This is a genomic window from Stenotrophomonas sp. 82F1 (genome assembly GCF_056861525.1).
Genome location: NZ_JBSPUD010000012.1, coordinates 41,409 through 98,121, shown reverse-complemented (window position 1 = coordinate 98,121; position 56,713 = coordinate 41,409). Strand labels below are relative to the sequence as shown.

Genomic DNA, 56,713 nt, shown 5'->3' with positions numbered 1-56,713 from the left:
CCGAAGTCCTTCGAGACCGACCTCTACGAGGCCTGGGAGAAGGCCGGCCATTTCAAGCCGTCCGGCAAGGGCGAGCCGTACACCATCCTGCTGCCGCCGCCGAACGTGACCGGCACCCTGCACATGGGCCACGCCTTCCAGCAGACCCTGATGGATGCGCTGGTGCGCTACCACCGCATGCGCGGCTACGACACGCTGTGGCAGGTCGGTACCGACCACGCCGGCATCGCCACCGAGATGGTGGTCAGCCGCAACCTGGCGCTGGAAGGCAACGGCGAGACCCGCGATTCGCTGGGCCGCGAGGGCTTCATCGGCAAGGTGTGGGAGTGGAAGCAGCAGTCCGGCGACATCATCGAACGGCAGATGCGCCGCCTCGGCACCTCGGCCGACTGGTCGCGCAGCACCTTCACCATGGACCCGCAGCCGTCCGAAGCGGTGATCGAAGCCTTCGTGCGCTGGCACGAACAGGGCCTGATCTACCGCGGCCAGCGCCTGGTCAACTGGGACCCGGTGCTGAAGACCGCGATTTCGGACCTGGAAGTGGAGAGCGCCGAGGAAGACGGTTTCCTGTGGTCGATCGCCTACCAGCTGGATGAAGGCCTGAGCTACGAACACGTCGAGCGCGATGCCGACGGCGTCGAAACCCTGCGCGAAACCCGCGATTACCTGGTGGTCGCCACCACCCGCCCGGAAACCCTGCTGGGCGACACCGCGGTGATGGTGCACCCCGAAGACGAGCGCTACCTGCACCTCATCGGCAAGAGCGTGGTGCTGCCGCTGACCGGCCGCCGCGTGCCGGTGATCGCCGATGACTACGTCGACCGTGCGTTCGGTACCGGCGTGGTCAAGGTCACCCCCGCGCATGACTTCAACGATTACCAGGTGGGCGTGCGCCACAGCCTGCCGATGATCAACCTGTTCACCCCGGTGGCGGCGATCAACGACAACGCGCCGGAACGTTTCCAGGGGCTGGACCGTTACGACGCGCGCAAGGCCGTGCTGGGTGAACTGGAAGACCTGGGCATCCTGGTCGAGACCAAGGCGCACAAGCTGCAGGTGCCGCGCGGCGACCGTACCGGCCAGGTGATCGAGCCGTACCTGACCGACCAGTGGTTCGTGAAAATGGACGAACTGGCGCGTCGTGGCCTGGAGCTGGTCGAGGACGGGTCAATCGCCTTCGTGCCGCAGAACTGGATCAACACCTACCGCCACTGGATGACCAACATCCAGGATTGGTGCATCAGCCGCCAGCTGTGGTGGGGCCACCGCATTCCGGCGTGGTTCGATGCTGCCACCGGCAACTGCTACGTCGGCCGCAGCGAAGAGGAAGTGCGGGCGAAGCACAATCTCGGCAGCGACGTGGTGCTGAGCCAGGAAAGCGACGTGCTGGAGACCTGGTTCTCCTCACAGCTGTGGCCGTTCTCCACCCTGGGCTGGCCGAACGAGCAGGCGATGGCCGAGCGCGGTTTCGACCGCTACCTGCCGTCGTCGGTGCTGATCACCGGCTTCGACATCATCTTCTTCTGGGTGGCGCGCATGATCATGGCCACCGACAACCTGACCGGGAAGATCCCGTTCAAGGACGTCTACTTCACCGGCCTGATCCGCGATGGCCAGGGCCAGAAGATGTCCAAGAGCAAGGGCAACGTGCTCGACCCGCTGGACATCATCGACGGCATCACCATCGATGATCTGGTGGCCAAGCGCACCGGCGGGCTGATGCAGCCGCGCATGGTGGAGAAGATCGAGAAGGCCACGCGCAAGGAATTCCCGGACGGCATCGCCGCCCATGGTGCCGATGCGCTGCGTTTCACCATCGCCGCGCTGGCCACCCATGGCCGCGACATCAAGTTCGACATGAACCGCGCCGAGGGCTACAAGAACTTCTGCAACAAGCTGTGGAACGCCAGCCGCTTCACCCTGATGAACACCGAAGGTGCGGCGTTCACCGGCGTGCCGACGCCGCGTACCGATGCCGAGCGCTGGATCCTCTCGCGTCTGGCCGCCACCACCGCCGAAGCGCAGGGTCATTTCGCCGCGTATCGCTTTGACCTGCTGGCGCAGTGCCTGTACGAGTTCGCCTGGAACGCGTTCTGCGATTGGTTCCTGGAGCTGAGCAAGCCGGCGTTGAATGGCGCCGATGCCGCCGACGCTGACAGCACCCGCCACACACTGTTGTACGTGCTGGAAGCGCTGCTGCGCCTGCTGCACCCGCTGACCCCGTTCATCACCGAACAGCTGTGGCAGCAGCTGGCCCCGCGCCTGGGCCTGGCCGAAACCACGCTGTCGCTGCGTCCGTACCCGACCGCCGCCGAGTTCGAGGGCGACCATGCGCAGGCCGAGGCCGACGTTGAATGGTTGAAGGCAGTGATCAGCGCGGTGCGCCGCGTGCGCAGCGAATTGAACGTCGCCCCGTCCAAGCTGGTGCCGCTGCGCCTGCTGGCCGGCCAGGAACATGCCGGGCAGAACCAGGACCGCGTGCGCATCGAGCGCTTCAGTGCCTCGCTGTCGTTCCTGCTGAAGCTGGACAGCATCCAGTGGCTGGCCGACGCACAGAGTGCGCCGCCGGCAGCCGCCGCGATCGTCGGTGAGCTGAAGCTGCTGGTACCGCTGGAAGGCCTGGTTGATCTCGATGCCGAGCGCGCGCGCCTGGACAAGGAGATCAAGCGCGTGGAAGGCGAGCAGGAAAAGAGCGAGACCAAGCTGGCCAAGTTCTCCGACAAGGTGCCGCCGGCGGTGATCGAGCAGGAGCGCGTGCGCCTGGTCGACTGGAACAACCAGCTGGCTGGCCTGCGCGAGCAGCGCGCGAAGCTGTAACGCCTCGCCGGTGGGTGCGGACCGTGGTCCGCACCCACCGTTCCGCTTTGGTAGGTGCCAACCTTGGTTGGCAGATTTTCAAGGCTGACGCCGGGCAATGCCCGGCGTTTCATTTTTCCCCGCATGGCATCATCACCCGATGCCACTTTCCATCTTCCTGCTGGTCCTCGCTGCCGCGGCACTACATGCCAGCTGGAACGCGATCGTCAAACGCGGACCGGACAAATTCCTCGGCACCGTACTGGTCACCGGCAGCGCCGCGCTGTTGTCTGCGCTCGTCTTGCCGTGGCTGCACTTCCCTGCCACGGAAAGCTGGCCGTGGCTGGGCGCGTCGGTGCTGCTGCAGGTGACGTACTACGCGTTGGTCGCACGCTGCTACCAGCAAGTCGACATGAGCCTGGCGTATCCGATGATGCGCGGCTGCGCGCCGATCCTGGTTGCGCTGGCCGGCGCCGTGCTCGGCGAACGCCTGCCGCCGTCGGCCTGGCTCGGCGTCATCCTGGTGAGTGGCGGCATCCTGTGCATGGCCCGCGGCGCACGCAGCGGCCAGCTGCGGCTGCCGTTGCTGACGGCGGCGATGATCGCCACTTACACACTGGTCGATGCGCAGGGCGCACGGCTGTCCGGCAATGCGCTGAGCTATACGTTGTGGCTGTTCCTGCTGTCGGGCATTCCGTTGCCGCTGTGGGCGCTGCATCGGCAGCGCGGCAAGTTGCTGGCGTATGCGCGCCAACACTGGCCGCTGGGCGTGGCAGGCGGCATCGGCACCACCGCGTCGTATGCGATGGCGCTGTGGGCGATGACCCAGGTACCAGTGGCCATGGTGTCGGCGCTGCGCGAATCGTCGATCCTGTTCGCGCTGCTGATCTCGGTGTTCCTGCTGCGCGAGCGGGTGCCGCGCGCGCGTTGGCTGGCGGCGGCGTTGATCGTGGCTGGCGTGTTGGCCCTGCGGCTGGCGTAAACAACGCATCGGTAGCGCCGGGCCATGCCCGGCGAGCGCAGCGGCCACGCGACGCCGATTACAGCGGCGGCATTGTCTCCAGCTCGCCGTCCACCAGTTCGATCGCCATCACCAGCGCATCTTCGCGCCCCTGCGCGGCAGGGTAGTAGCGAGGGCGCCGGCCGATCTCGTTGAAGCCTTCGCTGTGATACAGCGCCAGCGCCGGGGTATTGGACGGACGCACTTCCAGGAACACCCGCTGCGCGCCTCGATCACCGGCCAGACGGACCAGCGCACGCAGCAGCTGGCGGCCGAGCCCACGCGACTGCACCAGCGGATCGATGCAGATGTTCAGCACATGCGCTTCATCGGCAGCGAGGCTGAGCACGCCATAGCCGATCAACAGGCCATCGCGCTCCATCGCCAGGCCGGGATAACCGGCACGCAGGCAATCCAGGAAAATGCCGCGGGTCCACGGGTAGGGATAGCCACGCACTTCGATGGCCATCACCGCGTTGAGATCGCTCTCGCGCAGTGCACGCATCGCTACCGGCCCGGGCTGGCTGACCGCACTCATGCGGTTCCGCCCTTGCGCAGTGCGCGCAGCTGCGGCCACAAGGCGCGCTTGGCTGCGGGGTCGCGACGCAGTTGTTCCAGCGGCCAGCTTTCCATCAGCGTCTGTGTGGCCGGGTCGTTGGGATTGCAGCCCGAGGCACGCAACAGCGCGATCTGCAGGCGATCAGGCAGGCGTACCAGCGGCTGGCGCGCGTTGCCGGTGGGCAGCGGACGGGCCGCCGCCGGTACGGTATCCGGCGCCGCCACCGGCACGGCAGTGCGTGGTGGCGCGCGCTCGGGCCGAGGTTCCAGCGCCGCGTCGCGCTGGCTGGGTGCGTGCTGCATCGATGGTGCCGCCGTGCGCGTCGGCGCAACCGGCGCGGGTGCCGATGCCGCAGCCTCGGCCACGCTCAGCTGCAACGCCGCGTCCATCTCGGCAGCCAACTTGCCATCGTGATAGACGGTATAGCCCATGGCCTGCAGCCAGGCCTGCTGGGCCGGGGACCACAACACGGGCAGGTCCTGGCTCACGCCGCCTCGGGCTTCTTGCGCAGGCGCTGCACGCCCCACATCACCGGGCCTGACAGCGCGTACAGGATGCCGACGACGAACAACACGCGGGGCAGGTCGATCACCGCGATGGCGATGGCGATCGGCACCAGTGCCAGCACCAGGAACGGGACGCGGTCCGAACGTGCGCCCTCCTTGGCCGCGCCGCCCTTGAAGCTCCAGAAGCGGATACGGCTGACCATCAGCAGTGCGGCGACCAGGGTCACCGCCAGCGCCACGAAGCGCAGCTCGTTGCCGTTCCAGCCCAGGGTGCCATCGGCGAAGGCCCAGACGAAGGACATCATCAGGCCGGCGGCAGCCGGGCTGGCCAGGCCGACGAACCAGCGCTTGTCGACCACGGCCACCTGGGTGTTGAAGCGCGCCAGGCGCAGCGCTGCGCAGGCGGCGTACAGGAACGCCACCGCCCAGCCCAGACGACCGACCAGCTCACCGTCGTATTTCAGTTCCGACAGGGACCAGTGGTACATCACCAGGGCCGGCGCCATGCCGAAGCTGACCAGATCGGCCAGCGAGTCGTACTGCACGCCGAACTCGCTGCTGGTGCCGGTCAGGCGCGCGACACGGCCATCGAGGCCATCCATCACCGCCGCCACGAACACGGCGATGCTGGCGTTGACGAAATCCCCGTTGGCCGCGGCGATGATGGCGTAGAAGCCAGAGAACAGCCCAGCCGTAGTGAACAGGTTGGGCAGCAGGTAAATCGTGCGCGAGCGCGGCGGCGGTGTGATCGGGTCCATGGAATCCAGTTTAATCGACTTGCCAGCGGTCGGCGCCAATGCTGCAATCGGCGTTCTACGCCCATTCTGCGGAGTTTGCCATGCGTGCCCTGTCCTGCCTGGGTTGCCTGCTGCTGTTGGCCAGTACCACGGCGCTGGCCGGCCCTGTCTACAAGTGGAAGGACGCCAAGGGCGTGACCCAGTATTCGGAAACGCCGCCGACCGGGGCCAAGTACGAGACCCGTGCCCAGGCCAGGACGCCGGTGGCGGACGCAGCCCCGGAGCCTGCCGCCGCGCCGGTGCCGGAGCAATGCAGCACCGCCCGCGCCAACGTGGCGCTGCTGGAAGGCAGTGGCCAGGTGATGCACGACACCGACGGCGACGGCAAGGCCGATACCGCGCTTACCCCGGAACAGCGCAGCGCGCAGAAGGGCCTGGCCGAGGCGGCAATCAAGGCGTACTGCCCTCCGGCGGGTTGAAGGGGGATCGGCCGGGCGGCGCCCGGCACCCGCGGAGGCAACGGCCGAAGCAACTGCAACAGCGGCTTCCTGGGGGATGGCGGGGCGGTGTGGGTGTGCAGGACACGCCGTAAACCCATCCATGGGGGCTCGATGGCGCCATCCATGGCGCCAACGGTCCTGCACACCCACACCGCCCCGCCTTCGACAGTTTCCCGGTGGCCAGTAGATCCACGCCATGCGTGGATGAATCTCCATCGAAATCGAATATTTCGACAATTGATCGAATGATCGAATGATCGAATGATCGAAGAGCATCCACGCATGGCGTGGATCTACTGTCGACCAAGGTCGACACCTACCAATAGCAAGCCACGCCGTCCAGACAGATTGCGGAAAACTGTCGAAGGCGGGGTACTGTGGGTTTGCGGGGTGTGAGCCGCATGGATGCGGCGACCAAGCCTCCATGGACGGATTCACGGCGTCCCCGCAAACCCGCAGTGCCCCGCCATCCCCCAGGAAGCAGGCTGTTGCCGTTGCAGTTGCTCCGGCCGTTGCCTCGGCGGGTGCCGGGCGCCGCCCGGCCGATACCCCTCCCCCGGCCGGGCTGGCAGAATAGGTGTCTCTGCCGTAATCCGAAGCCGACGATGCGCCTCTCCCAGTTCCACCTGCACACCACCAAGGAAACCCCCAGCGACGCCGAGCTGACCAGCCACCGGCTGATGCTGCGCGCGGGCATGATCCGCAAGCTCGCATCCGGCCTGTACACCTGGTCGCCGCTGGGCCTGCGCGTGCTGCGCAAGGTCGAACGCATCGTCCGCGAGGAAATGGACCGTGCCGGCGCCGTCGAATTCCAGATTCCGACCATCCAGCCGAAGGAACTGTGGGAGCAGACCGGCCGCTGGCAGAAGTTCGGCCCGCAGCTGCTGAAGATCAAGGACCGCAAGGAACAGACCTTCTGCTACAGCCCCACCGCCGAAGAAGCGGCCTGCGATTTCGCGCGCAGCGAACTGTCCAGCTACAAGCAGTTGCCGGTGAACTTCTACCAGATCCAGACCAAGTTCCGCGACGAGATCCGTCCGCGCTTCGGCGTGATGCGTGCGCGCGAGTTCCTGATGAAGGACGCCTATTCGTTCCACCTGCACGACGAAGACCTGGTGCGTGAGTACGAAAACATGAAGGTGGCCTACAGCCGCATCTTCACCCGCCTGGGCCTGGACTTCCGCATGGTGCAGGCCGATTCCGGTGCGATCGGCGGTGACGCCTCGCAGGAATTCCACGTGATCGCCGATTCCGGTGAAGACGCGCTGGTGTTCTCCACCGGCTCGGACTACGCCGCCAACATGGAAGCGGCCATTGCCGCCGATCCGGCCGCGCGCGCTGCGGCCAGCGAAGCCCTGCGCAAGGTCGACACCCCGACCCAGAAGACCTGCGAAGACGTTGCTGCCCTGCTCGGCATCGACCTGCAGCGCACCGTGAAGTCGGTGGCGCTGATCGCCGGTGAAGGCAAGGCACAGCAGTTCGTGCTGGTGCTGGTGCGCGGCGACCACGAGGTCAACGAAATCAAGCTGGGCAAGGTTGCCGGCCTGGACGAGCAGCGTTTTGCCAGCGAAGCAGAGATCGCCGAGTTCCTCGGCAGCGTGCCGGGCTTCCTCGGTCCGGTCGCACCGGCCAAGCCGATCCGCGTGGTCGCCGATCGCGAAGTGGCGGCGATGTCCGACTTCGTCGTCGGTGCCAACGAGGCCGGTTTCCACCTGGCCGGCGTCAACTGGGGCCGCGACCTGGCCGAACCGGAAGTGGCGGACATCCGCAATGTACGCGCCGGTGATCGTGCGCTGGATGGCGGCGAGCTGAAAATCGCCCGCGGCATCGAAGTCGGCCACGTGTTCCAGCTGGGCCGCACCTATGCGAAAGCGCTCGATGCCACCGTGCTGGACGAGAACGGCAAGGCCGCAGTGATGACGATGGGCTGCTACGGCATCGGCATTTCGCGCGTGGTCGCCGCAGCCATCGAACAGAACCACGATGACGCCGGCATCATCTGGCCCGACGCGATGGCGCCGTGGCAGGTGGTGGTCTGCGTGATCAATCCGAAGGGCGACGCGGGCGTGGCCGATGCAGCGGCAGGCCTGCTGCAGGAGCTGCGCGACGCCGGCCTGGATGCTGCACTGGACGACCGCGGCCTGCGCCCGGGCGCGATGTTTGCCGACATGGAACTGATCGGCATCCCGCACCGCGTGGTGGTCAGCGAACGCGGCCTGGCCGCAGGTACCTTCGAGTACCGCTCGCGTCGCGCCGCCGAAGCGGAGAGCCTGGACAAGGCCACCCTGCTGCAGCGCCTGCAGGGCTGATCGGAAAAGACCGGGGTATACCCCGGTCTTTTTTTTGCCGGATGGCCGTTCCCGGAAAATCGCAGCGGACATAATCCGGTCAAAATGGTCGCAACCGGGCCAGCCAGCCGACAGACGGTGACCGCAACTGTTTGTGCTGGGATTAATTCCTCATTACTCTGTCCCGCGACGCCACGGACCGGCTCGTCCCTGTCCCTAAATTAGTTTCTGGAGTAATCGTTGATGAGTATCGACCTGACCGGCCTGTCGGCACGTGAGCTGGGCGCATTGATCCGCACAGCCAAGAAGCAGCAGACCATCGTCGCCAAGCGTCGCCCGATCACCAAGGTGCGTGCCCAGCTGAGCAAGCTGGCCAAGACCGAGGGTTACACCATCGAGGAACTGTTCGGTGGTGAACCCGCACCGCGCGCGCGCAAGGTCGCCAAGGCCACCAAGGCCCCGTCCAAGGCCGCCGGCCGCAAGCTGGGCAAGGTTGCGCCGAAGTACCGCAACCCGGCCAACCCGAAGGAAACCTGGACCGGTCGTGGCAAGCAGCCGCGCTGGATGGCCGAGCTGACCGCCAAGGGCAGCAAGAAGCCGGAAGATTTCCTGATCAAGAAGGCCTGAGGCCGGCTGCAGCAGGAATGAAAAACGCCGGCGAAAGCCGGCGTTTTTTCTTTGTCCGGGGTGTGGACCAACGGTCCACACCCACGCCATTCAAGGGTGTGCGGACCAACGGTCCACACCTACAGCGTCTTGCGCGCCGGCATCAGCAGGTTGCCGAACAGCAGGCCGGCGACCAGCGCCATCACCACGTTCAACACGGTCAGGAACACGCTCTGACCGGCACCCACATCCTGTTGCTGGACCAAGGTCAGCACGCCGCGCAGGCTGGTGCTGCCGGGCACCATCATGATGATGCCCGGCAGGCGGATGATCGCGCCGGGACGGCCGACCACGCGCCCGAACAGGTTGCCACCGGCGGTCAGCAGCATCGCCGACAGGAAGATGCCGGCCGGCGTACCCCAGGCATGACCACCAAACTTGGAGATCGCGTAACCGGCCACCGAGGCGGCGATCACCCACGGATAGTCGCGGCGGTTGGCCTTGAACAACATGGCGAAGGCGAACGCCGCCGTCAGCAGCGAGCCCCACTCCACCCATGGCCCCTGTGGCCGCGAGGCACGGATCATCGGGTCCAGCCCCAGCACATCGGCCAGGGTCACCGCGATCATCGCGCCGACACTGAGCTTCATGATGGTGGTCAACGCGCCGGCAAAGCGCGCGGTGCCGGACACCCAGTGCTGGCTGGCCAGTTCATTGACCGCGTTGGTCAGCGACATGCCCGGCAGCAGCACCACCAGCGAAGCGATGATCACCGTATTGAGATTCAGCGCGCCCACGAAGGTGGCAACCACGGTGGCGACCAGGCCGGCCAGCAGTGCCGCCAGTGCTTCGGCCGCTTCACGGCTGGCCGGGCGCTTGTCGGTGACCATGCCGAGCAGGCCGATCAGCAGGCCGATGACGCCGGCGGTGGCGATGTCCAGCCACGGCAGCTTCCACATGCCTGCAACGCCGGCCGCACCGAGGGTGAAGGACAGGATGGTGCGCAGCTTGCCGCGCCGGCCCGGATCCTTGTCCAGCTGGCGCAGCGCGGTGTGGCCCTGGGCAATGCTCATGCGGCCATTGGCCACTTCCTCGGCGATCCCGTCAGCCACGCTGAGCTTGTGCAGGTCGTTCTCGCCGGGCGCCAGCCGGATCACCCGGGTGATGTCACTGGAGCCGATGGCCTGCGCCGGGTCGCTGAAACTGAGGATGATGCCGGTGGGATTCGACCACGGTTCACAATCCAGATCGAGCTGCCGGGCCAATGCAACCACCGCCGCTTCCAGGCGCTGGGCCGTTGTGCCGTAGCTGTGCAGGCGGCCGGCGATCTCGGAAACGAAGGCCACGCGCTGCGCGTAGGTGGCCTGGGGCGTGGGGATCGTGTGAGCGTCTGCGGACATGCGCCGTAGTATTACCTACGTCAGGCTCTGCTGGAGAAATTCATCCTGGTTCGACGCGACGTGCAATTCAGAACGGTTATGCTGCGACCCGAATGGCCCCCATGACCCCGACCCACGCCCCCCAGCTCGAACAGGACGCTCAGGATCCGGGACTGATCCGGCTGTCCGGCCACTGGACCCTGAAGACCGCGCTGGCCGCGGCCGAAGTGCTGCGTGGCGTTCCGGACACGCTGACCGGCATCGACGCCACCGGCATCGAGCTGCTCGACTCCGCTGGCGTACTGCAGGTGCTGCGCGTCGCCCATCGCGCTGACCTGAGCGAAGACGCCCTGCGGTTCCGCCCGGACCACCAGGCGCTGGTGTGCACCATCGAAGAAGTGGCCGACGACCGTCCGAAGCCGAAACGCGACTTCGGCGTGCTGGCGGCGCTGGAGCGGCTGGGCGTCAGCGTCCATGCCACGGGCCACAACATCAAGGCGCTGTGCAGCTTCCTCGGTGAGAACCTGGTCAAGGCCGCACGCTTGGTCAAGGAACCCCGACGTTTCCGCCTGACCGCGACCGTGCACCAGATGGAGCAGGTCGGGCTGGACGCCGTGCCGCTGGTCGCGCTGCTGTCCTACCTGGTCGGCGCAGTGATCGCCTTCCTCGGCTCGACCATCCTGCGCGATTTCGGCGCGGAGATCTTCGTGGTCGAACTGGTGAACATCGCCTTCCTGCGCGAATTCGCCGTGCTGCTGACCGCGATCGTGCTGGCCGGCCGCACTGCCAGTGCGTTCACCGCGCAGATCGGTGCAATGAAGGCACGCGAGGAAATCGATGCGATGCGCACCCTGGGGCTCGACCCCATCGACCTGCTGGTGCTGCCGCGCCTGGTCGCGCTGCTGGTGACGCTGCCGTTGCTGACCTTCATCGCGATGATCGCCGGCCTGGCCGGTGGTATCACCGTCGGCGCGTTCGACCTCGACATCCCGCCGCAGATGTACATCGCGCGCATGCACGACACCATGGAAGTGCGGCACATGCTGGTCGGCCTGTCCAAGGCGCCGGTATTCGCGCTGGTGATCGGCCTGATTGGCTGCCTGGAAGGCCTGAAGGTGGAAGGCACCGCGCAATCGGTCGGCGAGCGCACCACCTCCAGCGTGGTGCAGACGATCTCGCTGGTGATCATCATCGACGCCTTCGCGGCGTTGTGGTTCATGCACATGGACTGGTGACATGAGCACGCATCCGATCCCCGAAGAAGTGCCCATGCAGGACGACGACGGCCACGACCTGGCCATCCGCGTGCGCGGGCTGGTCAACCGCTTTGGCAGCCAGACCGTGCACGAAGGGCTGGACCTGGACGTGCGCCGTGGCGAGATCCTTGGCGTGGTAGGTGGTTCGGGCACCGGCAAATCGGTGCTGATGCGCTCGATCCTGGGCCTGCGCGTGCCGGATGAAGGGCAGATCGAAGTGCTCGGCCGCGACGCGCGTGCCGACGACGCCGAGAGCCGCCTGCACATCGAACGCAATACCGGCGTGCTGTTCCAGGACGGCGCCCTGTTCTCCTCGCTGACCGTCGGCGAAAACGTGCAGGTGCCGCTGAAGGAACACCACCGCGAACTGCCCGAGCGCTGGCACTACGAGCTGGCCCTGCTGAAGGTGAAACTGGCCGGTCTGCCCGCCGATGCGATCAACAAGCTGCCCTCGCAGCTGTCCGGCGGCATGCGTAAGCGCGCCGGCCTGGCACGTGCGCTGGCGCTGGATCCGCCGCTGCTGTTCCTGGACGAACCGACCGCCGGACTGGACCCGATCGGTGCGGCCGCGTTCGATCGCCTGATCAAGACCCTGCAGGAAGCGTTGGGGCTGACCGTGTTCCTGATCACCCACGACCTGGACACGCTGTATGCGATCTGCGACCGGGTGGCGGTCATCGCCGACCGCAAGGTGGTGGCCAATGCGCCGCTGCCGGAAATCGAGAGACTGGATCATCCGTGGATCCAGGAATACTTCCACGGACCCCGCGCGCGCGCCGCGCGTGGCGAACAGATCGAGAGTGCCTGAGCCATGGAAACAAAAGCCAACTACGTGCTGATCGGCGCGTTCACCCTGATCACCGGCCTGGCCCTGCTGGCCTTCGGCCTGTGGGCCGCCAAGTACTCCTCCGACCGCACCTGGCAGGAATACCGGGTAGTGTTCCGTGAAGCGGTGACCGGCCTGTCGGTCGGCAGCCCGGTGCAGTACAACGGCATCGCGGTGGGTTCGATCACCGAACTGAACCTGGTGCCGGACGATCCGCGCCAGGTGGTCGCGCGCATCCGCCTGAACTCGACCACGCCGGTCAAGACCGATACCCGCGCCAAGCTGGCGATCACCAGCCTGACCGGCCCGTCGATCATCCAGCTCAGCGGCGGCACGCCGCAGTCGCCGGCGCTGACCACGGTCAACAAGGACCCGGCACCGATCATCCCGACCACACCGTCGGCGCTGCAGAACATCACCGACGTGGCCAACCGCATCGTCGAGCGCATGGACCAGATCCTCAGCGACCGCAATGTCGCCTCGATCAACGCCACCCTGGCCAACCTGGAAACGATCAGTGGCGGCCTCGCCGACCGTGACCAGGGCACGCAGTCGCTGCTGCTCAGCGCGCGCGATGCCGCGCGCAGCCTGGACGCCACCCTGAAGACCACCAACGGCACCATCGAGCGCCTGGACAAGAACCTGGTGCAGCAGCTGCCGGGCATCATCGACAAGCTCGACGCCACCCTGGCCAAGCTTGACTCGGCCGCCGGCAATGCCGATTCGATCCTTGGCGAGAACCGCGCAGCCATCAACAGCTTCGCCAATGACGGCCTGGGCCAGCTCGGCCCGACCCTGGGTGAACTGCGTGGCCTGATCCGCGACCTGCGCCGGGTCAGCGACCGTCTCGAGAACAACCCCGCGCGCTACTTGCTCGGCCGCGACGCCCCGAAGGAGTTCGAACCCAAATGAGCCCGACCACCCTTCCGCGCCTGTTGCTGGCAGCGTCGCTGTCCACCCTGCTGGGTGGCTGCTCGATCCTCGGCAGCGGCGACAAGAACCCCGTCACCCTGTATTCGCCGGCCGTGCAGGTCAAGGTCGACCCCAGCTGGCCGCAGGCCGACTGGCAGCTGGTGCTGGCCAAGCCCAGCGCCGCGCGCATGGTCGACAGCCCGCGCATCAACGTGCGGCCGACGCCGTCCGAGCTGGAGATCTACAAGGGCGCCAGCTGGGCACAGCCGGCCACCGACATGATCGAAGACACCCTGCTGCGCGGCTTCGAGGATTCCGGCCGCATCCACGGCGTGGCCCGCGTTGCCGCCGGCATCCGCGCCGACTACAAGCTGTCCACCGATGTCCGTCGCTTCGAATCGGACTATCAGGGGCAGGCAACGCCCACGGTCGTCATCGAGATCAACGCCAAGCTGATCGATGTGACCAACCAGCGCGTGGTCGCCGACCGCACCTTCCGCCAGCTGCAGCCGGTGGGCAGCACCGAGGTAGCCGCAGTGGCAGCGGCGTTCGAGCGTGGCCTGCAGCAGGTGGCGCAGGACGTGGTGGGCTGGACGCTGACCAGCGGGCAGAACGACAAGCAGGCGCTGAAGCGCTGATCTGTTTCCGCTGATTGCGCCGGGCCTGGTCCTGCGAAACGGGTAGATCCACGCCATGCGTGGATGAATCGTCCGGGACCGTCGTCAGGTCCGCGGCGTGATCCAGCGGAACGTCAGGTTGATGCGTTCACCCTGCACCCGCGCCATCTTCGGCAGCGCGTGCTGGTAGTGGCGCTGGGTCTGCCCGGCCATCAACAGCAGATCGCCGTGGCCGAGCAGGTACTCGGCCTTGCGCGCAGGATCGTCACGTCGGCGCAGCAGGAACCGTCGCGCTGCTCCCAGACTCAAGGAGGCGATCAGCGGCGCAGGCCCCAGCTCGGGTTCGTCGTCGCTGTGCCAGCCCATGTAGTCGGTGCCGCCGCGATAGCGGTTGAGCAGCACGCTGTTGAATCGACCCACGCCCTCGAGCTGCAGCCGGTCGCGCAGCGCGGACAGCAGTGGCGGCCACGGATGGGGCACGAACTCGGCGCCTGAATAGCGGTAGCGCGCCTGCGGATCGCCGATCCAGCAGCTGAGCCGGGGTGAATCGACCCAGCTGCCGAACATGCGGATGCGGTGCGTTTCCCATGGGATTTCGGCTTGCAGTGCCTGCTGCAGGGCATCGGCCTGTCCACCAGGCAACCAGCTTGGCAAATGGCGGACGTCAGCGTCGGGAATGTCGGTCGGGAACAGCATGGCGCCATGCCTGCAGCTGAAATCTACTCCAGATTGCCTGATTTGCCCGCTTCATTCACAGGCGGGACAATGCTCCACCTCCACACCGTCTTCCCATGCAACTGATGCCGCGCCTTACATCCTGTCAGTCCTGCCCCGCATCTGATGACCGGGGGGGGCGATGAAACTGCTCCGCTACCTGGGCGCAATCCAACGCTCGGTTCAGCGCCATGGAGGCGGATTGCCCGGGCTCTGGTCGGTCATCACTCGCGCATTGAGGATTGCTCGGGCCATGGGTATAGGGGGACTACTGCACCGCGTGCGAGCTTCCGGCAGCGATCAGCGCCCGAGTGCTTCACCGCCGTGCGACGCGCCATTGCCAGCGCCAGTCCCGCTGGAGCAGATTTCACTGAAGGTCGGGGTGATGGTGCACGTGTTCTATCCGGACCTCATTGAGGAGCTGGCCCGCTCGCTGGAACAGATGCCAATCCCCTTCACGCTTATGGTCTCGGTGGTGGATGACGCTGCCGCTGAGCAGGCTCGTGCACGGTTTGCGCGGCTTCCCCTGCTCAGCGACCTGCAGGTAGCGAAGGTGGCCAACCGTGGCCGCGACATCGCGCCTCTGCTGCTGGCGTTCGAAGACCGCATCCGCGAGCTGGACGTGGTGGGACATATACATACAAAGAAGTCTCTTTACACCGGTAGCTCCCAGGAACAATGGCGCAAGTACCTGCTGGCGTCGCTGTTCGGTGACCGCGAACGCCTGGCATGGATGTTCGGCGTGCTGCAGGCAGCGCCGGATATGGGGCTGATCTATCCGGAAACCCATTCGTCGCTGCCGCCATGGGCACACACTTGGCTGTCCAACGTTTCGGTCGGCCGCACACTGAGCGCTCGTCTTGGCCTGGGGTGGGAGAGTACGGGCTACTTCGATTACCCCGCCGGTTCGATGTTCTGGGCGCGGGTGGATGCCCTCCGCCCCCTGTTCGAGCTGGAACTTTCGCTGGATGATTTCCCTGTGGAGGCGGGCCAGATCGATGGCACGCTGCAGCATGCGATCGAACGGCTTTTCGCGTTGATCGCTCGTGATCGCGGCTACCGGATCGGCGTGCTGCCAACTGATGGCAGCCGCCACATGGCCGTTGAAGGTGAGCGCAACGCCGGGGCCGCGTTCAGGTATCCGCTGGCCGAACAACTGCGGATGGCGGCCATCGAAGCTCGGGTTGTGACTCTGGATGTATTCGACACACTGGTGCTGCGTCCCTTCATGACTCCAAACGGCGCCCGCCAACTGCTGGCGCTACGTGCCGAGCGCTTGACGGGAGTTGCTACCTTCGCCGAGATCCGAGAAGACGCGGAAATCGCACAAAGGCAACGTTTGGGCCGCGACCCTGATCTGGCCGAGATCTACCAGCAGATGGGTCGCTTGGCGCGCCTTGGCGACGACATGACCCAACGCCTGCTGGCGCTGGAAGTGCAGATGGAACGGGATCTGTTGCGCTCGCGCCAGGCGATGTTGGAGGCGCTACCGGTGCTGGCCGGAAAACGGCTGGTCGCTCTGTCGGACATGTATCTGCCCAAGGCCGTTCTACGCGACGTACTGCCACCGGAGGTGCAGGCCGTTACCGACGAGTGGTGGGTTTCCTGTGAAACCGGGTCCCGCAAGGATGCTGACAACAGCTGGTCGCAATGGGCAGGGCGACTGATGACGCCGCCTGGACGCTGGCTGCATGTGGGCGACAACGAACACGCCGATGTCCAGTTGCCTCAGCGTGCCGGCCTGATCAATCCAGTCCATGTGCTGCGTCCTGCCGTGTTGTTCGACATGGTCCCTGCGCTGCGCTCCCTGCGCCATCCTGCAGCAGCACAGGCGCCTTGGCCTGAGCAGCTATGGCGGGGTCTGCTCGCCAACCGCTTCGCGTATATGGCCGACACAGCCCCGCATCGCGTGTACCCGACGCCGCAGCTTGACGCGGAGGATGCAGGCTACTGCGTGCTGGGCCCCATGCTGCTTGATTTCCTGCTGACCACCGCCGCTACCGCCCGTCAGCGGGGTATCGGTTCAATCCTGCTACTTGCTCGTGAAGGCTATCTGCTGGAGCAGGCCTGGATGCTGTTGGCCAAGGTTCATCCCGGCATGCGTGCACTGCGCGCTGAGTATTTCCTTGCATCGCGGCGCTCCACTGCCTTGCCAGCGCTGGCCGCGGATGCAGATCTGTCTGCCGTGCTGGCTGGCAGCTTCAACGGCTGCGTGCGCCAACTTCTTGTAGCTCGCCTTGGCTCACAGGCCGTGGAAGTCATTGCCCGGGTTGACCCTACGCTGCTGGAGCGCGATGTTTTCCTGCCTGAAATGGCAGACACGCTCTCGCTGTGGCTGGAACCTGCGCTTCCCGCCCTCCTTGAGCTGGCCCGGCAGAGTCAGCAGGACTGGCAAGCGCATCTGTCAAAGGCCACTGGCGGCCAGCCGGCGATGGTTGTCGACCTGGGCTATGCAGGGACCATCCAGCGCAATCTGATACGCCTCAGCGGCGAACCGATAGGCGGCCAGTACTTCGCATTGCGGGAAACGGCCAAGCAGTTGAATGGGTTGGGCTGGGCCGAAGCACGCTACTTCGACGGCCGCACGGACACCGCTGGGTCATCCTTGATCCTAGAGCACGATCTTCTGCTGGAGGCATTGCTGAGTGCCCCATACGGCCAGTTCAATGGCTACTTCCGCGACGCGAGCGGAATGGTGCACGGCGAGTTCGGCGAACAGACCCTCGGAGAGCCCGGACTGGAAGCTCTGGCTGCGGTGCAGACCGGCGCGCTCTCATTCATCAACGATACCTGCTCGGCCGTCGACGCCAACGTTGCCGACATCACACTGGACAAGTGTGCAGTACTTGAACCGCTGCGCCTGCTCGCCGAGGGAAAATGGCAGGCAGGCGCTTGGCTGCAGGAGCTGGCCACCGAAGACGACTTCAGCGGCCGTGGCAAGGTAAACGTGAGCAGTACCTACTGACGGAATGCAACGCCCGTCTTTTCCTTCAACTCGTCATCGCCAACGCCCGGCGCGGCTTCCACCAGCACCAGACCGTCATCGGTCACATCGAATACCGCCAGGTCGGTGATGATGCGATCGACCACGCCCACGCCGGTCAACGGCAGCGTGCACTCGGGCAGGATCTTGTGTTCGCCGTTCTTGGCGGTGTGCTCCATCAGCACCACCACGCGCTGCACGCCAGCCACCAGGTCCATCGCGCCGCCCATGCCCTTGACCATCTTGCCGGGCACCATCCAGTTGGCCAAGTCGCCCTTGTCGGTCACCTGCATCGCGCCGAGGATGGCGAGGTTGACGTGGCCACCACGGATCATCGCAAAGCTGTCATGGCTGCCGAAGTAGCTGGCACCGGCGCGCGCGGTCACGGTCTGCTTGCCGGCATTGATCAGGTCTGCATCGACTTCGTCCTCGGTCGGGAACGGGCCGATGCCCAACAGGCCGTTTTCCGATTGCAGCCACACGTCCACGCCTGCGGGGATGTGGTTGGCCACCAGCGTCGGCAGGCCGATGCCCAGGTTCACGTAGGCGCCATCGGTCAGTTCACGCGCAGCGCGCGCCGCCATCTCGTCGCGGGTCCATGCCATGTCAGTTGCCCTCCGCACGGATGGTGCGCTGTTCGATACGTTTTTCAGGGGTGGGGTTGTGCACGATGCGGTGCACGTAGATGCCCGGCAGGTGCACCTGGTCCGGATCGATGCTGCCGACCGGCACCACCTCCTCCACTTCCACGATGCAGACCTTGCCGGCCATCGCGCAGGCCGGGTTGAAGTTGCGCGCGGTCTTGCGGAACACCAGGTTGCCGGCCTCGTCGGCCTTCCACGCCTTGACCAAGGCGACGTCGGCGCGCAGCGCGGTTTCCATCACGTAGTGCTTGCCGTCGAACTCACGGGTTTCCTTGCCTTCGGCCACCACCGTGCCGTAACCGGTGGCGGTGAAGAACGCCGGAATACCCGCACCGCCGGCACGCAGGCGCTCGGCCAGGGTGCCCTGCGGATTGAATTCCAGCTCCAGTTCGCCGGCCAGGAACTGCCGTTCGAACTCCTTGTTCTCGCCCACGTAGGACGAAATCATCTTCTTGATCTGCCGGGTTTCCAGCAGCTGGCCCAGGCCGAAGCCATCCACGCCCGCGTTGTTGGAGATCACGGTCAGGCCCTTGGCGCCACTGTCGCGCAGCGAGGCGATCAGTGCCTCGGGAATACCGCACAGGCCGAAGCCACCCACGGCCAGAACCTGGCCATCAGCGACCACGCCCTGCAGGGCATCCGCCGCAGAGGCGAAACGCTTGCTGCGCGTGCCGCTGGAAGTCGATTGCTGCATCTCTACTGCCCTACCCGGTGAGAATGCCGCCATTCTAGCGGCACACCCGTTGCCGGCTGGGATGCGCCGCAGCATGAACCAGCATGCCGGGCCCTCAGTCCGTAGAATGTCCGCTTCCCCGCTTGCGGTGCCCCTGGCAACGCGTGCTGCAGATGGAGAGGACAGGACGACGCATGGCCGTAGTATTCACCGGAGGGGAACTGTCCCGCTGGCTGGATGCCGGGACACTGGGAAAGGGCAACCACCTCGTTTCGGCAGTGCGTGAACTGCGCTACCTGTCACCGCTGCTGACCGCCCAGCTCGAGGGCTGGCAGGTGTCGATCGACCTGGACGCCAGCGCCCGCACACCGCACAGCTCCCTGCAGAGTCGCTGCACCTGTCCGGCGGGCGGGCACTGCGAGCATGTCGCCGCCGTGCTGCTGGCCGCGCTGCAGAACTCACTGGAGGGTGAACCGGGTTCGCTGCGTGCGGCCGCCAATCCGATACTGCCCACCCTGCAGACCCAGGCGATGACGCCGATCCTGCATCTGCACAGCATGGAATACCGTCCTGCCTGGCTCACCGAACGGGACCCCTCGCAGTGGCTCGACGTCGCCACCGTCGCTTTCGAGTACGACGAGCACGTACGTTTTCTCGATGACCCGTCGCTGTTCGTGCATGGCGCCGAAGGCCAGCTCTACCTGCTGCCGCGCGACCTGGCCGGGGAGGCACGGCGCGAAGCTGAACTGAACAGCGTCCACCTGCACCGCGAGCGGCAACCGCGCATCGTGCTGGAGGGCGGCGGTCCGTTGTTCGAGCTGCGCAGTTTCGACTGGACCCGCTTCCTGCTGGAGGATGTGCTGCGGCTGGAAGCGCTGGGCTGGAAGATCGAGACCGACGATGCCTTCCGTCATCGCATCACCCGGGTGGAGGAGATCGACCTGGATGTACGGTCGGTGCCCACCGACAACTCCGCGTTCGACCTGGCCCTGACCATCGACATCGATGGCCGCAGCATTGCGCTGGCTCCGCTGTTGCAGGGCGTACTGCAGTCCGATCCGCGCTGGCTGCGCGGCCAGCTGGACGCGATCGGCGATGACGAGAACGTACTGCTGACGACAGCGGGCAATGAACGTCTTGCCCTGCGGGCAGCCCGGCTGAAACCGGTGATCGCGCTGCTGGCGGATCTGTTCGGCGACCGCGGGCAACCGCTGCGCCTGCAGGCGCACGACCGCGGACGCCTGCTGGCACTGCAGGACGCCGCGCAGCTGCGACTGCACAGCAGCAACGATACCCGCGCACGCGTGCAACGCCTGCTGGACGCACCGGCGATGACCGCAGTCCCAGCGCCCCAGGGCTTGCGCGCGACGCTGCGCAGCTACCAGCTTGAAGGCCTGTCCTGGCTGCAGTACCTGCGCCAGCAGGGCCTGGGCGGCGTGCTGGCCGATGACATGGGCCTGGGCAAGACACTGCAGACCCTGGCCCATCTCCTGGTTGAAAAGCAGAGCGGCCGCCTGGACAAGCCGGCGCTGGTGGTCGTGCCAACCTCATTGCTGCACAACTGGCAGAGTGAAGCGGCGCGCTTCACTCCGGATCTGCGCGTCCTGACCCTGCACGGGCCTGGGCGTGACACGCAGTTCGATGCCATTGCCGCACATGATCTGATACTGACCACCTATCCCCTGCTCTGGCGCGACGAACACGCGCTGCAGGCGCACACCTATCACCTGCTGATCCTGGACGAGGCACAGCAGGTGAAGAACCCCAGGTCGCGTGCAGCGGCCACGCTGCGCACGCTGCTGGCCCGTCATCGACTGTGCCTGACCGGCACTCCGCTGGAAAACCATCTGGGCGAGCTGTGGACGCAGTTCGACTTCCTGCTGCCCGGGCTGCTCGGCAGCGAAAAGCAGTTCAACCAGCACTGGCGCCACCCCATCGAGCGCGGCAGCGACCGCCGGCGTGCACAGCTGCTGGCCCAGCGCCTGCGCCCTTTCATCCTGCGCCGACGCAAGGACCAGGTCGCCTCCGAACTTCCGCCGAAGACGGTCATCACCCGCACGGTAGCGATGGAAGGCGGCCAGCGCGAACTGTACGAAACCGTGCGCGCGGCAATGGAAAAGCAGGTCCGCGACGCGATCAACGGCAGTGGGCTTGCACGCAATCACATCGTGGTGCTGGACGCGCTGCTGAAACTGCGCCAGGTCTGCTGCGATCCGCGTCTGCTGCCAGGCGAGACACCCGCGCGCGCTGCCGGTTCGGCCAAGCTGGACCTGCTGCGCGAGATGCTGCCGTCCATGGTCGAAGAAGGACGCCGCATCCTGCTGTTCTCCCAGTTCACCGGCATGCTGGCCCTGATTGCGCAGGCATTGGATGCCCTGGGTCTGGCCTACGTGACCCTGACCGGCGACACCCAGAACCGGGTCACACCGGTGCAGCGCTTCATGCAGGGCGAGGTTCCCGTGTTCCTGATCAGCCTGAAGGCCGGCGGCGTGGGCTTGAACCTGACCGCCGCCGACACCGTCATCCACTTCGATCCGTGGTGGAACCCGGCTGCCGAGAACCAGGCCACCGACCGTGCCCATCGCATCGGCCAGGATCAGCCTGTGTTCGTCTACAAGCTGATCGCCGCCGGCAGCGTCGAGGAACGGATCGCCGAGCTGCAGCAGCGCAAGGCCGACCTGGCCGACGCGATCCTGGAAGGTGGTGGGGGCACGGGGCCGCGCTTCGATGCAGCCGATCTGGAGGCACTGCTGTCTCCCCTGCCCGGCGCGCCTGCAAAGCGCCCCGCGCGCAAACGCCGGTCCGCCCACACGTGACAGCTTCGGCGGTCAGGCGGCGTTGGGGCTATGGAAACGATTCCCATACAAGGCTGGGATTACACTAGCCAACTGATCTGACAAAGGATTCCAGCGATGCCCCTGCCCGCCTTCAAGGCTTATGACATCCGCGGCCGCGTGCCGGAAGAACTGAACGAAGACCTCGCCCGCCGGATCGGTGTGGCCTTGGCCGATCAGTTGTCGCCCGGGCCGGTGGTGGTGGGGCACGACGTGCGCCTGACCAGTCCGGCACTGCAGGACGCGCTGGCGGTGGGCCTGCGCGGCGCGGGCCGGGAAGTGATCGACATCGGCCTGTGCGGCACCGAGGAGGTCTACTTCCAGACCGACCATCGCGGTGCAGCAGGCGGCGTGATGGTCACCGCCAGCCACAACCCGATGGACTACAACGGCATGAAGCTGGTCAAGGAGAACGCGCGCCCGATCAGCTCGGACACCGGCCTGTTCGCGATCTCCGATGCGGTGGCCGCCGATACCGCGCCCGCCGCACCGGCCAAGGCAGGGCAGACCGCCCAGCACGACAAAAGCGCCTACATCCAGCACTTGCTGTCCTATGTCGATGTCAACAAGCTGAAGCCGCTGAAGCTGGTGGTGAACGCCGGCAACGGCGGCGCCGGCGCCATCGTCGACCTGCTGTCACCGCATCTGCCGTTCGAGTTCATCCGCATCTGCCACGAACCCGATGGCAACTTCCCCAACGGCATTCCCAATCCACTGCTGCAGGAGAACCGCGCTGCGACTGCCGAGGCGGTTCGCGAGCACGGCGCCGACTTCGGCATTGCCTGGGACGGCGACTTCGACCGCTGCTTCTTCTTTGACCACAGCGGGCGCTTCATCGAGGGCTACTATCTCGTCGGCCTGCTGGCCAAGGCGGCGCTGGACCGCAACCCGGGCGGCAAGATCGTGCATGACCCACGCCTGGTCTGGAACACCGTGGAGATGGTCGAACAGGCCGGCGGCGTGCCGGTGTTGTGCAAGAGCGGCCATGCTTTCATCAAGGAAAAGATGCGCGCAGAGGATGCGGTGTACGGCGGCGAAATGAGCGCCCATCACTACTTCCGCGAATTCGCCTATGCCGACTCGGGCATGATCCCTTGGCTGCTGATCGCCCAGCTGATTTCCGAAAGCGGCCGTTCGCTGGCCGACTGGGTGGAGGACCGCATGGCGGCGTACCCGTGCAGTGGCGAGATCAACTTCAAGGTCAGCGATGCGAAGGCGTCCGTGGCCCGCGTGATGGAACACTTCGCCGCGCAGTCGCCGGCGCTGGACCATACCGATGGCATCAGTGCCGACTTCGGCGACTGGCGTTTCAACCTGCGCAGTTCCAACACCGAACCGCTGCTGCGCCTGAACGTGGAATCGCGCGGGGATGCGGCGCTGATGCAGGCGCGCACCGATGAAATCGCCGCGCTGTTGAAGGCCTGAGCGGAGATGTCGCGATGAACACCGTCCAGCCTGTCATCCTCTCCGGGGGCTCCGGCACCCGCCTGTGGCCCCTGTCGCGCGAGGCGTACCCCAAGCAGTTCCTGCCTCTGGCCGGTGAGCTGACGATGCTGCAGGCAACGTGGCAGCGCGTGGCCCCCATCGCCAGCCGCGGCCCGCTGGTCATTGCCAACGAGGAACACCGCTTCGTTGCGGCCGAACAACTGCAGCAGGTCGGCGCCGAGCCGGCCGCGATCATCCTCGAGCCGGTTGGCCGCAACACCGCCCCGGCGATTGCCGTGGCCGCGCTGGAAGCCACCCGTGATGGCGCCGATGCGCTGTTGCTGGTGCTGCCCTCCGATCACGTGATCACCGATGAGGCCGCCTTCCGTGCGGCGGTGCAGGCGGCTTCCAGCGCCGCTGAAGCCGGCAAGCTGGTCACCTTCGGTATCGTGCCGACCGGCCCGGAAACCGGCTACGGCTACATCAAGGCCGCCGATGGCCAGGGCGTGCGCGCAGTCGAACGCTTCGTCGAAAAGCCCGATCTGGACACCGCCACCGGCTACGTGGCCAGTGGCCAGTACTACTGGAACAGCGGCATGTTCCTGTTCAAGGCCTCGCGCTACCTGCAGGAGCTGGAACGCCTGCAGCCGGCCATGTTGTCGGCCTGCCGCACGGCATGGGAGGGCGCGCGCCGCGATGCCGACTTCACCCGGCTGGACAAGGACGCGTTCACTGCGGTGCCGTCCGATTCGATCGATTACGCCGTGATGGAAAAGACCGCCGATGCGGTGGTAGTGCCGTTGGATGCCGGCTGGAACGACGTTGGCTCCTGGACCGCACTGCGCGATGTCTCGCAGCAGGATGGCGACGGCAATGCGCACCAGGGCGATGTGATCGCCATCGACTGCCGCAACACCTATGCCTACGGCCAACGCCTGGTGGCAATGGTCGGGCTGGATGATGTGATCGTGGTCGAGACCGACGATGCAGTGCTGGTCGGCAAGGCCGATCGCATGCAGGAGGTCAAGACGGTGGTGGCGAAGCTGAAGGCTGATGGTCGCAGCGAAGCCACCTGGCATCGCAAGGTGTACCGCCCATGGGGGGCCTACGACTCGATCGACAACGGCGAGCGTTTCCAGGTCAAGCGCATCACGGTCAAGCCGGGTGGTACGCTGAGCCTGCAGATGCATCACCACCGTGCCGAGCACTGGATCGTGGTCAGCGGTACGGCCGAGGTCACCCGTGGCGATGAAGTGATCCTGCTGAGCGAGAACCAGAGCACCTACATCCCGCTGGGCGTGACCCATCGCCTGCGCAACCCGGGCAAGCTGCCGCTGGAGCTGATTGAAGTGCAGTCAGGCAGTTATCTGGGCGAAGACGATATCGTGCGCTTCGAGGATACGTACGGACGCAGTTGAGTCGTCGCCCTGCGGTGGGTGCCGACCGTTGGTCGGCACGCCGCCTACCGGGTCAGGCAATCTCAGCCATGATCCGCTTCAACCCGTGCTGCCACGTCGGCAGTTCGATGCCGAAGTCCTGCTGTAGCTTGCGGTTGTCCAGCACCGACCACGCCGGGCGCTGCGCCGGGGTCGGGTACTCGGAACTGGGAATCGCCTCGACTGTCGGCACCTTGGCCAACAGACCGCTGGCCAGCGCTTCGGCGAAGATCGCCTCGGCAAAACCATGCCAGCTGGTCTGGCCCGATGCCGTCAGATGCCACGTTCCCGACAGCGCGCCCGGATGCTGCAGCGCCTGCACGGTGACATCAGCAATCAATGCCGCCGGCGTCGGCGTGCCGATCTGGTCGGCCACCACACGCAGCTGATCGCGCTCGGCGCCGACGCGCAGCATCGTGCGCAGGAAGTTCGCGCCGTGCGAGGCATAGACCCACGCAGTACGGAAGATCAGATGGCGACCACCGGCCGCACGCACCGCATCCTCGCCATCACGCTTGCTGGTGCCGTACACGCCGAGCGGCGCGGTCGGTTCGTCTTCGCGGTACGGGGCCGTGCCCTGGCCATCGAACACGTAGTCGGTGGAGTAGTGCACGAACGGTACGTCGTGCGCTGCACACCAGCGGGCGATCACGCCCGGCGCTTCGGCGTTGGCGGCGAATGCAGCCTCTACCTCCTGCTCGGCACGATCCACGGCCGTGTAGGCGGCCGCGTTGACTACCAACGACGGCTGCAGCCGGTCAAGCAGGGCCGGCAGACTGTCGGGCTGGCCGAAGTCGGCCATTTCGCAGGTGCTGCCATCAGGCAACTGGCCGCTGCGGGTGGTCGCAACCACCGTCCCCAGCGGTGCCAGCGCGCGCAGCAGTTCCTGGCCGACCTGGCCGTTGCCACCGAATACCAGAACGGTCATGGCACGTAGACCGGTAGGCGGTCTTCAGCAATGTCCTTCAGGAAGGGAGCGTTCTCGTCCTTGGCCGACAGAATCGGCAAACCCAGCGGCCAGTCCACCGCGATGTCGGAGTCGTTCCAGCGAAGGCTGGAATCGTATTCCTTCATGTATACATCGGTGCAAAGGTAGGAAAAAAGCGCGCGATCAGAAAGAACCGCAAACCCATGGGCGAACCCTTCCGGAATCCAGAACTGCCGCTTGTTTTCCGCGCTGAGAATCACCGCCTCCCAGCGCCCGAAGCTGGGTGAACCACGGCGGATATCCACCGCGACGTCGTACACCTCTCCGTCAAGCACGGTCACAAGCTTGCCTTGTGGATGCGGCCATTGATAGTGCAAACCTCGCAACACGCCCTTGGCGGAGGCGGACACATTGCTCTGCACGAACGTACTCGGCAGCCCGAGTTCACTGAAGCGCGCCTTGTTCCACGTCTCAAAGAAAAAACCGCGTTCGTCGCCGAACACTGCCGGCTCGATCACTTTACTGCCGGACAGCGCGGTCTCGATGATCTTCACTGAACCACACCACGTTGCAGCAGTTTAGTCAGGTACTGGCCGTAGCCATTCTTGCTCAACGGCGCGGCCAGAGCTTCAAGCTGCACCGCACCAATCCAGCCCTGCCCGAAGGCAATTTCCTCCGGACAGCAGACCTGCAAGCCCTGCCGGGTCTGGATGGTCTCGATGAAGTTTGACGCTTCCAGCAGCGACTGATGGGTACCCGTATCCAGCCACGCGTAGCCGCGGCCAAGCGCTTCCAGATGCAGGTTACCCTCGGCCAGATAGCGCTTGTTGAGATCTGTGATCTCCAGCTCCCCGCGGGGCGACGGCTTGAGCTCGGCAGCATGCGCGCTCGCATCTCCGTCGTAGAAGTACAAGCCGGTGACCGCGTAGTTCGAGCGCGGGTTCTCCGGCTTCTCCACAAGGTCGATTACTTTCGCGCTCTTATCGAACTCGGCCACACCATAGCGCTCCGGGTCGTTGACCCAGTAGCCGAACACGGTCGCTCCATCCTGGCGCTGGTCAGCACGCTTGAGCACCTCGCGCAGGCCGGTCCCATGGAAGATGTTGTCACCCAGCACCAGACAGCTCGGCTTGCCGCCGACGAAGTCCTTGCCGATCAGATAGGCCTGCGCCAGGCCATCGGGACTGGGCTGCACGGCGTACTGGATGTCCATGCCCCACTGCGAGCCGTCACCCAGCAGCTGCTGGAACAGCGCCTGTTCGTGCGGGGTGTTGATGATCAGCACTTCACGGATGCCCGCCAGCATCAGCACGCTGAGCGGGTAGTAGATCATCGGCTTGTCGTACACCGGCAGCAGCTGCTTGCTGACGCCCTTGGTGATCGGATACAGCCGGGTGCCGGAGCCGCCGGCGAGGATGATGCCCTTGCGTTGGGTCATGTCGTGTCCTTGGTTCAGGCCGCGGTGCCGATGCGCTGCAGGCGATAGCTGCCGTCGAGCACGCCGTTCACCCATTCCTGGTTGTCCAGGTACCAGTCGACGGTAAAGGTGATGCCCTGCTCGAAGGTGTAGGCCGGTTCCCAGCCCAGGTCGTTCTTCAGCTTGGAAGCGTCGATCGCATAGCGACGGTCATGGCCTGGGCGATCGGCGACATAGGTGATCTGGCTGCTGCGCGGCTGGCCGTCCGCGCGCGGGCGGCGCTGGTCCAGCAGCGCACAGATCGCCTGCACCACTTCGATGTTCTGCTTTTCCGAATTGCCGCCGACGTTGTAGGTCTCACCCACCTTGCCCTTGGCCAGCACGGTGCGGATCGCCTCGCAGTGGTCGGACACGAACAGCCAGTCGCGCACCTGCTTGCCGTCGCCGTACACCGGCAGCGGCTCGCCGGCCAGCGCCTTGGCGATCACCAGGGGAATGAGCTTCTCGGGGAAATGGTACGGGCCGTAATTGTTGGAGCAGTTGGTGGTCAGCACCGGCAGCCCGTAGGTGTGGTGGAACGCGCGCACCAGATGATCCGACGCTGCCTTGGAGGCCGAATACGGCGAATTGGGCGCATACGGGGTGGTTTCGCTGAACTTGCCAGTCTCACCCAGGGTGCCGTACACCTCGTCGGTGGACACGTGCAGGAAGCGGAAGGCTGCGCCCTGCTCGGCCGGCAACGCCTTCCAGTAATCGCGCACGGCCTCAAGCAGGCCGAGGGTACCGACGACATTGGTCTGGATGAACGCACCCGGCCCGTCGATGGAACGGTCGACGTGGCTTTCGGCGGCGAAGTTCAGCACGGCATCCGGCTGGTGTTCGGCCAGCAGGTGGGCGACGAGCGCCTGGTCGCCAATGTCGGCTTCGACGAACACGTGGTCCGGATTGCCATCCAGCGAGTCCAGAGTCTTGAGGTTACCCGCGTATGTCAGCGCATCCAGATTGATGACGCGCACGCCTTTGGCGACCGCTTCGAGGACAAAGTTACCGCCAATGAATCCGGCTCCGCCGGTGACAAGCCATGTGGGCACTACCTTTTCTCCTGTTCGATGCGCGCCAGGGACCCTTGGTGGTGCCCCAACTCAGCGCAACAGGATACATGCCGACCGTCTTCACGACCGCCCCCCCAGCGTGAACAGTGGCGGATTTACGCCCGTTTCATGCGGCACCGCAGCACAACCATACGCATTCGCATGGTGCCCCTGCGCCAGTTAGAATCACTGTCCCACCCCCGAACCGGTTGCTGTGTACAGAATCGGACGTTCCCCCGTTATTGAAGGATCGAGCACCAGATGAAAATCCTCGTCGCGTACAAGCGCGTGGTGGACTACAACGTCCGCATTCAGGTCAAGCCGGACGGTTCCGGCGTGGTCACCGACGGCGTCAAGCTGTCGCCCAATCCCTTCGATGAAATCGCCCTGGAAGAAGCGTTGCGCCTGCGCGACAAGGGCATCGCCAGCGAAGTCGTGGTCGCCACCATCGCCCCGGCAGACGCCCAGGCGCACCTGCGCAACGGCCTGGCCATGGGCGCCAATCGCGCCATCCATGTGGTCACCGACCAGGCCATCCAGCCGCTGACCGCCGCCCGTACCCTGCTCAAGCTGGTCGAGAAGGAACAGCCGGACCTGGTGATCCTCGGCAAGCAGGCCATCGACGACGACGCCAACCAGACCGGCCAGATGCTGGCCACCCTCTGGAGCCGTCCGCAGGCGACCTTCGCCAGCAAGCTCGACATTGCCGACGGCAAGGCCACCGTGACCCGTGAAGTCGACGCCGGCCTGGAAACGCTGGAAGTCGACCTGCCGGCCGTGGTCACCACCGACCTGCGCCTGAACGAGCCGCGCTTCATCAAGCTGCCCGACATCATGAAGGCCAAGGCCAAGCCGCTGGCGACCCTGCAGCTGGCCGACCTCGGCGTTGAAGCCGCCGATACCTTCAAGACCACCCAGTACGCCGCGCCGTCCAAGCGCAGCAAGGGTGTGATGGTCAAGGACGCGGCCGAACTGGTTGCCGCACTCAAGCAGAAGGGGTTGCTGTAATGAGCAGGATTCTCGTCATCGCCGAGCACCACGACGGCAAGCTCAACGCCGCCACCGCCAAGACCGTCAGCGCTGCGGCGGCCATTTCCGGCGCCAGCATCGATGTGCTGGTGCTGGCCGCCGACCCGACCGCCGTTGCGGCTGAAGCGGCGAAGATCGCCGGCGTCGCAAAGGTCCTGACCGTGGCCAACGCCGCCAACGCACAGGCCCTGGCCCAGGTGCTGGCGCCGCAGATCGCGCAGCTGGCCAAGGGCTACACGCATGTGTTCGGCCCGTCGACCACCTTCGGCAAGGACCTGATGCCGTGCGTGGCCGCCCTGCTCGGCGTCAACCAGGTCTCCGATCTGATGGCCGTCGAAGGCAGCCACACCTTCAAACGCCCGATCTACGCCGGCAACGCGATCATCACCGTGGAAGTGCCGGCCGATCAGATCGTGGTCGCCACCGTGCGTGCCGCCTCGTGGCCGGAAGCCGCCCAGGGTGGCAGCGCCGCCATTGAAGCGGCCAGCGTCGATGCGGCCCTGCCGGGCCACACCCGATTCGTCGGCCTGGCCGCCGGTGCCAGCGACCGCCCGGACCTGCAGAGCGCCAAGCGCGTGGTCTCAGGTGGCCGTGGCGTCGGTTCGGAAGAGAACTTCAAGGTCATCTTCCAGCTGGCCGACAAGCTCGGCGCCGCCGTGGGTGCCTCGCGCGCTGCGGTGGATGCTGGCTACGTGCCCAGCGACCTGCAGGTCGGCCAGACCGGCAAGATCATTTCGCCGGAGCTGTACGTGGCCGTGGGCATCAGTGGCGCGATCCAGCACCTGACCGGGATCAAGGATGCCGGTACGATCGTGGCGATCAACAAGGATGCGGATTCGCCGATCTTCGAGATCGCTGACATCGGCCTGGTGGGGGATCTGTTCGCGATCCTGCCGGAGTTGGAAGCGGCGCTGTAAGGTTAAGCTGTGAGGTAGTAGGCTCTGCCGCGTCGGCCGCCTTGTGCGGCCGACGTTCTTCCCGCCCCATCCAGGATTCCCTGCCAGCGTGTCTTCGTCGTCCTCAACGCCAGTGCCACAGAGTGACTTGCATCGAAATGTGATGCGGGCCGGTTCGTTCACTCCGGATGTATCCGTCGTCGTTCCAGTTTACGGGTGCGCCGGCTGCCTTGAAGAACTGACCGAAAGAGTGCTGGCGGCGATCACCGGCATGGGCCGGACGGCTGAGGTGATCTTCGTCGACGACAACAGCCCGGACCAGGCATGGAGCCGCATCTGTGAACTATCCCACCTGCACGCGGAAGTACGCGGCCTGAGGCTTTCCCGAAACTTCGGACAGCACGCAGCCATCAGTGCGGGAACCAGCCGCGCCCGCGGCAACGCCATCATCGTGATGGACTGCGACCTGCAGGATGTCCCCGAAGAGATTCCTGCACTGCTGCAAGCACTGACACACGACGTCGAGATCGTCCTCGGTCAGCGCATCGAGCGTCAGGACACATGGTTCAAACGCACAGGTTCACGCACCTTCTATCGCACCCTGGGTTGGCTCACTGAGACCAACTACGATCCAAGCACCGCGAACTTCGGCGCGTACAGCCGACAGGCCATCGATGCGATGAATGCGATGCCTGAAACGGACCGATTCCTTCCGCTCCTCGCTCGTTGGACCGGCTTTAGGACGGCCCGCATCCCCGTCGAGCACGCGCAGCGCAGCGAGGGCAAGAGCGGCTATACATTCGGGAAGCTGCTGCAGATGGCGACCCGGATTGCGCTCTCCTTCTCCGACAAGCCGTTGCGATTGGTGATGACCGCGTCCTTCGCGCTCGCCGGGGTCGGCCTGTGCGTTGCCGCCTTTGCCGTCTACCGGTATCTGATGGGGGACATCCGTGTTGCCGGCTTCACCAGCATTCTCGCCTCTGTCTGGCTAGTGGGTAGCTTCATCATGGCCAGCATCGGCGTGGTCGGCCTCTATGTGGGACGTATGCATAACGAAACCAAACGGCGCCCGCAGTACCTGGTCTGGCAGGATTCCTGGAGTGTCCGCCATGACTGAACATCGTCTACTCAGCCCCTCGCCATTGGACTCGAAACGTTTCGCGATTCGCGTCGAGCGTGCAAACATCGGCGCGAATACGCCTGAAGACATCGCCATCCATGCGATTCACGCTTCGTTGGCCGATCTGATCATCGCGCGTTTCCCCGCTGGTGCCTGCACGATCCCCAATGCACTCATACAACAGGGGGAGACGCTGATCCATGCCGACACGCTTGTCTACTATGACACTCCCCTTCCCTCCCCGGCCGGCAAAGAAGCCGGCAACGTGCGGCGTGCGTCGGCGGCCGATCTTGAAGCGATCCGCCATATCGCGTCTGGGGCCTTCCAAGGCTATCGCGCTCACTATGCCGCCAACCCGTTGCTGCCAGCCAAGCAGATTCTCGATGGGTACATTGAATGGGCGCAGAGTCGTGCGGACCCTACCGGTTCCTCTAACGATACCTGGCTGGTGTTCGACGAAGACGCCGCGGCAGGCTTCGCCACGTGTGATGTCCAAGGCAAGAGCATCGAGATCGTGCTGAACGCCGTCCATCCTGCCTTTGAGAGGAGGGGACACTACGGAACGCTACTGCGTCACCTGCTTCACCACTATGCGGAACAGGGTTTGACAAAGCTGAGCATTTCCACGCAAATCTGGAACTACACGGTACAGCGTCAATGGTCGCGTTCCGGCCTGCTACTGGCAAATGCCTACGATACCTTCCACATCGATCGCCGCTTGAACGCGCAGCGGAGCAAGCCGTGAACCTCACCAGTGCCTTTTTCCCCTGGCTCATGGTGGCCGCCACCGTACTCCTCACAAGCTATGGCCAGCTTGTCATCAAATGGCAGGCCACTTCCTACCAGGCGACCAACTTGGGATGGCTTGGAAAACTGCCGGTCGTGTTCCAGTTGCTGCTGCAACCGTGGGTGATTTCAGCCTTTGTCGCTGCGTTCGGTGCTTCACTGTGCTGGATGCTGGCCGTTTCGCGGCTTGAGCTCAGCCGTGCCTATCCGTTCATGGCACTGAATTTTCTCATCGTCTGCATCGCAGCCGTACCCTTGTTCGGCGAGGTATTCACCTTGTCCAAGGCCATCGGCCTGGCCACAGTCATCGTCGGCCTGATTATCATCAGTCAAGGCTGATCTCACCCTGCTTCCCGCGAAGAGACCTCATGATTCCGTTCAATCGCCCATTCATGACCGGCAAGGAACTCCCCATGATTGGCCAGGCTCATGCCAATGGCCACCTGTCAGGAGACGGCCCGTTTACCAAGCAATGTCACCAGTGGCTGCGTGACCGTACCGGCGCCGCGACCGCACTATTGACTCATTCCTGCACTGCAGCGTTGGAAGTGTCGGCCTTGCTTCTGGACTTGGAGCCGGGCGATGAAGTGATCATGCCGTCCTTCACCTTTGTATCGACTGCCAATGCTTTCGCCCTGCGTGGTGCAGTACCGGTGTTCGTCGACGTGCGTCGCGACACCCTTAACATCGACGAAACCCTGATTGAGGCTGCGATTACCCCGCGTACACGGGCCGTCTGCGTCGTCCACTACGCTGGGGTGGCCTGCGAAATGGATGCCATCCTCGAGATCGCCGGGCGCCACGGCCTTGTGATCATTGAAGATGCGGCGCAAGGCATCATGTCTCGCTACAAAGGGCGCCCCTTGGGCACCATTGGCGATCTCGGTGCCTTCAGTTTCCACGAGACCAAGAATGTCATCTCCGGAGAAGGTGGTGCGTTGCTGTGCCGGGACGCGAAGTTTGGAGAGCGTGCGGAAATCATTCGTGAAAAGGGCACCAACCGCAGCCGCTTCTTCCGAGGCCAGGTGGACAAATACACTTGGGTGGACGTCGGGTCATCCTATCTGCCCGGCGAAATCATCGCGGCCTTCCTTAGCGCGCAGTTGGAAGACGCTGAAGCGATCACAGCCCGACGCTTGGCGATATGGGATCGTTATCACGCCTGGGCGGCACCGCACGAGGCCGCTGGTGCGTTGCGGCGCCCGATCGTTCCCGATGAGTGTGCACACAACGCGCACATGTATTACCTGTTGCTGCCCACCCTAGAAGCCCGCACCCAGTTCATCTCCAGCATGAAGGAACGTGGCGTGCAGACGGTGTTCCACTACATTCCCCTGCACTCTTCGCCAGCAGGCGAGCAGTTCGGCAGGACGGCTGGAGCCATGCCTGTTACCGATGACATTAGCAGCAGATTGGTTCGCCTGCCGCTCTGGCTAGGTCTCGAACCGGAACTGGACGCAGTATTGAGTGCTGCCGATGCAGCAATTCACGCGGTGCAGTGATGACGAGCCCAGCATCAGTGGCACGCCAGACGGATCCTGGTGACAGCATTCCGTCCCATGCGGGGTGTGGTCAAGACCATTCATGGAAGCGCCACGTCGATGCCGGCATGCTGTTCCTGCTGGCATACGTCGCATTTTTCCTGGCTTCGAAGCTCATCGGCTTCACGACGGGATACGCGCTTGACGATTACGGCATCATCCGGCAGGGCGGGAACGAGAGCCTCGCAGCGTTCTTCATTTCGCAAGGACGCTACGCCAGCGCCCTGATGGATGTCGTCGTGCACGCCAGCCATCTGACGATGTCGAGCTTTTCGACAATCGGCCTTGCCGCGACCACAGTGTTTAGTGGGCTGTTCTTCAAAGACGCACTTGATCTTCCAAAGAAGGGTTCGGCCTCAGTCGCCATCGGCCTTGGCGCTTTGCTGGGCGCTCACCCCTACTACACGGAGTACGTGTCTTTCCGTCAGTCAGCGCTGCCCATGTCCATGATGTTCCTTGGCATGTGGTACGCGCTTCGGCTGTATAGAACCGCGCTGGCGAATCACCCGGTCCGGCTGCTCCCGCTGATCGGAAGCATCTTGGTCGGCACGCTGGTGATGGGTTTCAACCAACTCACCACGTCCTTCCTGGCCATTGCGGTGTTGTGCGTGCATCTTCGCCGTCAACAGCGGCACGCCCCGCTAATGCTCGGCGCAGAAATCCTGCGGCGCGCGGCCTGGATCTCCCCGATCTATCATGCGGCATTGGCCGGAGCAGTGTTGATTGTTGGCAACATGCTCGTAGCCAAACTCTGCATTGTCGTGTTCGACACGCCCGCTCTGCAGCGTACCCAGTTGGTCGCCACTGGAATGCTCGCGGAGCGCGCCACCGACGTCATGCGCCTGCTTCCGTTGCTCTGGGCACGTTCGGAGACGATTGTAGCCTGGCCCTCCAAGGTCATCGCGCTGACCGCCTTCGTCCTTCTGCTCGCGGCTGTTCTTCCCCGGAATCCCCGCTTGGCCGGCATCGCACTCGCTACCTTCATAGTTGCCACGGCTGCGGCACTGATTCCCACGGCTGCATCTGCGTCGTGGTGGCCGGTTCCACGAACACTGATCGCAGTCCCGTTTGCCTTGGCTGCAGCAATCGCCATGGTGATTCCAGTCGATAGCAGGAGAACGTCACTTGCCGGCATTCTTCTGATTGTGAGCGCCTGTATTTTCGCGGCACACAGCACAACCGTTCTTTCGAATCAGCAGCGCTTGAACCGCTGGGATCAGATGCAGGCGAGGGATATTACCCAGCTCGCGAACGAGAAGTACCCCGACACCTCTGGAAAGCTGGCAATCGTCGGCCCCTCATGGGCGCACGATATCGCCCAGAGCATCGCCCAGGGAGATCTAAACATCTCTGCATTGAGTGTCGATTGGGCCCTCGATCCCTTGTTCGATGAGGCCACGGGGCGTGATCAGACAGTTCGTCTTGCCCCGGAGTTCAGCGAACTGTGCTCGACTTCGCCAAAATATCCAAACTCCGCTTCATTGCATCGCGAAGGTGACGAAGTCGTCGTCTGCATGCACTGACCAACGTGTCAGCGGCCAGCTCGCGTGGCCGCTGACTTGTCGGTGGACGCCCCCCTCTGATCCGTTTGTGTTCTGAAATTACCCATAGGTACTTCAAGATGAAAGTGTTGGTAACCGGCGGTACCGGATTTATTGGCTCCCATACGACGGTTGAACTGCTGGCACGCCACCATGACGTGGTCATCCTGGACAACCTTGCGAACAGCGACGCGACCGTCGTAGCTGGCGTGACCTCCATAGCTGGACGTGCCCCTGTGTACATCGAGGGCGACATTCGCGATCGCCCTCTTGTCGAACGGGTCCTTCGCGAACACGATATCGATTCGGTCATCCACTTCGCCGCGTTGAAGTCGGTTGGCGAATCATGGCAACGCCCCCTCGATTATTTCGAGAACAACATCTCGGGCACGATCGCTTTGCTGCAGGCAATGCAGGTTTGCGAGATCAAGAGATTCGTGTTCAGCTCCTCCGCGACCGTCTATGGCGAACCGGATCAGTGCCCAATTCCAGAGTCCGCCGTCACGCGCACAACCAATCCCTATGGGCGGACCAAGCTCATCTGTGAACAGCTGCTCGAAGATGTCGCGGCCACCTCCCCGCGACTTAATGTTGCGTCGCTACGCTACTTCAATCCGGTTGGCGCCCACCCTTCGGGCTTGATCGGTGAGTCCCCGAGCGGGATACCGAACAACCTCATGCCCTATGTGTCGCAGGTCGCCAATGGCCAGCGCGCGTATCTGCAGGTGTTTGGCGATGATTACCCAACCATCGACGGAACGGGCGTGCGCGATTACATCCACGTCGTTGACCTGGCCATCGCCCATGTGCGGGCGCTCGAATACCTAGACCGCACAGCGCGCAGCACCACGTTGAATCTTGGCACCGGCCATGGTTATAGCGTCCTTGAAGTGGTTGCTGCGTACGAGCGCGTGATCGGACGCAGCATCCCGGTTCAGATCGTGCAGCGGCGCCCGGGCGACGTCGCGTCGTGCTTCGCGGACCCATCTCTCGCGAGTGAGCTGTTGGGATGGACGGCCACGCGTGATCTGGATGATATGTGCAGGGACGCCTGGCGCTGGCAGCTGCGGCTGGCGTCCAGAAAGGAGTGACCCAACGATGTCGCCTCGACTTGATGCGGATGTCACCGCCCTTATCACTTTCCACCGTGAGGGTTTGTTGGCACACAAGAGTCTTCTCTCGCTGTTTCGCTGCAGAGAGGCCGCAGAGCAGGCGGGCATCTCACTTGAGATTCTTGCGACGCTTGATCGAGCCGACGAGGAAACGACGCGCATTCTTTCAGGACATGCACAGAGCGGAGCCGTGGACCGCCTGTTGTCCCTGGATTGCGGCGACCTCGGCATGTCGCGAAATGCCGGCGTCCTGGCCGCTTCCGGGAGCCAGGTCCTGATCTGTGATGGGGATGACTATCTGTCCGCCGACTTCATTGTCCGTTGCAGAAGATTCAGCGACCTGCATGCACGGAACACGATCCTGCATCCCCAGCTCGTGGTTACGTTCGAGGCGGAGACCGCACTCTGGTGGCAGACAGGCAGCGACGAGGCAACGTTCGATTCGGCGTGCATGCTGGTCACGAACCCTTGGAATGCCTGCAGCTTTGCGTCCCGCGACGTCTACCTCCAGACGCCGTATGCAAGAGCCCGTCCCGGAGAGTCCGGGTTTGGATTTGAAGATTGGCATTGGAACTGCGAGACCCTCTCCAAGGGCAATGCGCATCTGGTCGTACCAGACACGGTGCACTACGTTAGAAAGAAGAGTTTTGGCTCGCTGAACAATGCCCATTCAAGCCAGGATGCCCTGATTCCTCCGACCAGCCTGTTCGACCTTCAATGACCGTTCTCCGGCGTATTCTTCGCACTGCTTACCACCTGTTCGACCAGCTACTGCTCGGGCGGTTGCCGTACAGCCTCCAGCGCCGGTTGATCGCGGCGATGCTGCGGCTCGCAAAGATCATCCGTCCATCCGGAAACTGGCCCTCGGTCGAATCGCTGCTTGTCCGCCGGGTATTGCTTCCCCCGCCACCTTCAATGCGCACCCTGCCCTTATGGGCCATCGAGGATCTGCGGGATCTGTCGATCCGGGTGGACCCGCTGTTGACACCGGAACTTGTTCTGGGCCGGGCTCCGGTGGCCTTCATGCCTCCGCTCCATTGGACACAGGCAGGCCACGCTTATCAGCGCCTTCGACAGAGAATCGGCAACGGGCAGTTCGACACCATCATTCTGGTTCCGTGGCTGAAGCGCGGAGGTGCCGATCTCGGCGCCCTCCACCATGCGCGTGCCTGCAAGGAGGTGTTCGGCCATCGAACGCTGGTGCTTGCCACTGAAATCGGCAGTTCTCCGTGGGCAGATCGGCTCGATCCATCGATTCCCTTCATCGAGCTGGGCCCTGAGCTTTCGCTTCTAAGCAACACCCAGCATGAGCAGGAGCGGGTGCTTGCGCGCCTGCTGATTCAGCTGGCTCCCAAACGGATCCACATCATTAATTCCCATACAGCATGGCGTTCCGTTGAAAGGTATGGGAAAGCCATCCGGCAGAACTCCCGGGTATTTTCCTCACTCTACTGCGATGAGCTTAGTCCTGAAGGACGCCGTGAGGGTCTGGCGCAACACTATCTGCCCACTTGCCACCGATGGTTGGACGCAGTCATCACCGACAACAGCGCCTCGCCGCGCGATTGGTGTAGAACGCTTGGCGCGGATCCAGCACTGTTCCACGTGGTTCATTTCCCTGCCCCTCACATGCCGCCAGCGTCCGCCGAGCAGGACAATGTTGTCGCGGGTAAGCGACTCCTGTGGGCAAGTAGGCTGGAGCGGCAGAAGCGACCAGACGTACTCATTTCTCTGGCGGAATCGATGCCGGATTTCCACTGGGACGTCCATGGCTCGGCGCTCAATGGCAACGACCCGCATCTGAAGCAATTGAAACGAATGAGGAACGTGAGCCTGCATGGGAGCTACGAACGATTCGCCGATATCGTCAGCAGCGGCCATCTGGCGTATGTATACACGACACGCTGGGATGGCCTTCCAAATGTACTGCTTGAAGCGGCAAGTTGTGGCATCGCGATTGTTGCCCCCAACGTTGGCGGCATCAGCGACCTCATTCGGAGTGAGCAGCTGGTTTCTAGTGAGGCCCCCCTGGATGACTACAAAAAGATCATCCGCAGTCTGGTCGACATGGAGACGCGTGCTCAGTGGCTCAGCGAACAGAAGAACAGCGTCTGCAGGTTCACTTGGGAGCGGTTCATTGCGGAACTCCGGCGGGTTCCCCACTACGCCCAACCGGATCAGTGAACCTGAGCGCGAGGCATAGCTCAGCGGATTTTCCGAGCGACGAGCAGTCCACTACCGCCGATGGGAAAGCGAATCCCGGCCTTGATCAGGACACGCTCGACGGCCATTGCCGCTAGCAGCATCCGATTGAGGATCGGGGAAAGCCTCAGCTCGGCATTGGGGTCGTCGGCAAGAGCATCTTTCCGGGAGAGCCGAGAAGCAACCATCATCGGGAGCAATAGGCTCACGAACGACGTGTCCAATTCAACGCGGAAGCCTGCACGCTCGACCTTCCTGCGCAGCTCACCAACACGATAGCGACGCACGTGGCACGCGTGCTCGTCCGTCACACTCCATAGCCACTGATGCTGCGGGACAGTGAATATTGCGCCCCCCCCTGCGGCCAGCGCGCGATGGATCTCGACCAGTACATCTTCGTCCTCCTCGATGTGTTCAAGCACATCGAAGGCTCCCACGACCTCGAATTCATCCTGATAGGGAATGCGTCTGGCGTCCATCTGGAGTAGTTCGGCCTGCCCCAGACGGGCGGCGGCGAATGGTAGGCCGGCGCTGAGTATCTCACTGCCGGCCATCCTTACCTCGGGAAACGCCTTGGAGACGCTATCGAGAACGAAACCAGTACCGCAGCCTATTTCAAGGAAGCTCTGCATCCGGGGAAAGTGTCGCCGGAGCGCCCATATAAGTAGATGATTGCGAGCTTCGAACCAGAAGTTTCCAGCCTCGAGGCTGGCGAGCTCGGAGAAAACCTCGGGATTGAATCCACTGGTCGCGATCGCTGACTCCGGGGCGAACGCTGGGCGCCCATCAATGATCGGCGGCCCAACGCCACAAGCAGGGCAAACCCAGGTAATCGCCTCATAGCAGTTGCGGCACTTGGTACATTGCTTCATGCTTCGCCTCTCCGGTCCAAAGGGGGTCAACAGCCAAGCTTCGTGCGGCGCGAGGGCCCTTCTACGCCAGGAAATCATCACCGATACTGCGGGGAACCGGGACAACTGTGCAAGTGCATGGGCGAAAGCGCCTCCCGCGCGCCACAGGCTGCGGTCACATGTGGCGCCTGCACAGCCGAATCAACGCCTGCGAAGCCGTCGAAGAACACGTCCGAGCCGGGACTTCACTGATGGCGGAAGCGGTAGCTTCGCACCCATGCGCCTGACTACCTCAAAGATGCCGACTGTTCCCTGCGCGTCGAACCGCCTTGTTTTTGCGAACCGAGTGACTGCCCGAATCGGCCGGGTCAATTTCCATGAACGACTGTGCACGATGCCTTGGAGAAGCTCGCTGGCATTACGCTCCGCTTCGTGCGCCTGCCGCCATCGAATGTGCTCATGCTCCGCCTGCTCCCGATATTGCCGCGCTTCCGCGCCCACACTTGTGAGCCGTTCACGGTAGGCCTCCAATCGCTCTTCGATCGACTGTCTGTTCTTGTCCGTGTCGTCTCGCACCGCCTGGGCGTTCTGCAACTCAGCGTTGAGGCGATTTATGTCCTCCTGCAAGCCACAGACAGCAGACCAGCTCTCGTTCAATCGCATCTCCATCCGCGGCTCGCCCTTGAAGTTGAACGAACGGCGCGCAGCATCACGATTCAACGCCGACCACTCCAGCGTGTTCTCCACACGCGGCAGTTCACCGAGCCGCGATTCCAGACGCCGAACCCAGGTAGAACGCTCTTCCAGATTCAGCGAGTGATCAACGGTCGGCATGTGTTCGAGGAACGATTCAAAACTGCCCTCCACGCCAAGTGATCTGCGCTTCTGGTCATAGTAAGGATTGCTGCTCCGGAGCCAGCATGGAATGCCATTGAATTGGAGCCAAAGGGTGACATGGTAGGAACATACATACCCGTATTCCCCCTTCAGCACTGCCGGCGCCAATGCCTCGCCCCCCTTCATGATGTAGGAGACCAGCATGATCGTGTTCATGTCTACAAAGGGAAGTCCTCCCTCCAGGCGCTTCACGGTCTCAATCGAATCGACGACCTCTTCTCGCGAATCCTGGAAGGCCTGGAAGAGCACAAGGTCACGGTCTCCGGACCGCTCGGAAAGCAAGCGCATATGAGCCGAGATTTCCTCGATTTCGGCGCCGTTGCCCGTGTATCCGGAGGAGTTGAGGTGTAGGAAGGCTCCGGTGGTGGCACGCTGCGGCGTGAGAACCTGCGACAGCTCCAGCAGGGGCTCCACCGCGTCGTCGAACGAGTAGTGCGCGTCTATTCCCAACGACTGCATGGTGTCCAGCGAGTCGCGATCGCGGACGCCAACTAGCTGCGGCCGGAATGCATTGATGTGCGCCTGAACCGTTGGGGCATAACTCTTCGAAATTTGCTGGCCGGAAATGTAGTACGCCGCGCCAGGCAGATGGTGCAGAAAGAACTCTGTCACCTGCAACACGAAACTTCCCCACATCTCATTGAGGAAGCCACCGCCATAAAGCTGGACGCAGGCTACGTTACGCAGCGTCCGCACCCGTGCAAGTCCCAACTGCTCGGCCCGCTCGGCGCTCAGGGGCTCGGAGGAAACAAACATCTGCACATCGACGCCATATGACTGGCGCAATGCCGATACGCCAACGTGGCGCGAGATCGCATCCAACGAAAGCACCGAAACGACAGAGAGAGAAGAGGCACGCTTGAGCCGGTTGATGCTTCCCATGTGTTGCAATAGGTCGCCAAAATTGCCATAGCCAAAGTCGCTACCGATCAGTACTGCCTTCGCGCCTTCGCAGGCGAGGAGATCAATGCTTTGCGTATCTGCATAAAAATGGAGGTGTTGCATCAGACAACCTTGCGACTATTCTCGGGGGCCAGACAAAGCACGTCATTGACTTGCCGGGCGAAAGCGTCCGCGCCATGGCGCGTATTAATTAGATTCCGGCCGGCTTCCGCCATTCCACGCAGATCCGTGCCATCCGCGTAGAGTGAAACTATGGCGTCGACATAGGCATCGACCAGGGCCGCATCATCATCCATTGAAGGAATGAGCCACCCGTTCACGCCATCCTGCACCACCTCGCCAATGCCACCCACATCCGGGGCGATGATCGGCAAACCGGCACCCGCCATCTCAAGCAGGATGTTGGGCAAGCCATCGAAGGCGGTTGTATACAGGAAAGCATCGTACTCGCCCACCGGCAACTCGCTGAAGGTCGTAAAGCCACCGCGGTATTTGATCTTTGCGCCGCTTTGGGCAAAGAGATCCTTGGCATTGATACTTGGATCAGACATGCCAAATGCGTCAATTTTGACGACCAAACCACGCTGTAGCAGTCCTCTAGAGATCGCCGCGACGAGTTCAGGCCGTTTTTCTGGCGCCACGCGAGAAGCCCAAAGCAGCTTTTTGCGAGTTCCCAAACCACTGACGCTTTCGGTATTCACTGCGTCGCAGCGTGCATAGATTGGCCGGTAAGAAGGCAGAGACCCCAGGAAGGCGCTGTCGGCGGCAACGATCGCCTCGCAATCGGTCAGCACACGCCAGAACCCGGCCAAGTGTCTGCGCAGCACGCCTGCTCCCCAAGGTCCGCGCAGGACCTTGCCCTTCCATCGATAGGTTCCATCGCTGAAACGGTAATAGACAATCCGGAACAACCTTGAGAGCACCGGCGCATAGGCATCCAGCAGCCTGTGGGCGAAAGCGGATGATTTTACGTGCAGCCTCGCGTCACCGTCGCGGACGGCCAGCATCACCCTGATGGTCAACGCATCCAGATCTGCGATCTCCAGATGCGGAAACGCATTGCAGATGTCGATGAACACAGACCCCGTCGGCAGCTTATTGACCCACTCATGCCTTCTCGCCCTCTCACCAGCCAGCACAATGACCCTCGCTGATGGCTGCTGTGTGACGATCTCGTTGAGGACCTGCAGGATGTACTTCTCCGCCCCACCAGCATTGAGCCAAGGAAGCAGGACGATGTCGGTAAACCGGCCATCACCGATCATCCGGTACAGACTTTCCAACTGCATGCCCCAATGATTGGGGTTCCAAGGCATCGGGCTGTAGCTGCCCGCGCCCTCCACCCGATGCGGCTCGATCTCCGGCTCCAGCTGTATCGCTTCCTGCAGAAACTCCTGCAGGATCTCCGATTCCGCGATGCGTCGGGTCGTGTCCTGATCGAAGATCGACCGCCGTTTGGCTAGCATGGCATTCCAGTCGCCGGCTCGCTTCCTGCTCTCGCGCATGTCGGCGAGAAACACGTCCTGATCGAACAGACGACTGTGTGGAATCAACCGGACCGATGCTGCGTTGGCTTGGCGCAGCAGACTACCGGACCGTTGACGGTAGAAAATAACGGTATTGGGTGCGACGATCATGTCGTACCCGGCCGAACGCAACTGGCAGTTGAAATACCAATCCTCATACGCGAACCCGCTTGTCACCCGAAGGTCGTCGTACTTCAAAGTATCGAAGGCGGAGCGCTGGATAAAGATGCGCGACACATAGGGATGCTGGAGCGCGAAATCGGCTGCGGTCAGATACTTCGAATCCACATAGCGCACGTTGTGATACTGCTCACCAAATGCGCAGAGGTACTCAAGGAATACCGCAACCTTGCCCCCTTGATGCCCACGCGCAGCCTCAAGGAGCGCAACAATGGAATTGGACGACACCAGATCATCCGCGTCCGATGTCCAAACATACTCGCCCTTGGCACGTTCGATGCCGGCATTTCGCGCCAGGCCCAACGAGCCGACATCAACATCGACTTCTTCGACTCCTGCGAAGGCGGAAAGGTCGTGCGATCGAAATACCTCGCGGGTCGCATCGTCGGCGCGATCAAAAACCGCTACAAGCTCCACGACGATTCCCTCTTCCCCTGCCTTCTTCGCGCATTCAACCAGCGATTTGAGGGTGGGGAGAAGATAGAGCGCTTCCCTGTGCATGTTCAACACGACGCTGACGTCAATTTGATTCATCAGTAGCTCACCTTGAAAGGCATCTTGAACTTGAACCACATAGGCTGTTCAACATCGGCCATGACGTCGAAAACGGCAGCCAGCTCGTCCGCGTAGATGGTCACGTTGTCGCTGCGATCCCATCGACTGACCTGGTTAACCCGGAGTGCCACGGAATAGGATTGCCCGCCCCGCAACTGATTGGGCGAGTTAAACCGCACCTTCAGCACCTGGCCGGCAACCACGTCCGTGCCCTTGCGCTGCGAGTTAAAGATGCTCTCGCCAGTCAGATCCTGCCCGAACTGGTCCTTGATCAGAAACCCCACACTGATGTTCTTCAGCGCCCGATAGAAGCGAACGTCGACAGCCAACGTGAGTTCTTCGCCCTGTTCGATCTTCTTGCTCGGAAGACCCTGCGCATCCACCAGTCCCACGCGTTCGATCCGGAGTACGGCACCATCTTCAGGTCGATGATCAGTCCCCGCTGCCGCGATATCACCGCGCTCAACAGAGAGCCCCGCCGCATGCATCGCCTCCGCTTCTTCCATATCTGCTGGTACATGACCACTGGCATCGGCCGCCACCTCGTTTGCCTCGAGGATGATCTTGTTGTGCTCGACGAAAACGTCGTTCATGTAAGCATTCGTCACCTCGGTGACGTTGCCATGCATCTTAAGCTCACCTGCGTCGATCCAGATGGCGTAGTCGCACAGCGCACGCACAGCATCAATCGAATGGCTGACGAACAGGACCGTGCAGCCGCTTTCCATCAGCTTGCGCATGCGCGCCATGCTCTTGTGCTGGAACCAGGCATCACCAACGCTCAACGTCTCGTCGACGATCAGGATATCGGGGTCCACATGGATGGCCACCGAGAACGCCAATCGCGCGAACATGCCACTGGAATAGGTTTTGACCGGCTGATGCACATGGTCGCCGATGTCGGCAAAGGCGATGATCTTGTCCAGCTTCCCGTCGATCTCGGGCCGCGTTAGGCCGAGCAGTTGGGCATTCATGTAGATGTTTTCGATGCCGGTGAATTCCGGATTGAAGCCCGAACCCAGCTCCAGCAGCGCAGAGACTCGCCCGGCCACCCGGGCTTCGCCCCCCGTCGCGGCCAAGGTGCCGCAGATAATCTGCAGCAGCGTCGACTTGCCTGCACCGTTCTTGCCGAGAATGCCGTACACCTGGCCCTTGGGAATGCTGAAGGACACGTCCCGCAGCGCCCAGAACTCACGATAGAAGCGCCTCCCGCTTCTCCCCAGCATCATCTGCAGCAGCCGATCACGAGGCTTATCGTAGATCTGATAGCACTTGCTGAGTCCACTCACTTCGATGGCGTTTTCAGATGACATCGGCGAAACCCTTTCTGGTCTTCTGGAACCAAGCAAACCCAAGTGCAGCCATCACCAATGACAACCCGAACATCTTCAGCCACATGAACCAGTGCATGCTGCCGTGCCAGATGAGCAGTTCACGGGATTGTTCGATGAAGTAGGTGAGCGGACTGAGATACAGGTAGGGTCGAAATGCCTCGGGCATCGCGGCGGTGGGGAAAAAGACGGGTGACATGAACATCAAAGCCATGGTGACAACGGCGATGGCCTGTCCGACATCCCGCAGGTACACGCCCAGAGACGCCAGGAACCAGGAGAGCCCCAGGCACATCAGCAGCAGCGGGAAGAGAACGACAGGTAGCCAGAGGGTCTGGATCGAGGGCACCCCAAACAACACGATGTAGAACAGCAACCACACCAGCATGCTGACTGCGAAGTGGAAGAGCGCTGCGCCGAGTGAAACCACTGGAAGGATCTCCAGCGGGAATATCACCTTCTTGACATAGTTTGCGTTGGAAAGGATGAGAGAGGGCGCGCGATTTAGGCACTCGGAGAACAGACCGAAGATCATCATGCCGATGAACAGGACCACCGCGAACTCTGTCTTTGAACCTGAACCACCTGCCCAGCGAGCCTGAAAGACCACGCTGAAGACGAATGTGTAGACCACAAGCATCAGGACGGGGGTGAAGAAGGACCATAGGAGGCCCATGACGGAGCCCCTGTAGCGGCCGACTACCTCCCGCTTGATCATTTCGAGAATCAGATTGCGGTAACGCACGATCGAGCGTAGCGCGGTGGTCGGCGCCAGGCTCATCGCTTGGTTTGAATTGAACATTCTTGAGCTTCCTGAATTCCCGGCATTGCGTCCTCCGGCGGAAGATGCAACGCATAAGTTCCACATTCGCTGGTATCAGCTGGAAAGCGCCTCTTCCAGATCCACCTGCAGATCCCCCAGATCCTCAACCCCCACGCTCAACCGCACCAGTGCATCGCTGATACCCAACTGCTCGCGGCGTGCCACCGGAATCGACGCATGGGTCATCACCGCCGGGTGGTTCACCAGGCTTTCCACCCCGCCCAGCGACTCGGCCAGGGTGAACAGTTCGGTCTTCTCGCAGAAGCGCTTGGCCGCGTCGAAGCCGCCCTTCAGCACGATCGAGACGATGCCGCCGTAGCCGGCCATCTGCTTGCCCGCAAGCTCATGCTGCGGGTGCGAGGCCAGACCCGGGTAGATCACCTTCTCCACCGCCGGGTGCTTTTCCAGCCACTGTGCCAGTGCCATCGCGTTGGCGCAGTGCGCCTTCATGCGCAGCGGCAGGGTCTTCAGGCCACGCAGTGCCAGGAAGCTGTCGAACGGGCCCTGCACGCCACCCACCGAGTTCTGCAGGAAGGCCATCTGCTCGGCGAGTTCGGCGTTGTCGCCGACCACGACCATGCCACCGACCATGTCCGAGTGGCCATTGAGGTACTTGGTGGCCGAGTGCAGCACCAGGTCCGCGCCCAGCTCCAGCGGACGCTGCAGCATCGGCGAGGCGAAGGTGTTGTCGACCACCACGATCAGGCCATGGCGCTTGGCGATGGCGGCGACCGCGGCGATATCCACGATCTTCAGCATCGGGTTGGTGGGGGTCTCGATCCACACCATCTTCGTCTTCGACGTGATCGACGCTTCGAACGCCGCCAGATCGGTCAGGTCGACAAAGCTGAAATCCAGTGCGGCTGTGCGGCGGCGCACGCGCTCGAACAGGCGGAAGCTGCCGCCATAGATGTCGTCCATCGCCACCACGTGGCTGCCTGCATCCAGCAGTTCGATCACCGTCGAGCTGGCGGCCAGGCCCGACGCGAAGGCGAAGCCACGGGTGCCGCCTTCCAGCGAGGCCACGCAACGCTCGTAGGCGAAGCGGGTCGGATTGTGCGTGCGCGAATACTCGAAGCCCTGGTGCTCGCCCGGGCTGGACTGTGCATAGGTCGAGGTGGCGTAGATCGGCGGCATCACCGCGCCGGTGCTCGGGTCGGGCGACTGGCCGCCATGGATGGCCAGGGTGGCCAGCGCCAGTGCGCGGTCCGGGGAAGAAGCGTTGGACATGTCGATTCCTGAATGGCGCCGATGACCGGCGCCGTCGAAGGAGCGGGAGTCTATCAGCGCGGCCTTAACGAGCTTTGACGCGGATAAACCGGGATTCAGCAGCGATCTGCGGCGATAAACGCCTTACTGAACGCGCCGACGCAGGTAATTCAGCAGATCGATGCGGGTGATCAGGCCGAGGAAGGCGTCACCATCCATCACGATGGCCACCTGGCCACGGTCGAACACCGGCAGCAGGGCCTCGATCGGCGACTTCACGTCCAGCCGGTCCAGCTTGCTGACCATGGCGGTGGCCACCGGGTCGCGGAAGCGTGCTTCATCGCCATAGACATGCAGCAGCACGTCGCTTTCGTCGACGATGCCGACCAGTTGGTCGCCATCCATCACCGGCAGCTGCGACACGTCGTACAGCTTCATGCGCTGGTAGGCGGTGGTCAGCAGGTCGTTCGGGCCGATCACCACGGTGTCGCGCTGGCCGTACGGGCGCAGGATCAGGTCGCGCAGGTCGCCGTGCTGCGGGCGCTCAAGGAAGCCGTTGTCCAGCATCCAGTAGTCGTTGTACATCTTCGACAGGTACTTGTTGCCGGTATCGCAGACCAGCACCAGCACCTTCTTCGGCGTGGTCTGCGCCTTGCAGTACTTCAGCGCCGCCGCCAGCAGGGTGCCGGTGGAGGAACCGCCGAGGATGCCCTCCTTGGCCAGCAGCTCGCGCGCAGTGTGGAAGCTCTCGGCGTCGGTGATGGCATAGGCCTGCTTCACTCGGCTGAAGTCGGAGATCGACGGCAGGAAGTCCTCGCCGATGCCCTCCACCAGCCAGCTGCCCGACTTGTCGTTGAGCACGCCGTCATTGATGTACTCGGCCAGGATCGAGCCGACCGGATCGGCCAGCACCAGCTCGGTCTTCGGCGACAGCGTGGCGAAGGCGCGCGACAGGCCGGTCATGGTGCCGGAGCTGCCGCAGCCGAACACGATGGCATCCAGATCGCCATCCATCTGCTCGAGGATCTCCGGGCCGGTGCCGAATTCATGGGCGGCCGGGTTGTCCGGATTGCCGAACTGGTTGATGAAGTACGCGCCCGGGGTCTGCTCGGCGATGGTCTTGGCCAGGTCCTGGTAGTACTCCGGGTGGCCCTTGGCCACGTCCGAGCGGGTCAGGCGCACTTCGGCACCCATCGCCTTCAGGTTGAAGATCTTCTCCCGGCTCATCTTGTCCGGAACCACCAGGATCAGCTTGTAGCCCTTCTGCTGGGCCACCAGTGCCAGGCCCAGGCCGGTATTGCCGGCGGTGCCTTCAACCAGGGTAGCGCCGGGCTTCAGGTCGCCGCGCTTTTCTGCCGCCTCGATCATCGACAGACCGATGCGATCCTTGATCGATCCGCCCGGATTGGCGCTTTCGAGCTTCAGGTAGAGCTCGCAGACACCGGTGTCCAGGCGCTGGGCCTTGACGATCGGGGTCTGGCCGATGAGTTCGAGGACGGAAGAATGGATGGGCATTCGGGGGACTTCGGTTCGCGCCACGCAGGGCCGGACCGGTGATTATCCGACGGATGGCGACGAAAGTCAGGAGCCGTTTCTGTAGCGCCGGGCCATGCCCGGCGGGAGGCGTGCCGACCAACGGTCAGCACCCACCAGCTCGGCGCGCGGAAAAAGGGATGCGGACGGCCCCGGATCGACGAGGAGACCGGTACCGCCCGCATCGGGGGACGTGCCTGCAGGGCCAAGGCACCACCGCGTGTGGTGCCTTGGCGCGACGCCTGCGTTCAGCGGCGCCGCGTTGCCAGGTCAGGAGTGCCTGGCGGGGCCATCGATGGCCGGGTCATGCCATTCCGGGCACGACCGGGGGGCGTCAATGCGTGGGGGACGAGTTTGCGAGCGGTGTTTCGTACATTCGCAGAAGGCGTTGCTTGGCCAGCAGCTTCTCGCGCTTCATTCGACCCAGGGTGACATCATCGATCGGGAGTACACCCAACTCCGCATCCATGCACTTCTTGTTCAACTTGCGGTGCTGGTCATGGAGTGCCCGGAACTCCGGATCGCGCGCGCGACGGGCGTCGATCTCGCTCTGGGGCTGATCTTCAAACATGATGGACCTCCTTCGACAGATACACGAACGCCCCGGCCGCAAGGCACGGGGCGTTGTTCATGGAGGAGTGCCGGTCGATGCCCACATGGGTGCCCACAACAACGTGCGGCACTGGCCTGCGCACGTCGATCTGCTGCGGTTCGCGCCCTGCTTGCATCGGCCCGGCCCTCCCATCGTCCGGTCCGCGTTATTGCGTCCCGGACAATTGACCCTACGCTTGCTCTGGACGGGGTTCAAGCCCCTGCGGCAAAAAGACCGAACCCCGCCGAGGCGGGGTTCAGGCTGAATACTCAATACAACGAAAAACAAACAATATCAAGCAATTACGGGGCGATGACGACCTCGGCCGAGCGGGCCCGGGTGGACGCCGCCTTCTTGCCGGCAACCTGGATGCGGCTGCTGGCGACGCCGGCCGAGACCAGCGCATCGCGCAATGCCTCGGCCCGCTTCTGGCCGACGCCATTGGCACTGTCGTAAGCCTCGATGCGGATCCTGCCCTTCTTGCCGATGTTCACGTACTCGGCCAGGGCCTTGGCCTGATTGCGGGCGCCACCGGACAGGCTCGAGGCCCCGGCAGCGAACGCGTCACCGGCGAAGGTGAAGACCTCGCCACGGCCGTCGAACTTCGAGCCCGGCAGCTTCTGCCCGGACACCAGTTCGGCTTCCTCACGGGCCAGCTTGGCCGCATTCTGCTGGGCGCTGCTGAGGCGCTGCTGCTGCTTGCCGGCCACGCTGGTCAGGGCGTTCTCGGCATCCTGGCGGGCCAGGGTTTCGGCCTCGGCCGCCTGGCGCAGGCGTTCGGCCTCTTCTGCCTGCATCTGCGCCTGCATCCGCAGCTGCTCGGCTTCCTGGCGGGCGCGGGCAGCGTCGCGGCGGCTGGCTTCGATCAGCAGGTCGCTGCGGGTGCGTTCCAGGCGGTCGACCTCACGCGCGGCCAGCGCAGCCCGCACGGCGGTCTCGGCGATCTCGACCCGGCGCTCGGCCAGGTAGGTAGCCAGTTCCTGGTCGCGGCGCTTGGCCTTCTCCAGGGTCGCAATGGCCTGCTGCGCCTGCATGCGCTCGAAGGCGCCCAGCTCGGCGGTGTCCGGATTGGCCTGGATCGCCATCAGCCGCTGGCTCAGCTGGCCGATCATCGGGTTGTCCGCGGCCAGGGCCAGCGTCGGCAGGGCCAGCAGTGTGGCCAGGGTCAGGGCGGAGATGGTCTTCATCGGCGGTCCTCCCCGGTCGACAACTGGCGTTGCAGCTGGTTGACCTCGTTGCGGCGCAGCTGCAGCTGTGCGGTCGCCGTGGCTTCCTCGCTGCGGGCACGGGCCAGATCGGCGTCAACGGCAGCACGCAGGGCCAGGGCCGGCGCGTTCTTGCGCTCGCGGCGGTCACCTGCGGCACGCTGGGCCTGCTCCAGTCCCTGACGGGCCAGCCCGATCAGGTCCGGGGCGTACTGGTCGGCATCGGCCTGGGTGGCTTTGTCCACCGCCTGCCGGGCCTGCGCCAGTTCCAACGCGCCGTCCTGCGCCCAGGCGGGGGCAGAGAGTGCGAATGCAAACGCCATCACATACAGGCTGTGGCGCATTCGTGCGAAGCTAAGTCGTTTCATTGGGGAGGCCGTACCGGTTGTCGGTTCGCGGCCATTGTCGTCAAGCCGGTACCGTGCTTGCAACGGGCACCGGCAGTTTCGTTGGGGAAAATTCGCAATGGATATCGGCTACTTCCTGAAGCTGATGACCGAAAAGAACGCTTCGGACATGTTCTTGACCACCGGCGCGCCGGTCTACATCAAGATCGAGGGCAAGCTGTATCCGCTCGGCAATACCGGCCTGCCGCCGGGAATGGTGAAGAAGATCGCCTACTCGCTGATGGACGAGGGCCAGGTGCCCCAGTTCGAGCGCGAGCTGGAGCTCAACATGGCCATCGCCCTGGCCGATGCCGGGCGTTTCCGCGTCAACGTGTTCAAGCAGCGCGGTGAAGTGGGCATGGTCATCCGCGCCATCCGCAGCCGGATTCCGAGCATCGAAGAGCTCAACCTGCCGCAGGTGCTGAAGGACGTCATCATGACCCCGCGCGGGCTGGTGCTGGTGGTGGGGTCCACCGGCTCCGGCAAGTCCACCTCGCTGGCATCCATGATCGATCACCGCAACAGCACCACCACCGGTCACATCCTCACCATCGAGGACCCGATCGAGTACCTGCACAAGCACAAGATGTCGATCGTCAACCAGCGCGAGGTCGGGCTCGATACCCACACCTTCCACGACGCGCTGAAGAATGCGATGCGTGAAGCACCCGACGTGATCCTGATCGGCGAGATCCTGGATGCGGAAACGATGGAGGCGGCGATCGCCTTCGCCGAAACCGGTCACCTGTGCCTGGCCACCCTGCACTCCAACAACGCCGACCAGACCATCGAGCGCATCCTCAACTTCTTCCCGGAAAGCGCCCACAAGAACGTGCTGATGAACCTGGCGCTGAACCTGCGTGCGGTGGTCAGCCAGCGCCTGGTGAAGAACAAGGAGGGGCGCCGCCTGCCGGCCACCGAAGTACTGATCAACACGCCGATGATCCGCGACCTGCTGCGACGTGGCCAGGTGCACGAGATCAAGGCGGCGATGGAAGCCTCGCTGGAAGAAGGCATGGAGAGCTTCGACCAGTGCCTGTTCCGCCTGGCCAAGGCCGGCACCATCGATCAGGAAGAGGCCCTGCGTGCGGCCGACTCCCGCGATGGCCTGGCGTTGAAGTTCCGCCTGTCCGAAGGCGGCAGCGGCGAGCATGATCCGTACGCGGACTTCTCGGCGGCAGCACCGTCGATCACCCACGGGTTCTGACGGCACGCCCGCCGGGCATGGCCCGGCGCTACCGGACGCGTGGTGGTAGCGCCGGGCCATGCCCGGCGGAATCCTGAAGAATTAAGGGGCGGTCTCATCCAATGAGACCCCTCGTGCGTAGGTTCCTTCAATGGAAACCATCCGCAAGCTGGCGATTCTCGCCGATGCCGCCAAATACGACGCCTCCTGTGCCTCAAGTGGCGCGGGCAAGCGCGATTCGCGCGCCTCCGGCGGCATCGGCAGTACCGAAGGCATGGGCATCTGCCACAGCTACACGCCCGATGGCCGCTGCGTATCACTGCTGAAGATCCTGCTGACCAACTTCTGCGTGTACGACTGCGCCTACTGCGTGAACCGGGTGTCGAGCAACGTGCAGCGCGCGCGTTTCAGCGTGGACGAGGTGGTCACGCTCACCCTGGACTTCTACAGGCGCAATTACATCGAGGGCCTGTTTCTTTCCAGCGGCATTATCCGCAATGCCGACTACACGATGGAACGCATGGTGGAGGTGGCACGACGGCTGCGCGAGGAGCATCGGTATGCCGGCTACATCCACCTGAAGACCATCCCCGAGGCATCGCCGGAGCTTCTGGCCGCTGCGGGTCGTTACGCCGACCGCCTGTCGATCAACGTTGAACTGCCCACCGAGGCGGGCCTGGCCACCCTCGCCCCGGAAAAGACCAGCACATCGATCCGCGGCGCGATGGGGGAGCTGCGCTGGCGCATCGAGGAGGCCAAGGAGGCCCGCAAGGCGCCGGCGGTAATCACACCGGTATCCAGCCGCAGCGCACGTCCCCGCCCGCCCCGCTTCGCACCGGCCGGGCAGAGCACACAGATGATCGTAGGTGCCGACGGTGCCAGCGACCAGCAGATCCTGACCAGCGCCGACAGCCTCTACGGCAACTACCGCATGCGCCGCGTGTACTACTCCGCCTTCAGCCCGATTCCCGATGCGAGCCGCCAGCTGCCGCTGCAACCGCCGCCGCTGCAGCGCGAGCACCGGCTGTACCAGGCCGACTGGCTGCTGCGCTTCTACGGCTACGGCGTGGAGGAGATCACCGACACCACCCAGGGCGGCATGCTGGATCTGGACATCGACCCGAAGATGGCCTGGGCGATCCGCCATCCCGAGCGCTTCCCGGTGGACCTGAATCTTGCACCGAAGGAGCTGCTGCTGCGGGTGCCCGGGCTGGGCGTGCGCAACGTCAAGCGCGTGCTGATGGCACGTCGCCACGGTCGCCTGCGGGTGGCGGACGTGGCCCGGCTGAAGGCGCCGATGAGCAAACTGCTGCCGTTCGTGCAACTGGCCGACCACCATCCGCGCAGCGCGCTGGACGATCCGGCAGCGCTGCGCGCGAAGCTGGCCCCACCGCCCCGCCAAGGCTCGCTGTTCGATGCCGCGCCCGCTGCCTGAGCTGCAGCGCTGGTCGCTGCGGGTCAACCCGCCGTGGTCACTGGACGCCTGGCGCAACGCAGCGCGGGAAGCGTTGCTGCGCGGCGTGCGCCCTGAACAGCTGGACTGGATCGCCGGTAGCGAGGCGTCATTGCTGGATGCGCCGGCGGTGCAGCAGGCGCCCTTGCCCGATGGTGCCACCGCACCGAACGTGCCACGCGACTTCGTGGAACTTGCCGCGACCTGCCTGTGCCATCGCGATCCGCAGCGACTGCCGCTGCTGTACCGCCTGCTGTGGCGCATCGCCCACGGCGAACGCACGGTGCTGTCCAATCCAGCCGATGCTGATGTGCTGCGTTTGATGGCGCTGGCGCAGGCGGTGCGCCGCGATACGCACAAGATGAAGGCCTTCGTGCGCTTCCGCGAGGTGCCCGGCGAGACCGACGCGTTCATCGCCTGGTTCGAGCCCGATCACAACATCGTCGACCGCGTTGCACCGTTCTTCGCCCGCCGTTTCGCCGGCATGCGCTGGGCGATCCTGACGCCCACGCGCAGCGTGCAGTGGGATGGCAGCGCGCTATGGTTCGGCGATGGCGGCACCCGCCAGGATGCCCCCGCCGAAGACGCACGCGAAACGCTGTGGCAGACCTATTACGCCAGCATCTTCAATCCGGCGCGGCTCAACACGCGGATGATGCAGCAGGAAATGCCCACCCGGTACTGGAAGCACCTTCCCGAAGCACAGCTGTTGCCTGGCCTTGTCCGCGATGCAGCCAGCCGCGTGCAGGAGATGCACGATCGGCCGGCACAGGCGCCGCAACGGCGTATTCCAACGCGGCAGAACGGTGCAGCCGATGCCACTGCCGACGATGGCAGCCTGCAGGCGCTGCGCCAGCAGGCGACCGTCTGCCGGCAGTGTCCGTTGTGGGAGGCATCCACCCAGACCGTGTTCGGCGAAGGTCGTGCCGATGCACGCATCATGCTGGTGGGCGAACAGCCCGGCGATGTCGAGGACCTGAGTGGCCGTCCCTTCGCGGGCCCGGCCGGCAAGCTGCTGGACCGCGCGCTGCAGGAACTGGGCGTCGAACGCAGCACGCTGTACCTGACCAACGCGGTGAAGCATTTCCACCACGAACGGCGCGGCAAGCTTCGCCTGCACAAGCGCCCTGAGAGTCGCCATGTACACGCCTGCCGGCCGTGGCTGCAGGGCGAGATCGCACGGGTGAAACCGCAGGTGATCGTCTGCCTGGGTGCCACCGCAGCGACCGCGTTGTTCGGCAGCGGCTTCAACCTGATGCACGACCGTGGTCGCTGGCACGTGCTGGACGATGGCACCCGTGGTTACGCCACGGTGCATCCGGCCTGGGTGCTGCGGCAGAAGGATGAAGCGCGGCGCGAGGAAGCCTACAGGCTGTTCCGCGACGACCTGCGGCAGCTGCTGGCGGCCGATTCCGCGCCCGCCGGAGACCGGTAGCGCCGGGCCATGCCCGGCGAGCACAGCGGCACGTCAGGCAGCGTCGACCTGGTTTTCCGGGCGTGCACCGGTGAATGCGTCCAGCTGCTGGCAGGCGGTCTCGATCCGGCGGAGGATCGGGTACGGCGCCAGATCCAGACCGAAGCGGTGCGCGTTGTACAGTTGCGGCAGCAGGCAGATATCGGCCAGACCCGGGCGGTCACCGTGGCAGAACGAGCCTGTCTCCGCGCTGGCGGCCAGCATCGCCTCCATCGCCGCGAAGCCCTCGGCCATCCAGTGCAGCGTCCATTGCGTGCGTGCATCGGCCGGCAACTGCAGATCGCGCTCCAGGTACTGCATCACCCGCAGGTTGTTGATCGGGTGGATGTCGCAGGCCACCAGTTGCGCCAGCGCCCGCATCCGTGCACGGCCAGCGGCATCGGCCGGCAGCAGCGGCACCTGCGGAAAGCGTTCTTCCAGATACTCCAGGATCGCCAGTGACTGGGTCAGCACGTGACCGTCGTGCAGCAGCGTCGGCACCAGCTGCTGCGGGTTGAGCCCGCGGTAGGCGTCATGGTGCTGCTCACCGCCCTCACGCACCAGGTGCACCGGCCGTGCTTCGAAGGCCAGGCCTTTCAATGCCAGGCCGATGCGCACGCGGTAGGCGGCGCTGGATCGCCAGTAGGTGTACAGCACGATGCCGTCGTCGACCGGAATCTCCATCGCCGCCTCCATGCTCAGGGCTTGGCCGCCTGTTCGATGCGCTGCTCGATCGCACCGAAGATGCTGTTGCCGGCGGCATCGAGCATTTCGATGCGCACCACGTCACCGAAGGACATGAACGGCGTGCTCGGCTTGCCGTCGCGCAGGGTTTCCACCACGCGCTGTTCGGCGAAGCAGGACGCGCCCTTGCTGGTGTCTTCGTTGGCGATGGTGCCCGAGCCGACGATGGTGCCGGCACTGAGCGGGCGCGTCTTCGCCGCGTGTGCGACCAGCTGGGCGAAGTTGAACTGCATGTCGACACCGGCTTCCGGCGCGCCGAACCATGCCCCGTTGATGTGGGTCAGCAACGGCAGGTGCACCTTGCTGTCCTGCCAGGCAGCGCCCAGCTCATCGGGGGTGACGAACACCGGCGACAACGCCGAGCGCGGCTTGGACTGCAGGAAACCGAAGCCCTTGGCCAGCTCGCCCGGGATCAGGTTGCGCAGTGAGACGTCGTTGACCAGGCCGATCAGCTGGATGTGGCCGGCGGCCTGCTCCGGGGTGGCCGCCATCGGCACGTCGTCGGTGATCACCACGATCTCTGCTTCTAGGTCGATGCCGTAGTCCTCGCTGACCACCTTGACCGCGTCGCGCGGGCCGTAGAAGCCGGCGCTGGTGGCCTGGTACATCAGCGGATCGCTGTAGAAGCTCTCCGGCACCTCGGCGCCGCGGGCGCGACGGACGCGCTCGACGTGCGGCAGGTAGGCGCTGCCATCGACAAATTCATAGGCGCGCGGCATCGGCGCGGCCAGGGCCTGCGGGTCCAGGTCGAACACGCCATCGGCGTCACCGGCATTGAGCGAGTCATACAGGGCATTCAGGCGCGGAGCCAGATGGCTCCAGTCCTCCAGGGCCAACTGCAGGGTGGCGGCGATGCCGGTGGCGCGCACGCCGTGGCGCAGGTCACGCGAGACGACGATCAGGGTGCCGTCGCGGCCGCCTTCCTTCAAGGAACCAAGCTTCATGGGTGGGTATCCGGAGTCGTGGGCAAACAAGTTTCAAGTGTAATCAAATATCCTGTGCAGCCAAGCTGCAGCGCGGCATCGGCCCACCCTACCGTAGTGGGGATTCGGCAGGGTTGCACCCTGCACCTGCAGAGGCCGGAGCCAAGCCAAAGCAACGGCGGGAGCAACGGCAACAGCCGGCTCTGGGTTTTCTGTGGGTTGGGCGGGGCGGTGTGGGCCTGCAGGACACGCCGTGAACCCATCCATGGGGGCTCGATGGCGCCATCCATGGCGCCAACGGTCCTGCAGGCCCACACCGCCCCACCCTCGACAGTTTCCCGACCACGGTTGGTAGATCCACGCCATGCGTGGATGGATCTCCATCGAAATCGAATATTTCGACAATTGAACGTAGATCTACGCATAGCGTGGATCACCGTGTTGACCAAGGTCGACACACACACCAAGAGCAGGCCATGCCATTCCGACAGATCGCAGGAATCTGTCCAAGGCGGGGTGGGGGGGGGGGGGGGGGGGGGGGGGGGGGGGGGGGGGGGGGGGGGCCGCGGGGGGGGGGGAGAGAGGGGGCGCCCCCCACCCCCCCCCCAA

49 protein-coding genes (1 of these 49 running past the window's edge) are annotated in these 56,713 nt (G+C 64.0%); 26 read left to right on the top strand and 23 right to left on the bottom strand.

Annotation, left to right across the window (positions count from 1 at the left end; genetic code table 11):
- Positions 1–2,817 carry the 3' portion of a valine--tRNA ligase gene (locus AC13GI_RS13295; RefSeq protein ID WP_482996541.1) on the top strand. Its footprint begins 27 nt before the window's first position, so 2,817 of the gene's 2,844 nt are visible here — the last part of the coding sequence; its start codon lies beyond the left edge, outside the window; its stop codon occupies positions 2,815–2,817.
- A 139-nt stretch (positions 2,818–2,956) separates the two neighbouring features.
- Positions 2,957–3,778, top strand: a complete 822-nt coding sequence (locus tag AC13GI_RS13290; RefSeq protein ID WP_251472727.1) for an EamA family transporter — start codon at positions 2,957–2,959, stop codon at positions 3,776–3,778.
- Between the two features lie 58 nt (positions 3,779–3,836).
- Here AC13GI_RS13290 and rimI read toward each other — a convergent pair whose 3' ends face one another.
- The 3 genes from rimI to pssA are packed head-to-tail and all read right to left on the bottom strand — an operon-like array spanning position 3,837 to position 5,619.
- Positions 3,837–4,334 carry a ribosomal protein S18-alanine N-acetyltransferase gene (rimI, locus tag AC13GI_RS13285; protein ID WP_099820366.1) on the bottom strand — a complete coding sequence of 166 codons (498 nt, stop codon included), beginning with the start codon at positions 4,332–4,334 and terminating at the stop codon, positions 3,837–3,839.
- The gene (locus tag AC13GI_RS13280) at positions 4,331–4,843 is read right to left on the bottom strand and encodes a hypothetical protein (RefSeq protein WP_482996540.1); all 513 of its coding nucleotides are present in this window, start codon (positions 4,841–4,843) and stop codon (positions 4,331–4,333) included. Before AC13GI_RS13280 ends, rimI begins: the two co-directional genes overlap by 4 nt.
- Positions 4,840–5,619 (bottom strand): CDP-diacylglycerol--serine O-phosphatidyltransferase, encoded by a 780-nt coding sequence (gene pssA / locus AC13GI_RS13275; protein ID WP_099820368.1) that lies wholly within the window; start codon positions 5,617–5,619, stop codon positions 4,840–4,842. Before pssA ends, AC13GI_RS13280 begins: the two co-directional genes overlap by 4 nt.
- Before the next feature lie 80 nt (positions 5,620–5,699).
- On the opposite strand from pssA, the gene AC13GI_RS13270 reads away from it, so the two are divergent.
- From AC13GI_RS13270 to AC13GI_RS13260, 3 genes are all read left to right on the top strand, one after another.
- Positions 5,700–6,077 carry a DUF4124 domain-containing protein gene (locus tag AC13GI_RS13270; RefSeq protein ID WP_099820418.1) on the top strand — a complete coding sequence of 126 codons (378 nt, stop codon included), beginning with the start codon at positions 5,700–5,702 and terminating at the stop codon, positions 6,075–6,077.
- Positions 6,078–6,703: 626 nt separating this feature from the next.
- A complete protein-coding gene (locus AC13GI_RS13265) occupies positions 6,704–8,407 on the top strand; it encodes a proline--tRNA ligase (protein ID WP_482996539.1) in 1,704 nt (567 codons plus the stop codon).
- A 222-nt stretch (positions 8,408–8,629) separates the two neighbouring features.
- Entirely contained in the window at positions 8,630–9,013 is a 384-nt protein-coding gene (locus AC13GI_RS13260; RefSeq protein WP_093818833.1) for an H-NS histone family protein, read from the top strand.
- 119 nt (positions 9,014–9,132) lie between these two features.
- On the opposite strand, the gene AC13GI_RS13255 is transcribed toward AC13GI_RS13260, so the two are convergent.
- Entirely contained in the window at positions 9,133–10,392 is a 1,260-nt protein-coding gene (locus AC13GI_RS13255; RefSeq protein WP_025878492.1) for a threonine/serine exporter family protein, read from the bottom strand.
- A 92-nt stretch (positions 10,393–10,484) separates the two neighbouring features.
- On the opposite strand from AC13GI_RS13255, the gene AC13GI_RS13250 reads away from it, so the two are divergent.
- Genes AC13GI_RS13250 through AC13GI_RS13235 form a run of 4 tightly spaced genes read left to right on the top strand, consistent with a single transcriptional unit; the run spans position 10,485 to position 14,003 of the window.
- Entirely contained in the window at positions 10,485–11,606 is a 1,122-nt protein-coding gene (locus AC13GI_RS13250) for an MlaE family ABC transporter permease (RefSeq protein ID WP_205405330.1), read from the top strand.
- Between the two features lies 1 nt (position 11,607).
- Complete coding sequence (locus AC13GI_RS13245) at positions 11,608–12,435, top strand: ABC transporter ATP-binding protein (RefSeq protein ID WP_053442492.1); 828 nt, start codon at positions 11,608–11,610, stop codon at positions 12,433–12,435.
- 3 nt (positions 12,436–12,438) lie between these two features.
- On the top strand, positions 12,439–13,365 hold the full coding sequence (locus AC13GI_RS13240; protein WP_025878489.1) for an MlaD family protein: 927 nt from the start codon (positions 12,439–12,441) through the stop codon (positions 13,363–13,365).
- Complete coding sequence (locus tag AC13GI_RS13235) at positions 13,362–14,003, top strand: ABC-type transport auxiliary lipoprotein family protein (RefSeq protein ID WP_482996538.1); 642 nt, start codon at positions 13,362–13,364, stop codon at positions 14,001–14,003. The genes AC13GI_RS13240 and AC13GI_RS13235 overlap by 4 nt, the downstream gene beginning before the upstream one ends.
- A gap of 84 nt (positions 14,004–14,087) precedes the next feature.
- On the opposite strand, the gene AC13GI_RS13230 is transcribed toward AC13GI_RS13235, so the two are convergent.
- The gene (locus AC13GI_RS13230) at positions 14,088–14,678 is read right to left on the bottom strand and encodes an alpha-ketoglutarate-dependent dioxygenase AlkB family protein (RefSeq protein WP_482996537.1); all 591 of its coding nucleotides are present in this window, start codon (positions 14,676–14,678) and stop codon (positions 14,088–14,090) included.
- 160 nt (positions 14,679–14,838) lie between these two features.
- On the opposite strand from AC13GI_RS13230, the gene AC13GI_RS13225 reads away from it, so the two are divergent.
- A complete protein-coding gene (locus tag AC13GI_RS13225) occupies positions 14,839–17,661 on the top strand; it encodes a rhamnan synthesis F family protein (protein WP_482996536.1) in 2,823 nt (940 codons plus the stop codon).
- Here AC13GI_RS13225 and AC13GI_RS13220 read toward each other — a convergent pair.
- Together AC13GI_RS13220 and AC13GI_RS13215 are read right to left on the bottom strand one after the other, a co-directional pair.
- The gene (locus tag AC13GI_RS13220; RefSeq protein ID WP_482996535.1) at positions 17,655–18,284 is read right to left on the bottom strand and encodes a CoA transferase subunit B; all 630 of its coding nucleotides are present in this window, start codon (positions 18,282–18,284) and stop codon (positions 17,655–17,657) included. The genes AC13GI_RS13225 and AC13GI_RS13220 overlap by 7 nt on opposite strands.
- Position 18,285: 1 nt before the next feature.
- Positions 18,286–19,017: a CoA transferase subunit A gene (locus tag AC13GI_RS13215; RefSeq protein ID WP_482996534.1), complete on the bottom strand. Its 732-nt coding sequence runs from the start codon at positions 19,015–19,017 to the stop codon at positions 18,286–18,288.
- Between the two features lie 173 nt (positions 19,018–19,190).
- On the opposite strand from AC13GI_RS13215, the gene AC13GI_RS13210 reads away from it, so the two are divergent.
- The 3 genes from AC13GI_RS13210 to AC13GI_RS13200 all read left to right on the top strand — a co-directional run bounded on the left by AC13GI_RS13210 (position 19,191) and on the right by AC13GI_RS13200 (position 24,673).
- Positions 19,191–21,812 (top strand): DEAD/DEAH box helicase, encoded by a 2,622-nt coding sequence (locus AC13GI_RS13210; protein ID WP_482996533.1) that lies wholly within the window; start codon positions 19,191–19,193, stop codon positions 21,810–21,812.
- A 96-nt stretch (positions 21,813–21,908) separates the two neighbouring features.
- On the top strand, positions 21,909–23,255 hold the full coding sequence (locus tag AC13GI_RS13205) for a phosphohexomutase domain-containing protein (RefSeq protein WP_482996532.1): 1,347 nt from the start codon (positions 21,909–21,911) through the stop codon (positions 23,253–23,255).
- A 14-nt stretch (positions 23,256–23,269) separates the two neighbouring features.
- Complete coding sequence (locus AC13GI_RS13200; protein WP_099820378.1) at positions 23,270–24,673, top strand: mannose-1-phosphate guanylyltransferase/mannose-6-phosphate isomerase; 1,404 nt, start codon at positions 23,270–23,272, stop codon at positions 24,671–24,673.
- 52 nt (positions 24,674–24,725) lie between these two features.
- On the opposite strand, the gene rfbD is transcribed toward AC13GI_RS13200, so the two are convergent.
- Genes rfbD through rfbB form a run of 4 tightly spaced genes read right to left on the bottom strand, consistent with a single transcriptional unit; the run spans position 24,726 to position 28,127 of the window.
- Positions 24,726–25,619: a dTDP-4-dehydrorhamnose reductase gene (gene rfbD, locus AC13GI_RS13195; protein WP_482996531.1), complete on the bottom strand. Its 894-nt coding sequence runs from the start codon at positions 25,617–25,619 to the stop codon at positions 24,726–24,728.
- Positions 25,616–26,173 carry a dTDP-4-dehydrorhamnose 3,5-epimerase gene (gene rfbC / locus AC13GI_RS13190; protein ID WP_482996530.1) on the bottom strand — a complete coding sequence of 186 codons (558 nt, stop codon included), beginning with the start codon at positions 26,171–26,173 and terminating at the stop codon, positions 25,616–25,618. Before rfbC ends, rfbD begins: the two co-directional genes overlap by 4 nt.
- Entirely contained in the window at positions 26,170–27,057 is an 888-nt protein-coding gene (gene rfbA, locus AC13GI_RS13185; RefSeq protein WP_482996529.1) for a glucose-1-phosphate thymidylyltransferase RfbA, read from the bottom strand. The genes rfbC and rfbA overlap by 4 nt, the downstream gene beginning before the upstream one ends.
- Before the next feature lie 14 nt (positions 27,058–27,071).
- Positions 27,072–28,127: a dTDP-glucose 4,6-dehydratase gene (gene rfbB / locus AC13GI_RS13180; protein WP_482996528.1), complete on the bottom strand. Its 1,056-nt coding sequence runs from the start codon at positions 28,125–28,127 to the stop codon at positions 27,072–27,074.
- A 261-nt stretch (positions 28,128–28,388) separates the two neighbouring features.
- On the opposite strand from rfbB, the gene AC13GI_RS13175 reads away from it, so the two are divergent.
- The 10 genes from AC13GI_RS13175 (at position 28,389) to AC13GI_RS13130 (ending at position 38,336) form a co-directional block, all read left to right on the top strand.
- A complete protein-coding gene (locus AC13GI_RS13175) occupies positions 28,389–29,135 on the top strand; it encodes an electron transfer flavoprotein subunit beta/FixA family protein (RefSeq protein ID WP_482996527.1) in 747 nt (248 codons plus the stop codon).
- Entirely contained in the window at positions 29,135–30,073 is a 939-nt protein-coding gene (locus AC13GI_RS13170; RefSeq protein WP_482996526.1) for an electron transfer flavoprotein subunit alpha/FixB family protein, read from the top strand. Before AC13GI_RS13175 ends, AC13GI_RS13170 begins: the two co-directional genes overlap by 1 nt.
- A 142-nt stretch (positions 30,074–30,215) precedes the next feature.
- Complete coding sequence (locus AC13GI_RS13165; protein ID WP_482996525.1) at positions 30,216–31,169, top strand: glycosyltransferase family 2 protein; 954 nt, start codon at positions 30,216–30,218, stop codon at positions 31,167–31,169.
- Complete coding sequence (locus AC13GI_RS13160) at positions 31,162–31,917, top strand: GNAT family N-acetyltransferase (RefSeq protein ID WP_482996524.1); 756 nt, start codon at positions 31,162–31,164, stop codon at positions 31,915–31,917. Before AC13GI_RS13165 ends, AC13GI_RS13160 begins: the two co-directional genes overlap by 8 nt.
- On the top strand, positions 31,914–32,297 hold the full coding sequence (locus AC13GI_RS13155) for a DMT family transporter (RefSeq protein WP_482996523.1): 384 nt from the start codon (positions 31,914–31,916) through the stop codon (positions 32,295–32,297). Before AC13GI_RS13160 ends, AC13GI_RS13155 begins: the two co-directional genes overlap by 4 nt.
- Before the next feature lie 29 nt (positions 32,298–32,326).
- A complete protein-coding gene (gene rffA / locus AC13GI_RS13150) occupies positions 32,327–33,460 on the top strand; it encodes a dTDP-4-amino-4,6-dideoxygalactose transaminase (RefSeq protein ID WP_482996522.1) in 1,134 nt (377 codons plus the stop codon).
- A gap of 107 nt (positions 33,461–33,567) precedes the next feature.
- Positions 33,568–35,022: a hypothetical protein gene (locus AC13GI_RS13145; protein ID WP_482996521.1), complete on the top strand. Its 1,455-nt coding sequence runs from the start codon at positions 33,568–33,570 to the stop codon at positions 35,020–35,022.
- Positions 35,023–35,120: 98 nt separating this feature from the next.
- Entirely contained in the window at positions 35,121–36,131 is a 1,011-nt protein-coding gene (galE, locus tag AC13GI_RS13140) for a UDP-glucose 4-epimerase GalE (protein ID WP_482996520.1), read from the top strand.
- A gap of 7 nt (positions 36,132–36,138) precedes the next feature.
- Positions 36,139–36,873: a hypothetical protein gene (locus AC13GI_RS13135; RefSeq protein ID WP_482996519.1), complete on the top strand. Its 735-nt coding sequence runs from the start codon at positions 36,139–36,141 to the stop codon at positions 36,871–36,873.
- On the top strand, positions 36,870–38,336 hold the full coding sequence (locus AC13GI_RS13130; protein WP_482996518.1) for a glycosyltransferase family 4 protein: 1,467 nt from the start codon (positions 36,870–36,872) through the stop codon (positions 38,334–38,336). Before AC13GI_RS13135 ends, AC13GI_RS13130 begins: the two co-directional genes overlap by 4 nt.
- Before the next feature lie 20 nt (positions 38,337–38,356).
- Here AC13GI_RS13130 and AC13GI_RS13125 read toward each other — a convergent pair whose 3' ends face one another.
- The 10 genes from AC13GI_RS13125 to AC13GI_RS13080 all read right to left on the bottom strand — a co-directional run bounded on the left by AC13GI_RS13125 (position 38,357) and on the right by AC13GI_RS13080 (position 50,303).
- Positions 38,357–39,226, bottom strand: coding sequence for a class I SAM-dependent methyltransferase (locus tag AC13GI_RS13125; protein ID WP_482996517.1), 870 nt, complete (start codon positions 39,224–39,226; stop codon positions 38,357–38,359).
- Between the two features lie 180 nt (positions 39,227–39,406).
- The gene (locus AC13GI_RS13120) at positions 39,407–41,107 is read right to left on the bottom strand and encodes a hypothetical protein (RefSeq protein ID WP_482996516.1); all 1,701 of its coding nucleotides are present in this window, start codon (positions 41,105–41,107) and stop codon (positions 39,407–39,409) included.
- A complete protein-coding gene (locus AC13GI_RS13115; protein WP_482996515.1) occupies positions 41,107–43,245 on the bottom strand; it encodes a glycosyltransferase in 2,139 nt (712 codons plus the stop codon). The genes AC13GI_RS13120 and AC13GI_RS13115 overlap by 1 nt, the downstream gene beginning before the upstream one ends.
- On the bottom strand, positions 43,245–44,579 hold the full coding sequence (locus AC13GI_RS13110) for an ABC transporter ATP-binding protein (protein ID WP_482996514.1): 1,335 nt from the start codon (positions 44,577–44,579) through the stop codon (positions 43,245–43,247). The genes AC13GI_RS13115 and AC13GI_RS13110 overlap by 1 nt, the downstream gene beginning before the upstream one ends.
- Complete coding sequence (locus tag AC13GI_RS13105) at positions 44,569–45,399, bottom strand: ABC transporter permease (protein WP_482996513.1); 831 nt, start codon at positions 45,397–45,399, stop codon at positions 44,569–44,571. Before AC13GI_RS13105 ends, AC13GI_RS13110 begins: the two co-directional genes overlap by 11 nt.
- Positions 45,400–45,474: 75 nt before the next feature.
- Complete coding sequence (locus AC13GI_RS13100) at positions 45,475–46,650, bottom strand: cystathionine gamma-synthase (RefSeq protein ID WP_482996512.1); 1,176 nt, start codon at positions 46,648–46,650, stop codon at positions 45,475–45,477.
- Between the two features lie 123 nt (positions 46,651–46,773).
- On the bottom strand, positions 46,774–48,144 hold the full coding sequence (locus tag AC13GI_RS13095; RefSeq protein ID WP_099820398.1) for a pyridoxal-phosphate dependent enzyme: 1,371 nt from the start codon (positions 48,142–48,144) through the stop codon (positions 46,774–46,776).
- 352 nt (positions 48,145–48,496) lie between these two features.
- The gene (locus AC13GI_RS13090) at positions 48,497–48,733 is read right to left on the bottom strand and encodes an HP1242/YdcH family protein (RefSeq protein ID WP_099820399.1); all 237 of its coding nucleotides are present in this window, start codon (positions 48,731–48,733) and stop codon (positions 48,497–48,499) included.
- A gap of 323 nt (positions 48,734–49,056) precedes the next feature.
- Positions 49,057–49,941 (bottom strand): OmpA family protein, encoded by an 885-nt coding sequence (locus AC13GI_RS13085; RefSeq protein WP_482996511.1) that lies wholly within the window; start codon positions 49,939–49,941, stop codon positions 49,057–49,059.
- Positions 49,938–50,303, bottom strand: a complete 366-nt coding sequence (locus tag AC13GI_RS13080) for a DUF4398 domain-containing protein (RefSeq protein ID WP_099820401.1) — start codon at positions 50,301–50,303, stop codon at positions 49,938–49,940. The genes AC13GI_RS13085 and AC13GI_RS13080 overlap by 4 nt, the downstream gene beginning before the upstream one ends.
- A 121-nt stretch (positions 50,304–50,424) precedes the next feature.
- Here AC13GI_RS13080 and AC13GI_RS13075 point away from each other — a divergent pair, with 121 nt between their 5' ends.
- From AC13GI_RS13075 to AC13GI_RS13065, 3 genes are all read left to right on the top strand, one after another.
- Positions 50,425–51,552: a PilT/PilU family type 4a pilus ATPase gene (locus AC13GI_RS13075; RefSeq protein ID WP_099820402.1), complete on the top strand. Its 1,128-nt coding sequence runs from the start codon at positions 50,425–50,427 to the stop codon at positions 51,550–51,552.
- Positions 51,553–51,682: 130 nt separating this feature from the next.
- Positions 51,683–52,966, top strand: coding sequence for a putative DNA modification/repair radical SAM protein (locus tag AC13GI_RS13070; protein WP_482996510.1), 1,284 nt, complete (start codon positions 51,683–51,685; stop codon positions 52,964–52,966).
- Positions 52,947–54,419 (top strand): UdgX family uracil-DNA binding protein, encoded by a 1,473-nt coding sequence (locus AC13GI_RS13065; RefSeq protein ID WP_482996509.1) that lies wholly within the window; start codon positions 52,947–52,949, stop codon positions 54,417–54,419. The genes AC13GI_RS13070 and AC13GI_RS13065 overlap by 20 nt, the downstream gene beginning before the upstream one ends.
- 33 nt (positions 54,420–54,452) lie before the next feature.
- On the opposite strand, the gene maiA is transcribed toward AC13GI_RS13065, so the two are convergent.
- Positions 54,453–55,121, bottom strand: coding sequence for a maleylacetoacetate isomerase (maiA, locus tag AC13GI_RS13060; RefSeq protein WP_482996508.1), 669 nt, complete (start codon positions 55,119–55,121; stop codon positions 54,453–54,455).
- A 14-nt stretch (positions 55,122–55,135) separates the two neighbouring features.
- Complete coding sequence (locus tag AC13GI_RS13055; protein WP_482996507.1) at positions 55,136–56,125, bottom strand: fumarylacetoacetate hydrolase family protein; 990 nt, start codon at positions 56,123–56,125, stop codon at positions 55,136–55,138.
- Between the last annotated feature and the right edge of the window lie 588 nt (positions 56,126–56,713).

What these genes read in the sequence shown, in the direction of transcription:
- AC13GI_RS13290 (WP_251472727.1), top strand. Translation starts at nt 2,957, where the DNA reads ATGCCACTTTCCATCTTCCTGCTGGTCCTCGCTGCCGCGGCACTACAT.
- rimI (WP_099820366.1), bottom strand. Translation starts at nt 4,334, where the DNA reads ATGAGTGCGGTCAGCCAGCCCGGGCCGGTAGCGATGCGTGCACTGCGC.
- pssA (WP_099820368.1), bottom strand. Translation starts at nt 5,619, where the DNA reads ATGGACCCGATCACACCGCCGCCGCGCTCGCGCACGATTTACCTGCTG.
- AC13GI_RS13270 (WP_099820418.1), top strand. Translation starts at nt 5,700, where the DNA reads ATGCGTGCCCTGTCCTGCCTGGGTTGCCTGCTGCTGTTGGCCAGTACC.
- AC13GI_RS13265 (WP_482996539.1), top strand. Translation starts at nt 6,704, where the DNA reads ATGCGCCTCTCCCAGTTCCACCTGCACACCACCAAGGAAACCCCCAGC.
- AC13GI_RS13260 (WP_093818833.1), top strand. Translation starts at nt 8,630, where the DNA reads ATGAGTATCGACCTGACCGGCCTGTCGGCACGTGAGCTGGGCGCATTG.
- AC13GI_RS13255 (WP_025878492.1), bottom strand. Translation starts at nt 10,392, where the DNA reads ATGTCCGCAGACGCTCACACGATCCCCACGCCCCAGGCCACCTACGCG.
- AC13GI_RS13250 (WP_205405330.1), top strand. Translation starts at nt 10,485, where the DNA reads ATGGCCCCCATGACCCCGACCCACGCCCCCCAGCTCGAACAGGACGCT.
- AC13GI_RS13245 (WP_053442492.1), top strand. Translation starts at nt 11,608, where the DNA reads ATGAGCACGCATCCGATCCCCGAAGAAGTGCCCATGCAGGACGACGAC.
- AC13GI_RS13240 (WP_025878489.1), top strand. Translation starts at nt 12,439, where the DNA reads ATGGAAACAAAAGCCAACTACGTGCTGATCGGCGCGTTCACCCTGATC.
- AC13GI_RS13235 (WP_482996538.1), top strand. Translation starts at nt 13,362, where the DNA reads ATGAGCCCGACCACCCTTCCGCGCCTGTTGCTGGCAGCGTCGCTGTCC.
- AC13GI_RS13230 (WP_482996537.1), bottom strand. Translation starts at nt 14,678, where the DNA reads ATGCTGTTCCCGACCGACATTCCCGACGCTGACGTCCGCCATTTGCCA.
- AC13GI_RS13225 (WP_482996536.1), top strand. Translation starts at nt 14,839, where the DNA reads ATGAAACTGCTCCGCTACCTGGGCGCAATCCAACGCTCGGTTCAGCGC.
- AC13GI_RS13220 (WP_482996535.1), bottom strand. Translation starts at nt 18,284, where the DNA reads ATGGCATGGACCCGCGACGAGATGGCGGCGCGCGCTGCGCGTGAACTG.
- AC13GI_RS13215 (WP_482996534.1), bottom strand. Translation starts at nt 19,017, where the DNA reads ATGCAGCAATCGACTTCCAGCGGCACGCGCAGCAAGCGTTTCGCCTCT.
- AC13GI_RS13210 (WP_482996533.1), top strand. Translation starts at nt 19,191, where the DNA reads ATGGCCGTAGTATTCACCGGAGGGGAACTGTCCCGCTGGCTGGATGCC.
- AC13GI_RS13205 (WP_482996532.1), top strand. Translation starts at nt 21,909, where the DNA reads ATGCCCCTGCCCGCCTTCAAGGCTTATGACATCCGCGGCCGCGTGCCG.
- AC13GI_RS13200 (WP_099820378.1), top strand. Translation starts at nt 23,270, where the DNA reads ATGAACACCGTCCAGCCTGTCATCCTCTCCGGGGGCTCCGGCACCCGC.
- rfbD (WP_482996531.1), bottom strand. Translation starts at nt 25,619, where the DNA reads ATGACCGTTCTGGTATTCGGTGGCAACGGCCAGGTCGGCCAGGAACTG.
- rfbA (WP_482996529.1), bottom strand. Translation starts at nt 27,057, where the DNA reads ATGACCCAACGCAAGGGCATCATCCTCGCCGGCGGCTCCGGCACCCGG.
- AC13GI_RS13175 (WP_482996527.1), top strand. Translation starts at nt 28,389, where the DNA reads ATGAAAATCCTCGTCGCGTACAAGCGCGTGGTGGACTACAACGTCCGC.
- AC13GI_RS13170 (WP_482996526.1), top strand. Translation starts at nt 29,135, where the DNA reads ATGAGCAGGATTCTCGTCATCGCCGAGCACCACGACGGCAAGCTCAAC.
- AC13GI_RS13165 (WP_482996525.1), top strand. Translation starts at nt 30,216, where the DNA reads ATGCGGGCCGGTTCGTTCACTCCGGATGTATCCGTCGTCGTTCCAGTT.
- AC13GI_RS13160 (WP_482996524.1), top strand. Translation starts at nt 31,162, where the DNA reads ATGACTGAACATCGTCTACTCAGCCCCTCGCCATTGGACTCGAAACGT.
- rffA (WP_482996522.1), top strand. Translation starts at nt 32,327, where the DNA reads ATGATTCCGTTCAATCGCCCATTCATGACCGGCAAGGAACTCCCCATG.
- AC13GI_RS13145 (WP_482996521.1), top strand. Translation starts at nt 33,568, where the DNA reads ATGCTGTTCCTGCTGGCATACGTCGCATTTTTCCTGGCTTCGAAGCTC.
- galE (WP_482996520.1), top strand. Translation starts at nt 35,121, where the DNA reads ATGAAAGTGTTGGTAACCGGCGGTACCGGATTTATTGGCTCCCATACG.
- AC13GI_RS13135 (WP_482996519.1), top strand. Translation starts at nt 36,139, where the DNA reads ATGTCGCCTCGACTTGATGCGGATGTCACCGCCCTTATCACTTTCCAC.
- AC13GI_RS13130 (WP_482996518.1), top strand. Translation starts at nt 36,870, where the DNA reads ATGACCGTTCTCCGGCGTATTCTTCGCACTGCTTACCACCTGTTCGAC.
- AC13GI_RS13125 (WP_482996517.1), bottom strand. Translation starts at nt 39,226, where the DNA reads ATGAAGCAATGTACCAAGTGCCGCAACTGCTATGAGGCGATTACCTGG.
- AC13GI_RS13120 (WP_482996516.1), bottom strand. Translation starts at nt 41,107, where the DNA reads ATGCAACACCTCCATTTTTATGCAGATACGCAAAGCATTGATCTCCTC.
- AC13GI_RS13115 (WP_482996515.1), bottom strand. Translation starts at nt 43,245, where the DNA reads ATGAATCAAATTGACGTCAGCGTCGTGTTGAACATGCACAGGGAAGCG.
- AC13GI_RS13110 (WP_482996514.1), bottom strand. Translation starts at nt 44,579, where the DNA reads ATGTCATCTGAAAACGCCATCGAAGTGAGTGGACTCAGCAAGTGCTAT.
- AC13GI_RS13105 (WP_482996513.1), bottom strand. Translation starts at nt 45,399, where the DNA reads ATGTTCAATTCAAACCAAGCGATGAGCCTGGCGCCGACCACCGCGCTA.
- AC13GI_RS13100 (WP_482996512.1), bottom strand. Translation starts at nt 46,650, where the DNA reads ATGTCCAACGCTTCTTCCCCGGACCGCGCACTGGCGCTGGCCACCCTG.
- AC13GI_RS13095 (WP_099820398.1), bottom strand. Translation starts at nt 48,144, where the DNA reads ATGCCCATCCATTCTTCCGTCCTCGAACTCATCGGCCAGACCCCGATC.
- AC13GI_RS13090 (WP_099820399.1), bottom strand. Translation starts at nt 48,733, where the DNA reads ATGTTTGAAGATCAGCCCCAGAGCGAGATCGACGCCCGTCGCGCGCGC.
- AC13GI_RS13085 (WP_482996511.1), bottom strand. Translation starts at nt 49,941, where the DNA reads ATGAAGACCATCTCCGCCCTGACCCTGGCCACACTGCTGGCCCTGCCG.
- AC13GI_RS13080 (WP_099820401.1), bottom strand. Translation starts at nt 50,303, where the DNA reads ATGCGCCACAGCCTGTATGTGATGGCGTTTGCATTCGCACTCTCTGCC.
- AC13GI_RS13075 (WP_099820402.1), top strand. Translation starts at nt 50,425, where the DNA reads ATGGATATCGGCTACTTCCTGAAGCTGATGACCGAAAAGAACGCTTCG.
- AC13GI_RS13070 (WP_482996510.1), top strand. Translation starts at nt 51,683, where the DNA reads ATGGAAACCATCCGCAAGCTGGCGATTCTCGCCGATGCCGCCAAATAC.
- AC13GI_RS13065 (WP_482996509.1), top strand. Translation starts at nt 52,947, where the DNA reads ATGCCGCGCCCGCTGCCTGAGCTGCAGCGCTGGTCGCTGCGGGTCAAC.
- maiA (WP_482996508.1), bottom strand. Translation starts at nt 55,121, where the DNA reads ATGGAGATTCCGGTCGACGACGGCATCGTGCTGTACACCTACTGGCGA.
- AC13GI_RS13055 (WP_482996507.1), bottom strand. Translation starts at nt 56,125, where the DNA reads ATGAAGCTTGGTTCCTTGAAGGAAGGCGGCCGCGACGGCACCCTGATC.